General features: G+C 64.0%; 54 protein-coding genes (1 of these 54 running past the window's edge). 31 read left to right on the top strand and 23 right to left on the bottom strand.

Features of this window, described 5'->3' with window-relative positions; genetic code table 11:
• Positions 1-176 precede the first annotated feature (176 nt).
• Entirely contained in the window at positions 177-845 is a 669-nt protein-coding gene (locus CQ12_RS17250) for a DsbA family protein (protein WP_057836504.1), read from the top strand.
• A gap of 72 nt (positions 846-917) precedes the next feature.
• Here the strand turns inward: CQ12_RS17250 and CQ12_RS17255 are convergent, their stop codons facing one another.
• From CQ12_RS17255 to CQ12_RS17270, 4 genes are all read right to left on the bottom strand, one after another.
• Positions 918-1,124, bottom strand: a complete 207-nt coding sequence (locus CQ12_RS17255; RefSeq protein WP_057836560.1) for a hypothetical protein — start codon at positions 1,122-1,124, stop codon at positions 918-920.
• A gap of 51 nt (positions 1,125-1,175) precedes the next feature.
• Complete coding sequence (locus CQ12_RS17260; protein ID WP_057836505.1) at positions 1,176-2,246, bottom strand: carboxylesterase family protein; 1,071 nt, start codon at positions 2,244-2,246, stop codon at positions 1,176-1,178.
• 79 nt (positions 2,247-2,325) lie between these two features.
• Positions 2,326-3,297: a S1C family serine protease gene (locus CQ12_RS17265; RefSeq protein WP_057836506.1), complete on the bottom strand. Its 972-nt coding sequence runs from the start codon at positions 3,295-3,297 to the stop codon at positions 2,326-2,328.
• A gap of 166 nt (positions 3,298-3,463) precedes the next feature.
• The gene (locus CQ12_RS17270) at positions 3,464-4,981 is read right to left on the bottom strand and encodes an AMP-binding protein (protein WP_057836507.1); all 1,518 of its coding nucleotides are present in this window, start codon (positions 4,979-4,981) and stop codon (positions 3,464-3,466) included.
• Between the two features lie 277 nt (positions 4,982-5,258).
• Here CQ12_RS17270 and CQ12_RS17275 point away from each other — a divergent pair, with 277 nt between their 5' ends.
• Together CQ12_RS17275 and CQ12_RS17280 are read left to right on the top strand one after the other, a co-directional pair.
• Entirely contained in the window at positions 5,259-6,014 is a 756-nt protein-coding gene (locus tag CQ12_RS17275; RefSeq protein ID WP_057836508.1) for a DUF4336 domain-containing protein, read from the top strand.
• A gap of 172 nt (positions 6,015-6,186) precedes the next feature.
• On the top strand, positions 6,187-7,611 hold the full coding sequence (locus CQ12_RS17280; protein ID WP_057836509.1) for a DUF1254 domain-containing protein: 1,425 nt from the start codon (positions 6,187-6,189) through the stop codon (positions 7,609-7,611).
• A gap of 66 nt (positions 7,612-7,677) precedes the next feature.
• On the opposite strand, the gene CQ12_RS17285 is transcribed toward CQ12_RS17280, so the two are convergent.
• Positions 7,678-8,235 carry an HNH endonuclease gene (locus CQ12_RS17285; protein ID WP_057836510.1) on the bottom strand — a complete coding sequence of 186 codons (558 nt, stop codon included), beginning with the start codon at positions 8,233-8,235 and terminating at the stop codon, positions 7,678-7,680.
• 193 nt (positions 8,236-8,428) lie between these two features.
• On the opposite strand from CQ12_RS17285, the gene CQ12_RS17290 reads away from it, so the two are divergent.
• On the top strand, positions 8,429-10,189 hold the full coding sequence (locus tag CQ12_RS17290) for a chloride channel protein (protein ID WP_057836511.1): 1,761 nt from the start codon (positions 8,429-8,431) through the stop codon (positions 10,187-10,189).
• Positions 10,190-10,219: 30 nt separating this feature from the next.
• On the opposite strand, the gene CQ12_RS17295 is transcribed toward CQ12_RS17290, so the two are convergent.
• Together CQ12_RS17295 and CQ12_RS17300 are read right to left on the bottom strand one after the other, a co-directional pair.
• Positions 10,220-10,852, bottom strand: a complete 633-nt coding sequence (locus CQ12_RS17295) for a LysE family translocator (RefSeq protein WP_057836512.1) — start codon at positions 10,850-10,852, stop codon at positions 10,220-10,222.
• Between the two features lie 32 nt (positions 10,853-10,884).
• Complete coding sequence (locus CQ12_RS17300; RefSeq protein ID WP_057836513.1) at positions 10,885-11,310, bottom strand: YybH family protein; 426 nt, start codon at positions 11,308-11,310, stop codon at positions 10,885-10,887.
• 198 nt (positions 11,311-11,508) lie between these two features.
• On the opposite strand from CQ12_RS17300, the gene CQ12_RS17305 reads away from it, so the two are divergent.
• Positions 11,509-12,435, top strand: coding sequence for a LysR family transcriptional regulator (locus CQ12_RS17305; RefSeq protein ID WP_057836514.1), 927 nt, complete (start codon positions 11,509-11,511; stop codon positions 12,433-12,435).
• On the opposite strand, the gene CQ12_RS17310 is transcribed toward CQ12_RS17305, so the two are convergent.
• Complete coding sequence (locus CQ12_RS17310; RefSeq protein WP_057836515.1) at positions 12,432-13,400, bottom strand: peptidyl-alpha-hydroxyglycine alpha-amidating lyase family protein; 969 nt, start codon at positions 13,398-13,400, stop codon at positions 12,432-12,434. The genes CQ12_RS17305 and CQ12_RS17310 overlap by 4 nt on opposite strands.
• Before the next feature lie 409 nt (positions 13,401-13,809).
• Here CQ12_RS17310 and CQ12_RS17315 point away from each other — a divergent pair, with 409 nt between their 5' ends.
• Positions 13,810-14,328, top strand: a complete 519-nt coding sequence (locus CQ12_RS17315) for a DUF3280 domain-containing protein (RefSeq protein WP_057836516.1) — start codon at positions 13,810-13,812, stop codon at positions 14,326-14,328.
• A gap of 32 nt (positions 14,329-14,360) precedes the next feature.
• A complete protein-coding gene (locus tag CQ12_RS17320; protein ID WP_057836517.1) occupies positions 14,361-14,879 on the top strand; it encodes a DUF2380 domain-containing protein in 519 nt (172 codons plus the stop codon).
• Positions 14,880-14,894: 15 nt separating this feature from the next.
• On the opposite strand, the gene CQ12_RS17325 is transcribed toward CQ12_RS17320, so the two are convergent.
• The 5 genes from CQ12_RS17325 to CQ12_RS17345 all read right to left on the bottom strand — a co-directional run bounded on the left by CQ12_RS17325 (position 14,895) and on the right by CQ12_RS17345 (position 21,834).
• Positions 14,895-16,655: a flavin-containing monooxygenase gene (locus CQ12_RS17325; RefSeq protein WP_057836518.1), complete on the bottom strand. Its 1,761-nt coding sequence runs from the start codon at positions 16,653-16,655 to the stop codon at positions 14,895-14,897.
• A gap of 96 nt (positions 16,656-16,751) precedes the next feature.
• A complete protein-coding gene (locus CQ12_RS17330) occupies positions 16,752-17,849 on the bottom strand; it encodes a DUF2855 family protein (RefSeq protein WP_057836519.1) in 1,098 nt (365 codons plus the stop codon).
• Between the two features lie 223 nt (positions 17,850-18,072).
• Entirely contained in the window at positions 18,073-19,599 is a 1,527-nt protein-coding gene (locus tag CQ12_RS17335; RefSeq protein ID WP_057836520.1) for an acyl-CoA synthetase, read from the bottom strand.
• Positions 19,600-19,612: 13 nt separating this feature from the next.
• On the bottom strand, positions 19,613-20,815 hold the full coding sequence (locus CQ12_RS17340; RefSeq protein WP_430642229.1) for an ABC transporter substrate-binding protein: 1,203 nt from the start codon (positions 20,813-20,815) through the stop codon (positions 19,613-19,615).
• Between the two features lie 44 nt (positions 20,816-20,859).
• A complete protein-coding gene (locus CQ12_RS17345) occupies positions 20,860-21,834 on the bottom strand; it encodes an NAD(P)H-dependent flavin oxidoreductase (protein WP_057836521.1) in 975 nt (324 codons plus the stop codon).
• 203 nt (positions 21,835-22,037) lie between these two features.
• On the opposite strand from CQ12_RS17345, the gene CQ12_RS17350 reads away from it, so the two are divergent.
• Complete coding sequence (locus tag CQ12_RS17350; RefSeq protein WP_057836562.1) at positions 22,038-22,925, top strand: LysR family transcriptional regulator; 888 nt, start codon at positions 22,038-22,040, stop codon at positions 22,923-22,925.
• A 109-nt stretch (positions 22,926-23,034) separates the two neighbouring features.
• On the opposite strand, the gene CQ12_RS17355 is transcribed toward CQ12_RS17350, so the two are convergent.
• Complete coding sequence (locus tag CQ12_RS17355) at positions 23,035-23,682, bottom strand: DNA-3-methyladenine glycosylase family protein (RefSeq protein ID WP_057836563.1); 648 nt, start codon at positions 23,680-23,682, stop codon at positions 23,035-23,037.
• A 134-nt stretch (positions 23,683-23,816) separates the two neighbouring features.
• Here CQ12_RS17355 and CQ12_RS17360 point away from each other — a divergent pair, with 134 nt between their 5' ends.
• The 3 genes from CQ12_RS17360 to CQ12_RS17370 all read left to right on the top strand — a co-directional run bounded on the left by CQ12_RS17360 (position 23,817) and on the right by CQ12_RS17370 (position 26,899).
• Positions 23,817-24,674 carry a nucleotidyltransferase domain-containing protein gene (locus CQ12_RS17360; RefSeq protein ID WP_157088271.1) on the top strand — a complete coding sequence of 286 codons (858 nt, stop codon included), beginning with the start codon at positions 23,817-23,819 and terminating at the stop codon, positions 24,672-24,674.
• Positions 24,674-25,549, top strand: coding sequence for a tRNA glutamyl-Q(34) synthetase GluQRS (gene gluQRS / locus CQ12_RS17365; protein WP_057836523.1), 876 nt, complete (start codon positions 24,674-24,676; stop codon positions 25,547-25,549). Before CQ12_RS17360 ends, gluQRS begins: the two co-directional genes overlap by 1 nt.
• Before the next feature lie 90 nt (positions 25,550-25,639).
• The gene (locus tag CQ12_RS17370; RefSeq protein WP_057836524.1) at positions 25,640-26,899 is read left to right on the top strand and encodes an ATP-binding protein; all 1,260 of its coding nucleotides are present in this window, start codon (positions 25,640-25,642) and stop codon (positions 26,897-26,899) included.
• Here CQ12_RS17370 and CQ12_RS17375 read toward each other — a convergent pair.
• The gene (locus CQ12_RS17375) at positions 26,823-27,683 is read right to left on the bottom strand and encodes a YihY/virulence factor BrkB family protein (RefSeq protein WP_430642234.1); all 861 of its coding nucleotides are present in this window, start codon (positions 27,681-27,683) and stop codon (positions 26,823-26,825) included. The two genes, CQ12_RS17370 and CQ12_RS17375, sit on opposite strands and share 77 nt — an antisense overlap.
• 179 nt (positions 27,684-27,862) lie before the next feature.
• Between CQ12_RS17375 and CQ12_RS17380 the strand changes: the two genes are divergently transcribed.
• From CQ12_RS17380 to CQ12_RS17405, 6 genes are all read left to right on the top strand, one after another.
• Entirely contained in the window at positions 27,863-28,057 is a 195-nt protein-coding gene (locus CQ12_RS17380; protein ID WP_057836526.1) for a twin transmembrane helix small protein, read from the top strand.
• A 24-nt stretch (positions 28,058-28,081) separates the two neighbouring features.
• A complete protein-coding gene (locus CQ12_RS17385) occupies positions 28,082-28,654 on the top strand; it encodes a cob(I)yrinic acid a,c-diamide adenosyltransferase (protein WP_057836527.1) in 573 nt (190 codons plus the stop codon).
• Between the two features lie 136 nt (positions 28,655-28,790).
• On the top strand, positions 28,791-29,540 hold the full coding sequence (locus CQ12_RS17390) for an electron transfer flavoprotein subunit beta/FixA family protein (RefSeq protein ID WP_057836528.1): 750 nt from the start codon (positions 28,791-28,793) through the stop codon (positions 29,538-29,540).
• Positions 29,540-30,484, top strand: coding sequence for an electron transfer flavoprotein subunit alpha/FixB family protein (locus CQ12_RS17395; RefSeq protein ID WP_057836529.1), 945 nt, complete (start codon positions 29,540-29,542; stop codon positions 30,482-30,484). The genes CQ12_RS17390 and CQ12_RS17395 overlap by 1 nt, the downstream gene beginning before the upstream one ends.
• Positions 30,485-30,680: 196 nt before the next feature.
• Entirely contained in the window at positions 30,681-31,562 is an 882-nt protein-coding gene (locus CQ12_RS17400; RefSeq protein WP_057836564.1) for a 3-hydroxybutyryl-CoA dehydrogenase, read from the top strand.
• 229 nt (positions 31,563-31,791) lie between these two features.
• Positions 31,792-31,980 carry a putative motility protein gene (locus CQ12_RS17405; RefSeq protein WP_057836530.1) on the top strand — a complete coding sequence of 63 codons (189 nt, stop codon included), beginning with the start codon at positions 31,792-31,794 and terminating at the stop codon, positions 31,978-31,980.
• Between the two features lie 186 nt (positions 31,981-32,166).
• Here the strand turns inward: CQ12_RS17405 and tlpA are convergent, their stop codons facing one another.
• Complete coding sequence (gene tlpA / locus CQ12_RS17410) at positions 32,167-32,841, bottom strand: thiol:disulfide interchange protein TlpA (RefSeq protein ID WP_430642231.1); 675 nt, start codon at positions 32,839-32,841, stop codon at positions 32,167-32,169.
• A 124-nt stretch (positions 32,842-32,965) separates the two neighbouring features.
• On the opposite strand from tlpA, the gene argH reads away from it, so the two are divergent.
• The 6 genes from argH (at position 32,966) to CQ12_RS17440 (ending at position 39,702) form a co-directional block, all read left to right on the top strand.
• A complete protein-coding gene (gene argH, locus CQ12_RS17415; RefSeq protein ID WP_057836531.1) occupies positions 32,966-34,357 on the top strand; it encodes an argininosuccinate lyase in 1,392 nt (463 codons plus the stop codon).
• A 108-nt stretch (positions 34,358-34,465) separates the two neighbouring features.
• Positions 34,466-34,732, top strand: coding sequence for an LPS translocon maturation chaperone LptM (gene lptM / locus CQ12_RS17420; protein ID WP_057836566.1), 267 nt, complete (start codon positions 34,466-34,468; stop codon positions 34,730-34,732).
• A 13-nt stretch (positions 34,733-34,745) separates the two neighbouring features.
• Entirely contained in the window at positions 34,746-36,011 is a 1,266-nt protein-coding gene (gene lysA / locus CQ12_RS17425) for a diaminopimelate decarboxylase (protein WP_057836532.1), read from the top strand.
• 178 nt (positions 36,012-36,189) lie between these two features.
• On the top strand, positions 36,190-36,732 hold the full coding sequence (gene msrA / locus CQ12_RS17430) for a peptide-methionine (S)-S-oxide reductase MsrA (RefSeq protein WP_057836533.1): 543 nt from the start codon (positions 36,190-36,192) through the stop codon (positions 36,730-36,732).
• Entirely contained in the window at positions 36,729-38,369 is a 1,641-nt protein-coding gene (locus CQ12_RS17435) for an acetolactate synthase large subunit (protein WP_063799764.1), read from the top strand. The genes msrA and CQ12_RS17435 overlap by 4 nt, the downstream gene beginning before the upstream one ends.
• Before the next feature lie 253 nt (positions 38,370-38,622).
• Positions 38,623-39,702, top strand: a complete 1,080-nt coding sequence (locus CQ12_RS17440) for a hypothetical protein (RefSeq protein ID WP_430642236.1) — start codon at positions 38,623-38,625, stop codon at positions 39,700-39,702.
• Between the two features lie 42 nt (positions 39,703-39,744).
• On the opposite strand, the gene CQ12_RS17445 is transcribed toward CQ12_RS17440, so the two are convergent.
• A complete protein-coding gene (locus tag CQ12_RS17445) occupies positions 39,745-40,764 on the bottom strand; it encodes an N-acetylmuramoyl-L-alanine amidase family protein (protein ID WP_347337433.1) in 1,020 nt (339 codons plus the stop codon).
• Positions 40,765-41,134: 370 nt separating this feature from the next.
• On the opposite strand from CQ12_RS17445, the gene CQ12_RS17450 reads away from it, so the two are divergent.
• The 3 genes from CQ12_RS17450 (at position 41,135) to CQ12_RS17465 (ending at position 44,208) form a co-directional block, all read left to right on the top strand.
• Entirely contained in the window at positions 41,135-42,709 is a 1,575-nt protein-coding gene (locus tag CQ12_RS17450; protein ID WP_057836535.1) for a L,D-transpeptidase, read from the top strand.
• A gap of 356 nt (positions 42,710-43,065) precedes the next feature.
• Positions 43,066-43,824, top strand: a complete 759-nt coding sequence (locus CQ12_RS17460) for a hypothetical protein (RefSeq protein WP_057836537.1) — start codon at positions 43,066-43,068, stop codon at positions 43,822-43,824.
• Between the two features lie 30 nt (positions 43,825-43,854).
• Positions 43,855-44,208, top strand: a complete 354-nt coding sequence (locus CQ12_RS17465) for a hypothetical protein (RefSeq protein ID WP_057836538.1) — start codon at positions 43,855-43,857, stop codon at positions 44,206-44,208.
• A 35-nt stretch (positions 44,209-44,243) separates the two neighbouring features.
• Here CQ12_RS17465 and CQ12_RS17470 read toward each other — a convergent pair whose 3' ends face one another.
• The 3 genes from CQ12_RS17470 to CQ12_RS17480 all read right to left on the bottom strand — a co-directional run bounded on the left by CQ12_RS17470 (position 44,244) and on the right by CQ12_RS17480 (position 47,321).
• The gene (locus CQ12_RS17470; protein WP_083519331.1) at positions 44,244-45,842 is read right to left on the bottom strand and encodes a L,D-transpeptidase family protein; all 1,599 of its coding nucleotides are present in this window, start codon (positions 45,840-45,842) and stop codon (positions 44,244-44,246) included.
• A gap of 51 nt (positions 45,843-45,893) precedes the next feature.
• Positions 45,894-46,802: an NAD(P)-dependent oxidoreductase gene (locus CQ12_RS17475; RefSeq protein WP_057836540.1), complete on the bottom strand. Its 909-nt coding sequence runs from the start codon at positions 46,800-46,802 to the stop codon at positions 45,894-45,896.
• A gap of 138 nt (positions 46,803-46,940) precedes the next feature.
• Complete coding sequence (locus CQ12_RS17480; RefSeq protein WP_057836541.1) at positions 46,941-47,321, bottom strand: carboxymuconolactone decarboxylase family protein; 381 nt, start codon at positions 47,319-47,321, stop codon at positions 46,941-46,943.
• A gap of 165 nt (positions 47,322-47,486) precedes the next feature.
• Between CQ12_RS17480 and CQ12_RS17485 the strand changes: the two genes are divergently transcribed.
• The gene (locus CQ12_RS17485) at positions 47,487-50,153 is read left to right on the top strand and encodes a TIGR02302 family protein (protein WP_057836542.1); all 2,667 of its coding nucleotides are present in this window, start codon (positions 47,487-47,489) and stop codon (positions 50,151-50,153) included.
• Positions 50,154-50,266: 113 nt separating this feature from the next.
• On the opposite strand, the gene CQ12_RS17490 is transcribed toward CQ12_RS17485, so the two are convergent.
• Both CQ12_RS17490 and CQ12_RS17495 read right to left on the bottom strand, forming a co-directional pair.
• Complete coding sequence (locus CQ12_RS17490; RefSeq protein WP_057836543.1) at positions 50,267-50,641, bottom strand: response regulator; 375 nt, start codon at positions 50,639-50,641, stop codon at positions 50,267-50,269.
• 37 nt (positions 50,642-50,678) lie between these two features.
• Positions 50,679-51,560: an MJ0042-type zinc finger domain-containing protein gene (locus tag CQ12_RS17495; RefSeq protein WP_057836569.1), complete on the bottom strand. Its 882-nt coding sequence runs from the start codon at positions 51,558-51,560 to the stop codon at positions 50,679-50,681.
• Between the two features lie 198 nt (positions 51,561-51,758).
• Here CQ12_RS17495 and ftsE point away from each other — a divergent pair, with 198 nt between their 5' ends.
• The 3 genes from ftsE to CQ12_RS17510 all read left to right on the top strand — a co-directional run bounded on the left by ftsE (position 51,759) and on the right by CQ12_RS17510 (position 54,204).
• Positions 51,759-52,418 (top strand): cell division ATP-binding protein FtsE, encoded by a 660-nt coding sequence (ftsE, locus tag CQ12_RS17500; RefSeq protein WP_057836544.1) that lies wholly within the window; start codon positions 51,759-51,761, stop codon positions 52,416-52,418.
• Complete coding sequence (locus tag CQ12_RS17505; protein ID WP_057836545.1) at positions 52,411-53,382, top strand: cell division protein FtsX; 972 nt, start codon at positions 52,411-52,413, stop codon at positions 53,380-53,382. Before ftsE ends, CQ12_RS17505 begins: the two co-directional genes overlap by 8 nt.
• 114 nt (positions 53,383-53,496) lie before the next feature.
• A complete protein-coding gene (locus CQ12_RS17510) occupies positions 53,497-54,204 on the top strand; it encodes a YdcF family protein (protein WP_057836546.1) in 708 nt (235 codons plus the stop codon).
• Positions 54,205-54,220: 16 nt separating this feature from the next.
• Here the strand turns inward: CQ12_RS17510 and CQ12_RS17515 are convergent, their stop codons facing one another.
• The gene (locus CQ12_RS17515; RefSeq protein WP_057836547.1) at positions 54,221-54,814 is read right to left on the bottom strand and encodes a gamma-glutamylcyclotransferase; all 594 of its coding nucleotides are present in this window, start codon (positions 54,812-54,814) and stop codon (positions 54,221-54,223) included.
• A gap of 110 nt (positions 54,815-54,924) precedes the next feature.
• On the opposite strand from CQ12_RS17515, the gene CQ12_RS17520 reads away from it, so the two are divergent.
• A protein-coding gene (locus tag CQ12_RS17520; RefSeq protein ID WP_057836548.1) for a DUF2125 domain-containing protein crosses the window boundary here: on the top strand, positions 54,925-55,757 show its 5' portion. Its footprint extends 355 nt past the window's final position; only the first 833 of its 1,188 coding nucleotides appear in the window; it begins with the start codon at positions 54,925-54,927; the stop codon falls past the right edge of the window.

Here is a 55,757-nt window from a genome sequence, read left to right on the forward strand (position 1 = left end):
CGGCATCGCCGGCGGCCTGGCCGGCACGCGTTCGGCGCGGCACCTCGCCGAGCGCCGCGGGGCGCTCAATATCGTGTTCGCCGTGGTCATTATTGCCGTGGCGCTCTATATGCTGGCGCGTAACATATCCGCATCTCCGCCGTAGACAGGAAATGCAGCCCTTCGCGAGACGAAAGATGAAGCGATCGAACAATCCGGCCGGGATCACCCTGCAGCCTACGCGGCGCGAAGCTCTCAGCTTGCTCGGCGGTGCCGCGCTGCTCGGCGCCACGTCGCGACCGGCCTTTGCGCAGCGGGTGGACGATGTGTTGAACGAAGCGCTGGTGCTGCGCGACCCCGAGGTACCCGCAACCGGCAATCCCGACGGCGACATCAACATCGTCGAATGGTTCGATTACAACTGCCCGTATTGCCGCAAGGTCGCGCCCGAGATCCAGCAGGTGGTGCAGGATGACGGCAAGGTCCGCCTGGTGCTGAAGGACTGGCCGATCCTCGGCGAGGTCTCGAAGTTCGGGGCGCGGATGGCGCTGGCCGCGAAGTATCAGGGCAAGTACATGGCCGCGCATGAGGCGATGATCGGCGTCAGCTCCAAGCTGACCGAACCGCGCATCCGCGAATTGCTGGCGGGCGCCGGCATCGACATGGACCGCCTCGCCCGCGACGCCACGGCCAATGCCAAGGCGATCGACACCGTTCTCTCCCGCAACCACGATCAGGCGATCGCGTTCGGGTTCAAGGGAACGCCGTCCTTCATCGTCGGCAAGTTCCGTGTCCCGGGCATCCTGACCATGGCGGAATTCGAGATGGTGATCGCCGACGCCCGCAAGGCGAAGAAGGCCAACTGACGGTCGTCACAGCAAAACACGCCGTCGTTAGGAACGACGGCGTGCTATCGTTAAGACGATCCTGCCGGCAAATTACTTCGACGAGATCTTCACCCAGCCCTCATGGGCGCGCGTCGTCAGCTTGTCCCAGTCGGCCTTCGCCACATCCCAGTTGACGATGGTGCGATTGGCCTGTGCGACCTGGCCGCTGGCCACGCTCGACGTCTGCAGGGAATCGTAGATGTAAACGCCGCCAACCAGCAGCAGCGCACCCAAAATCATTCCGACAAACGTCTGCATGGTAATTCCTCCGTTGCGACCGATAACGCCGAACATGGAGGATGGTTCCACTCACGCGCCGTTCAGCCATTGCAGCATTTCCGCGTTCATCTCGCGCGGATAGGTGTGGCTGAGGTCGTCGAGCTCGCGGTAGGTGACGTCGGCGCCCGCGGCCGACAGGGCCTGGCTGGTCTGCCGCGCCACCTGCACCGGAAACATCCAGTCGAGCCGGCCATGCACGATATGAACGGGCAGGCCGCGCAGCCGGTCGGCGTCAGCCATTTCCGCCATCAGCGGGTGGAACGTCGCCGACACCGGCGCGAGATGGGTGAAGGGCGAGGCGCTCTCGAAACCCGAGACGTAGCAGAAGGTGCCGCCGTCGCTCATCCCGGTCAGCAACATCCGCTGCGGATCGACATTCCAGCGCGCCCGCACCGATTCCAGGATGTGCATCAGGTTCGGCGTATCGGTATCGTCGCCCATCAGCGCCCAGGTATTGCCGGTCGCGGTCGGCGCCACCAGGATCGCGCCGCGGCTGCGGGCGTCGCGCAGCCAGCTCCACAAAAAGTTGCGGCCATTGCCGCTACCGCCATGCAGCGCCATCACCAGCGGCCAGGCGCGATCGGGCGCGTAGTATTCCGGCACGTAGAGCGAGAAGCCGCCGCGGCTGCCGGGCTCGTTATGATGGTGAAAGACGCCGGTGTTCTCATGGGCCGGTGCCGCCAGCCGCGCCGCAAGCTCTGCGTCCGCCCGCAGCGAGGGATCAATGAAGAACTCGTTTACCGGCGGCAATTTCACCGACAGCGGATAGAGCGCTTCCTGTGCGCGTGGGGCGTATCGAAGCGCACGAAACAGGCTGACGAAATCGCCATTGCCATTCTGGACGACGCGCAGGCCCGCGAACGCGGCCAGTGCGGCAAGGCTCGCTGCCTCGAGCGGGGCCTTGATGTCGGCGAACCCGTCGGGCCATTGCGCCAACCGCGGACGGACCGCGCGCAGATCGTCGTCCGGCTGGCCTGCCGCCGCCATCACCCGGTCGAAATCCGGCGGGTTCAGGTAGCGCGCGACGAAGGCGAGAGCTTCCATCGACTGCAGCAGCGGCGGCAGCACGGCCACGATGTCGTCCACCACGGCCTCACTCATCGGGCACTCTCTGCGTTCAACGGGGAACTCTAATCCAATGCAGCGTTGGTTCAGTGCGGCCGTTTCAGTGAAGCCTTTATCAGTGCAGCCTTGGTGCCTTCAACAGCTTGGCGCGGTCGGTCGAACTCAGCACCACGTCGAACGTGACGCCCTCGTGATAGACTGTAAGCGGCACGTCGACGCCGGCGGTGCCGAGCGACCAGAGCTTGCGATAGAAGCTGGTCTGGCTGGTGATCTTGTCGCCGTTCACCGCGAGGATGACGTCGCCGGTCTTGAGTTCGGCGAGCGCCGCGGGTCCCTTGCTGGCGATGCCGACCACCACGACGCGGTTGTCGATTTCGGTCGTGTACATGCCGAGCCACGGCCGCGCCGGCTTGTTGACGCGGCCGAACTTCCTGATGTCGTCGAGCACCGGCTTGAGAAGATCGATCGGCACGATCATGTTGACGTGCTCGGCCTTGCCCTCGCGCTCGCGTTCGAGCTGGAGCGATCCGATCCCGATCAGTTCGCCGCGGTTCGAGATCAGCCCGGTGCCGCCCCAGTTGGGATGAGCTGGATGGGTGAAGATCGCCTCATCCAGCAGGTATTCCCAGTAGCCGGCAAATTCCTGCTTTGCCGCGATCTGGCTGGCGACCGAGCGTGTGCGGCCGCCGGCGCCACCGACCACCACACGGTCGCCGACCTGGGCGGCAGCGGAAGAACCGAGCGGCAGCGGATCGAGATCGAGATCGCCAAGCGCCTGCACCAGGCCGAAGCCAGATTCGAAATCGAAGCCGAGCGCGTGGCCCTCCACGACGCGGCCGTCGCCGCGATGCAACCAGACCGCCTCGGCCTCGGTGATGAGATAGCCGATCGTCAGCACCAGTCCGCGATCGATCAGCACGCCATTGCCGGCGCGTTCGGTGCCGAGCGTCTCTGCGCTGAAAGCATCGGAGGGAATGATCGAATGCAGCCCGACCACCGACGACAGGGTTCTGTCGAGGTCGAAACCATAGTCGCCCGCACGCGGCTGGTTTGCGGGCGGCACTCTCCATTCGGTCAGGGAAGGCATGGATGGGTCTCCTGGCGAACTGGCGCGCTTTTCCGCGAGGCGCGGAAGCGCGGGAAATTCATCACAATCTATGCTGCAAACGGCCGTCTTGAAAGTGTCCCCCAAAATGGCCCGCTACGCGACTCATAACGGGCCAATTCAGAATTGTTCCAGCGGTAATCGAGGATCAGTCCGCTTTTGCCCGTTCGCGCGCGGGCGTGATCCGGAAACTGCGATTTTCCCTCAGCCATTCCGCACGTTCGTCACGCAACAGCGTGCGGCGAACCTTGCCGGAATCGTCGCGCAGGCCGACCTGGAGGGCCTCGAAACTTTCGGGATGTTTGTAGCGGCTGAGCCGGTCGGCGAGAAAATCGGCCATGCCGTCGGCGACGGCCTGCGCATCCGTGCTGCGGTCGAGCTCGAGGATGGCATGGACGCGCTGTCCGAATTCCGGATCGGGCAGGCCGACGACGACGCAGGAGCGCACGTCGGGATGCGCCGATACCGCAGCCTCGACCTCGGCCGGATAGATGTTGGCGCCGCCGCGCAGGATCATGTCGGCGAGCCGGTCGCCGAGATAGAGATAACCCTCCGCATCGAGGCGGCCGATATCGCCGAGCGACTCCCAGCCATCGGCGCGGCGCTTAGGCTCGGCGCCGAGATAGTGATAGGTCGAGCCGGCACCGTCATCGGGCAGGAAATAGATCTCGCCGGTCTCGCCCGGCGCGACATCGTTGCCGTCTTCGCCGATGATGCGCAGGCGGCAGGTCTCGCCGATCTTGCCGACGGAGCCCTTGTGCGCCAGCCATTCGGTGCCGGAAATGATCGTGGCGCCCTGCCGCTCGGTGCCGCCATAAAGCTCGTAGATGCGCTCCGGCCCGAGCCACTCGATCCATTTCTCCTTCAGCCACGGCGGCATCGGCGCCGCCATGTGAAACACGATCTGCAGACTGGAAAGGTCGTAGGCGTTGCGCACCGCGTCGGGCAGCGACCAGATCCGGTGCATCATGGTCGGCACGAAATTGACCCATTGCACGCGGTTTTTCTCGATCAGCCGCAACGTATCCTCGGCGTCGAACTTGACGAGACCGGTGACGCGGCCGCCGTTGAACAACGCGGTGTGCGAGACGATGAACGGCGCGTTGTGGTAGAGCGGCCCCGGGTTGAGCAGCGAGGCATTCTGGGGAATGCCGAGCGGGGAGGGGAAGGTGGTCTCGACGACCGCCGGCATGTGATCGAGGATCACCTTGGGTCGTCCGGTCGAGCCGCCGCTGGTCATCGCCTTCCAATAGCGCGCCACCGGGTTGGTCACAGGCGCGTCCGAAAAACCTTCGGGCACGAAATCCGCCGGCAGCGAATTCGGCGCGTTCCAGTCCGGCTGGCCGCCGACCACCAGTGACGGCTTCAGTATGTCGAGCACGGCCGCAGCCTCGCCGCGCGGCAGCCGCCAGGTCAGCGACGTCGGCGTCGCCCCGCACTTCCACACCGCAAAAGTGGTTTCGAAAAACACATTGCTATTGGGCAGGCCGATCGCGACGAAATCGCCGGGTTTGACGCCCTTGGCGGCAAAGGAACGGGCGCGGCGGTTGGCGTTGCGCTCGAGTTGTTCCCAGGTGATGGCGTCGGCGCCGTGACTGACTGCGATGGTGTCGCTCGGCTTACGTTCGGCATACCAGCGCGGCACGTCGGCGATGGGGATGAGCATGGGGCGTTTCCGTTGGGGCGTTGATGCCGCTCTTGTGATTCTGATGAGGCGGGTGCCTCAAAAGCATCGTGACAGAATTGGATGGCTGAGTGAAGGGAGACCAGAGTGGCCTTGGAGCGCTTCTCAAGGACGGAACGCATTTGCGCGGACATTGTTGCCGGCTTGAACCAGAGGACCATCAACCGATGGCCGTAGACCTCGCAACTGTCTTGTCTTTCGTGGTCGCCGCGCCGAGTCTGGGGCCACCATTGAATGACCTGAAGCCGATTTCGCCGCGATGACAGAGCCCGACCGGGAAACCTATCCGCCGCTGAATACACTGAAGCCGGTGATCGACGATGTGTGGATCGTTGATGGTCCACTGATTGAATTCGGCCCGGCGCCTTTCAGGATGCCATTTCCGACGCGCATGACCATCCTCCGCATCGGTCGTGAATTGTTGATTCATTCGCCGACGCCGCTGACGGATGGGCTGAAATCGGAGATCACAGCGATCGGCGAGCCGGCCTGGATCATCGGTCCCAACCGCATCCACTACTGGTGGATTCCGGAGTGGTGCGAGGCGTATCCGGATGCCGTGGCTTATCTCGCGCCGCGCATCATGGATCAGGCCGGCGGTCGCCTCGATCGAGTCTCACATCGCTGCCGGCTGCTTGACGATCGATCCGGCTATCCCTGGGGTGGAGCCATCGACACGCTGCCGGTGCATGGCAGCTACATGAGCGAGGTCGTATTCTTCCACCGCCCGAGCCGAACGCTCGTGCTCACGGACATGATCGAGAATTTCGAGCCGCAAAAGCTCGGTCTGCTCGCCCGCGTGTTGACCTGGCTTGGCGGTGCCCAGCACCCCGATGGAAAAATGCCGCGCGACTTGCGTCTGACTTATCGCGCGCGGATGGACGAGCTTCGTGCGGCCGTCGACGTGATGATCGGCTGGGATCCGGCGCGGATCATCCTTGCCCATGGCAGATGGTACGAGCGGGATGGTGCGGATGAACTGCGGCGGGCGTTTCGCTGGCTGGCAAAATCGTGAGCTGTCCCGAGATCTGAAAGACTGTCATCGGAACCGGAAACCAGGCGTGACGTAAAAGACGCGGCACAAACTGTACAGGACATTCGCGCCAAAATTGCTAGTCTGATCTCTCGCTTGGAATTCGGGAGGGAGCAATGAAGCAATTGATAACTCCGACTTTCGCAGGCGCACTGTGCTGCTCGCCGCAACAGCAACGCTGTTCTCCATCAGAAGCTTTCCAGCGTTCGCGCAAGTCGATCAGAAACTAACGCCGGATGAGGCTCGCACCCTCGCGCGCGACGCCTGGGTGTTCGGCATGCCGCTCGTCTACATCGAGAAGCAGATCGATGCGCTGACGCATACAACGAAGCCTGAGGGACATCTCGCGCCCATCAACCAGTTCGCACACTACCGGGAATTTCCGGATTCGTCGAACCGGACCGTCGTGGGCTTCAACGTCGACACGCTGTATTCGCTCGCGCAACTTGACCTTTCGAATGGCCCGATCGTGCTATCCGTCCCAGACATGGGCAATCGCTATTGGCTCATGCAATTGGTCGACGCATGGAACAACGTTCCCCATGCACCGGGGTCGCGGACGGTCGGCGGCAAAGGCGGCAATTTCGCAATCGTCGGGCCGAAATGGCGTGGGACACTGCCCGCGGGCCTCACCGAACTGCGCATGCCAACGGCCCTCATCATGGTTGGTGGCCGTACCTACACGGGCGGCAAGGACGATTACGCGGCTGTGCACGCACTTCAGGACAAATACAACCTGACGCCGCTATCGGGATGGGGCAAGGACTACGCTCCACCGGCCGACGTGCCGCTCAAGCCGGGCGTGGATGCCAAGACGCCGGTCACCACGCAGGTTCTGGCAATGCCGCCTGAGGCGTTCTTCAGCCGCTTGAACGCGCTCATGGTCGATAACCCGCCAGACCCTGCCGACCCGCAGACAATGGTGCGCCTGGGGCGACTCGGTGTCGCGCCCGGCGCAACATTTAGTATGGCGGCCTTTAGCCCCGAGGTTCGCAAGGCGATTGAGGATGGCGTCGTGCAGGGGCAGAAGCTGATGCGCGAGACGGTCCGCGGCAAAAATGTGAACGGCTGGGAAATTACGCTCGATATGGGCCGCTACGGCACCAACTATCCCTATCGTGCGTCGTGGACCTTTTTCGGTGTTGGCGGCAATTTGCCTGAGGATGCCATTTATCCGGTTGCCAAAACCGACGGCGATGGGAAGCTGCTCGATGGCGCGAACAGATACGAGTTACGCTTTCCGAAAGGCGAAATGCCACCCGCAGGCGCGTTTTGGTCACTGACCGCCTACGATGCGGACAGTTATCTCGTTCCCAACTCCATCAACCGCTACGCGCTTGGCGACCGCAGCGGTATGAAGTTCGGCGACGATGGATCGCTGACGATCTACATCCAAGCAGAACCACCTGCCGCGGATCGACAAGCCAACTGGTTGCCTGCGCCCAAGCAAGGCGGAATGCTGCTCGCGCTGCGTATCTATGCGCCGAGGAAAGAAGTCGCGGACGGCACATGGGCGCCGCCCCCGTCAAGCGGGTCTAGTATGACAGTTCAGGACGCCAGTGGACGGCGGAAAACGTGACAGTCTTTTGTGTCTTTTGACAGTCTTTTACGTCCCGCCACATCCGCTTCATGAGCCGATCTGGCCTTACGGATCGAGCTCGGTGTCCCAATAAAGATAATCCAGCCAGCTATCGTGCAGATAGTTCGGCGGAAACAGCCGGCCGTTGCGGTGGAGCTGATGCACCGTCGGCGCGAACGGCGCCTGCCGCGGAAACATCTTGGCCTGCTGCGGCGTCAGATTTCCTTTGCGCAGATTGCACGGCGAGCAGGCTGCGACGACATTTTCCCAAGTGGTCTGGCCGCCTTTGCTGCGCGGGATGATGTGATCGAAGGTCAGGTCGTCATGTGCGTGACAATACTGGCAGATGAAGCGGTCGCGCAGGAAGACGTTGAAACGGGTGAAGGCGGGATGCGTGGTCGGCTTGACGAAGGACTTGAGCGATACCACGCTCGGGAGCTGCATCTCGAAGGTCGGGCTGTGCACCGCGCGGTCGTAATGCTCGACGATATTGACGCGTTCGAGGAACACCGCCTTGATCGCGTCCTGCCACGACCAGAGAGACAGTGGATAGTAGCTCAGCGGCCGGAAGTCCGCGTTCAGCACCAGTACCGGCCAACCGCCCTGCGAGACATGTGCGTTCAAGTAACGCTCCTGACCCCCATGTTAGCTGCGAAGCAGCATGTTGCCCTGCATACTACAGGCAGCGTGACGGGATTGTGAAGAGCGTTCCGGGGCTTATCCGACGCTGTTACTGTTCCGCCCCGATTTGCATCGGGGCCGTGAAGACCGCTAAATCGCGACCTACGGGCATTGTCAGCGCCGGCGGACCCCTGGAATGGTCACCCCTTCACGTTATCTTGAGGCGCCGCGCCGGTTGCGGGCGTTTGTTCGCGCCCACGAAACGAGCCTGGTGGTCCTGGCAGCGATGATCGGAACCATTGGCGGCCTGGTGGTGCTGGCGATGAGCGTGGCGGTGGCTGCCCTGCACGCGCTGCTGTTCAACATCAGCATCACGGAGCGGCTTTCCAGCCAGCCTGATATCGAGACGCTGCGCGCCGTACTGGTTCCAAGTCTCGGCGGCCTGGTGCTGGGCGCAGCCCTCTTGCTGTTGCTGCGCTGGCGGCCTGCGCGCGAGATCGATCCCATCGAAGCCAACGCCCTGCATGGCGGGCGGATGTCGTTTCGCGGCAGCGTCATCGTGGCCCTGCAGACCACCTGGTCCAGCGGGGTCGGGGCATCGGTCGGCCTTGAGGCAGGATATACACAGCTTGCGAGCGGCCTCGCCGCTTCGCTCGGCCGCGGGTTTCACCTGCGCCGTGCCGACCAGCGCATCATGGTCGGTTGCGGGGCGGCGGCTGCGATCTCCGGTGCGTTCGGTGCCCCGCTCGCCGGTGCCTTCTATGCGTTCGAGCTCGTGATCGGAGGCTATACGCCGGCGAGCCTCGCGCCGGTCGGCGTCGCCGCCGTGGCGGGTTACTTCGTCACCCATGGATTTGAGGCGCTGTCGCTCGGCATCAACATAGGCCCGGTCGGGGACGTCGTCGGGCGCGATCTTGCGATTGCCGCGCTGCTCGGGGGACTGGCGGCGTTGTTTGGCATCCTCATCATGCGCGGCGTGGCGTTGTGCGAAACGGGGCTTGCGAAGATCCGCCTCTGGCCGCCGCTCCGCCCGGCGCTCGGCGGCCTCGCGGTCGGTCTGCTTGCGCTAGTGACGCCGCAGGTGATGTCTTCGGGTCACGGCGCGCTGCATTTTTCGGGCCTCGTATCGATGCCATTGCAGATCATCGCCGGCGTCTTCGTCCTGAAAGCGCTGGCCTCGATCGTCTCGCTCGGCGCCGGCTTCCGCGGCGGACTATTCTTCGCCACGCTGTTCATGGGCGCGCTCGGCGGCCGCCTGTTCACCGGCGGCGTCGATCTGGCCTGGCCGGGTCTCGGCCTCGATCCGAATGTCTATGCGGTGATTGGCATGAGCGCGCTATCGGCGTCGGTGATTGGCGGTCCCTTGACGATGTCGTTCATCGCGCTGGAATCGACCGGCAATCTCTGGCTGACCACAGCGGTGCTGGTCGCAGTCATCATCTCGACCACGATCACGCGGGAACTGTTCGGCTACTCCTTCGCCACCTGGCGATTCCACCTGCGCGGCGAAACCATCCGCAGCGCCGCCGATGTCGGCTGGATCCGCGATCTCACGGTCCAACGCCTGATGCGGCCGGATGTCGCCACGGTCGACGCCGATATCGGGATCGGGGACTTCAGGGCGAAATTTCCGCTGGGGTCGAAGACGCAGGTCGTCGCGGTCGATGCTGCGGGGCGCTATGTCGGGCTGGCGGTGGTGGCCGAAGCGCACGCACCTGACATCGATGCCGCCCACGGCCTCCTTGGCATCCTGCATCATCGGGACGTCGTGCTGCACCCGGTCATGAACATTCAGGAAGCCATTGCGGTCTTCGACGCCGCCGAAGCGGAATCGCTGGCGGTCGTCGAGACCGACGGTGAACACCGGCCTGTCGGGCTTCTCACCGAGGCCCATGCGATGCGGCGCTACGCGGAAGAATCCGAGAAACGCAGGCGCGAGGCGATCGGCGAGGTCTGATGGCGCTCAAGCAACGCGCCATGCGGGTGTCTACGGTTTGGCAGCGCTGGTAACGAGCTTCAGGCCCAGGCCGAACATGACCGCGCCGGCCGCGCGATCGACCCAGGACTTGTACGACAGATAGGCCCGTTGCGGCCCTGCCGACGAGAAGAGAATGGCGACGAGCGCATACCAGGCGGACTCCACGACAAACACGGCGGCGAGTAGCGCCGCCGCGAACGCCACGGAAAAGGACGAGGGGAGGAACGCCGCGAACACGCTCGCATAGACGATGGACGTCTTCGGGTTGCTGACTTGCGTGGTGAAGCCCAGCCAGAACGCGCGCAGCGGCCGGGAGCCGTCCTCACCGCCGCCCGCGACCATCGCAAGCGGCTGCCGCGCCGATCTGAAGATCAGAAAGCCGAGATAGCAAAGATACAGACCGCCCAGCACTTTGAGCACGGCATAGAGCGCCGGCACCGCCAGCAGGACGCTCTGCAGCCCGAGCAGCGCCGCCGCGCCGAACAGGGCGCCGCCTGCGCCCATGCCCAGTGCCGTGGCAAGCGCCCGGATTCGGCTTGAGGCGACCGCCACGCGCGCCACCATCACGAAACTGGGCCCGGGGCTGACCACGCCGACGCTGAGCGCGGCGACGATGCTGGCGAGCACGGCAAGCTCCTGCATTGGCAATTCTCCGGATTTGCTATGTGATGCTACTACTCGGTGTGCGGCGGAGCTTCAACCGCCCAGGTCGGATCGGCCCCGAACGGGTGATCCATGAAGAACACCCACGTGCCGTCGGGCATCCGGCGATGGACTTCCATGCCGTGGTGATGCACCTCGGTCGGCTTGCCCTGTTTATCGGTACCCTTGATCAGCCATTGCGACCGCGTCATGGCGAAATCGCCGGAGACTGTTGTGTGATGGGTCACGACATCCATATGCGGCTTCAAGCCGACATAGGCCGCCATGGTCTTGCGGATGCCGTCTGCGCCGCGCGCGACGGTGCTGCCGCCATGGACCTCGTCGACCTGAACGATCGAAGCGTCGGGATGGTACATCGCCGCGGCGGCGTCGGCGTCCTGCGCGTTGAACGCACGCGCCAGCCAGAGATTGCAAAGTTCCGGGGATGGAGCGCCCATGTCTCGGATTCCTGTTGAGGGTTGAATGATCGCTGTGATGAGGCCGTGGCTTCACGCTTCGCTGTGACGCCGGAACGCTGTCATTTCTGGTCCTCATCTCGCTTCTGTTGCTCCAGATAACGTCTGGCAGAACGGAAAGCACATTGGAAATCCGCCAGCGTCACTTGCGAAACTGCAAGCCCTTCATAGCTGTGCAACATGGAGGACTGGAACGAGCCCCAACTCGTGTTGGCGGTGCATCGCGCAAGCAGCCTTACCGGCGCCGCCAAAGCGCTTGATATCGATCACTCGACCGCGTTCCGGCGCCTGAATGCCCTCGAAGCGCGGCTCGGTGTCCGCCTGTTCGAGCGCCAGCCCGGCGGCGCGTACCAGGCGACGCCGGCCGGTGAGCGAATGGCGGCGGCGGCCGAGCGGATGGAAGACGAGGCGCTCGCCATCGGCCGCGACATTGCCGGCCGCGATCACCGGCTCTCCGGCCGCTTGCGCGTCACCTCCTCGGAGACGCTGGCCTATCGAAAACTAACGGGCCATCTCGCAACGTTCCGGCAAACCCATCCCGGCATCGTCGTCGAACTCGTGATCGACAACCGCGTCCTCAATCTCTCGCGCCGCGAGGCTGACATCGCACTTCGCCCGATGCGGCCGAAGGAGGGCGACCTCTGGGGCCGCAAGCTTGCCGATGTCGCATGGACCGTCTACGGCGCGACCAGCTATCTCGATGAAAGGGGCGGGGGCGTGTCATCCCCCGAAGATCTCGCCCGCCACGCCCTGATCGGCTGGGAAGAAACCACTGTTGGCATCATGGCGGCCGATTGGATCAATCGGATGGTGCCGGGTGACGCATTCGTCTATCGGACCAACAGTCTCGTCAATCAGTTCATCGCCGCCAAGGCCGGCATCGGTCTGGCGCTGCTTCCGTGCTATCTCGGCGATGAGGATGGCGATCTCGCCCGCGCGCTGCCGGAGCCGGTGGCGGATCTGGTCGGCGAATTGTGGATCGTTACCCATGCCGATCTGAAGAAGACGGCGCGTGTGCGTGCCTTCTTCGATCTTGTCGGAGAGAGCCTTGCCCGCGAGCACGGCCTGTTTGACGGGCGAGGCCGTTCCCGCCCTTCGCTGGCCTAGATCTTTTCCAGCTTCTGCAGGCAGCGGGTCGCGCCAACTTCCGACGGCATCGGCGTCTCCGGAAAGCTCGTCTTCCAGTCGGTGACGCCGACTTCGCCGATATAGATATCGCCCTTTGAATCCAGCGCGATGCCGTGGGGCGCAAGGAATTTGCCGGCCTCCAGCCCCGGACCGTTTTCGCCGCCGAGCCGGGCGATGCGCTTGCCGCGTGAATCGACGATCGAAAGCCGCGGGCCGAGATTGGGCACCTTGCGGTTCACAGCCATGCCGGGACCGAGTTCGCCGACGATGAAATTCGGCTGCTTGCCGCCGCAACAGCACAGCGCGCACGGCCGGTGCAGAAAATTCCACTGCGTCTCGTACTTGCCGTTGCCGTCGAATACCTGCACGCGGTGATTCTCGCGGTCGGCGACATAGACCCAGCCGTCGGCGTCGGTGACGATATTATGGACGATGTTGAACTGGCCGGGATCGGTGCCGGGCTCGCCCCAGCTCTTCAGGAGCTTGCCGTCAGGCGAATATTTGTGGACGCGGGCATTGCCGTAACCATCCGACACGTAGATCTCGCCCTTCGGCGACAGCGCGGTGTGGGTGCAGCGGTGAAACGGCTCTCCGCTCATGAACGGCGCCGGCTTGTCAGGGATGCCGATGGTCAGCAGCACCTTGCCGTCAACGGTACACTTGCGCACGGTGTGATCGCCGTCATCGGTGCAATAGAGATTGTCGTCGGCATCGATGTGCAGGCCGTGGGCGCGGTTGAACAGGCCTTCGCCCCAGCTTGTGATGAAGTTACCCTCGCGGTCCAGCACCACCATCGGATGGTCGCCGCGGTTGAAGACGTAGATGCGGTCCTTGCTGTCGACGGCTACGGAGGCGACGTCGGTCAGGCGCCAGCCGTCGGGCAGCTTCGCCCAGTTTTCCACCACGCGGTAACGGTGCTCGCCCGAGCCGAGAATTGCCGGCATGCGTTTCTCCCCATCTGATGTTTGTTGGCCGGGAGTGTTGCAGAGACCTGTCCGAAGCACGAGAGGGATTTGCGCATGGCACATCTCCAGGACAAAGCGTTTTCGAGCGAAAAGGCGCCGGCCGCAACCGCGATGAAGCAAACTGCCGCCAGCGCCGCGAGGCGTAACGTCAGCCGCAGTTTCAGGTCGATGGCGGGCGGTGGGCTTGCCACGGAGTTAGAGGCTGCTTGTTGCAAGCTTCCTCCCCCCGCTTCCTTCCGATGGCTTCGAACATTGCGGCAAATTTAGTTGGGAAGAAAGCGAGGCAGGATAAGATCGGGCATTTCATCCGGCTGATCCAGGGCAGCCGCCGTTTCGGCAGGGCTATGGATCGGGCGCGGCGAGTAAGGCAGCAGTTCCGAGGTGATCCATGCGCACCATCGCCCTTGTCCTCGCTCCGGCCATCGTGCTTGCAGCGCTCGCGGCGGCGGGGGCCGCCGAGACGGCCGCGCCGCCTCCGGTCAAGATTGCGGTGTTTCCGTTTGAACTGGAGGATTTCAGCGCCGGGGCCGCCTACGTTCCGCCTGACGAGATCGACCGCGAGCAATTGCGGCTTTCGACGGAGGAAGCGCGTCGGCTGATCGCGGCATCGGGGCGCTACCAACTGGTCGACGTCAGCGCTGTGAACGACGAGGCGGCGAAAGCAGGCAAGTTGCGGGAGTGCGACGGCTGTGACGCCAAGATCGCCGCGGGCCTTGGCGCCGATCAGTCGATGATCGGAATCGTCACCCGCATCACCCGGACGGAATACGCCGTGACCTACAGGATTCGCAATGCCCGGTCTGGGGCGCTCGTGGATGTCAAGCAGACCGATCTGCGCATGGGCGCCAACGTGGCCTGGAGCCGCGGGGCGCGCTGGCTGATCGAGCGCCGCCTGCTGGAGCAGTGAATGAGTAGCGCAGCCGAAAGGAATCATTTGCAATGGAAAAGCTGATGAAATTGCGGATCATTAGCCTCGCTTTGGCTGCCGCTATTGTCTCCGCCTGTCCTGTCCGGCACGGCCACGCACAGTCTGGCCTTCCCGTGCTCGCCGTCGCCGAAATCTACTATGTCGACACCTCGGGTGAGGTGATCGATCAGAGCGCCGACCATCGCCGGCGGCTGCGTGAATTCGAAGCCGCGTTGCGCAGCGATCTGGCAGCGAGCGGAAAGATAGCGAATGCAGCGCTTGAATGTCCGCCAAACGCCTGCTCGGTGGGCGAGATCAATGACGGTCAGCTGTTGCGCAAGGCGAAGGAGGCCGGCGCTACCCATCTATTGATTGGCCGCTTTCACAAGATGAGCACGCTGGTACAGCAGGCGAAATTCGACGTCATCGACGTGAATGCGCGGAGAATCGTGTTCGCTCGCTATATCAGCTTCCGCGGCGATAACGATGCGGCCTGGCAGCGAGCGGAATCCTTCCTTGCTCGGCAAATTCTCGATCACGGCGAATGGTGAGCGCCACCGCTGGCGTCAGCGCGGCAGCAGCCCTTCCTCGATTGCCTTGATCTGCAGCGCCAAGTGCTTTGAGCCGATGCGACACTGTGCGAGGCCGCCGGCGATCAGCCAGAGGCCCGGCTGGCCGGTGCGGGTGTACATGTTGCGCAGTTCCTGTTCCTCGCCAAAGCCCCAGATCGTGCCGACGCGTGCGGCCACCGTCTCGCCGAACAGCTTTCGCACCAGCTCTTCCTGGCGCTTGTAACCGGTGGCGAGCACGACGAGATCGGCGGCGATGGTCTCGCCGTCCTTCATCTTTGCGCCGGCAGCCGTGAACGTGTCGAGATCGGCGAACTGCTTCAGCGCGATGTCGCCCTTCACGATCAGATCGGAGCAGCCGACGTTGAAATAATAGCCGCCGCCGCGGGTGAGGTACTTGAACTGCCAGCCGGTATTGTCTTCGCCGAAGTCGAGCTTGAAGCCGACGCGCTCAAGGCCGTCGAGCAATTCCTGATCGAGCGCCTTCGATTTCTCCGCCGTGATCGCATGGCTCCTGCGCGCCAGCTTCAGCGGCATCGAGGTCGCGATCAGGTCGTTATCCTCCAGTGTGCCCTCATTGTAGGGCGCGTAGACCAGTTGCGCCGAGGGTTCGATGCTGACGACCAGCGTGGAGGAGCGCTGGAACAGCGTGACGCGGGCGCCGCTGGAATGCAGATCCTGCGCGATATCATGGCCGCTGTTGCCGGTCCCGATCACGATGGCGCGCTTGCCCTTCCAGTTCTCGCCGTCGTCATACTGGCTGGAATGCATCACCTTGCCGGCGAAATCCTTGAGGCCGGGAATCTCCGGCACGCTCGGAATGCCGCTGACGCCGGTGGCCAGCACCACGTGGCGCGGATGCATGATGCGCTTGCCGCCGTCAGCCTGGCGCAGCGTCACCGTCCAGCGGCCTTGCTTCTCGTCGTAGCTGCCGCCCTCGAACTCGGTCCCGGTCCAGAAGTTCAGCTCCATCGCTTCGACATAGGCTTCGAACCAGTTGGCGAGCTTGTCCTTCGGGATGTAGGTCGGCCAGTTCGGCGGGAAATGCAGATAGGGCAGGTGATTGACCTGCACCTGGTTGTGCAGCGTCAGCGCGTGATAGCGCTTGCGCCAATTGTCGCCGATGCGCTTCTCGCGATCGACGATCAGCGTATCGACGTTCAACTGCTTCAGCCGTGCGGCGATGGATAGCCCGGATTGCCCGCCGCCGATGACGAGCACGGTGGGATCGCGATCGGCATAGCCGGCGGAGGCCTTGCGCAAGTCGAGCCAGTTCGGCCCACGAAAATCGCGCGAATAGGCATTGCCGCGCGGGCGATTGACGCCGAGCTGTTCTTCAAACCCCTTGAGCTCGCCGAGTTCGGTCAGCAGCGTCCAGGCTTTCAACCGGTTGCCGTCGTCCGCATCCGGGATCAGGCGGATGATGCCGCTGCCGCGCCCGACCTTGGTTTCGAACTTGAAGATTGCCTCGATGGCGTTGGTGCCGGCGCGCATCACCTTGCGCGGCGCAGCGCGATCGGGAGCGATGGCGAAACCGCTGGGAGCCATGCGGCAGGCCAGCGGTGGCAGCGCTTTCAGGATGGCCTCTCGGCCGTTCAGTGTCTGGATATTCCAGCTCAGTGCCAGTACGTCGCGCCAATAGCTGTCGGGATGGAATAGCTGATACAGCAGCGCGTCATCGGCCTTTGCCAGCGCTTCCTCGAACTGCGCAAGCCAGGTGTCGGCGGCTACCGAACTGTCGTCCGTCCTGTCGAGCATGGGCGCTTCCCATCACCGGCCGTCTTCGCGGCGTTTCGTGTCGGCAAAGCCTATACCCATTTGAGGCCGAGCAGGAAGGGCGGGAGGAGATGCCGCCTATTCCGAGAGAGACAGGATCAGCCCCTGATCCGGCGACACCCGGCCGTTGAGGGTGTCGAGATAGGCGCGCTGAACGGCTGCAGGCCCACGATGCTCGATCACATCAATCCATTGATCCAGCTTCGGGGCGAAGGTCGACCATGCGGCGCCAAACCGCGTGTCGACGCCGCCTGGTCCCCATTCCTTGGCGCGCTTGCGGATTTGGTCCGGGGCGAAGAAAAACTGGGGCTTGGCGCCCGGCAGGGCCTGCGCCGCGTCATCGGGCGATGATTTGCGATGCGTGAGGCCAATGATGCCGCTGTATTTCATCTGCTCGCCGAAATGCCGATGCAGCGTGGCGCGTAACGGCGTGTTGCCGGCCATGTCGACATAGGCGACCGCGGAACTCGCCGGCAGCGAGCTGACATTGTCATAGGTCACGACCTCGTCGTAGCAGCCGAGCGATTTGACGAAGGCGGTGTTGCCCGCCGAGGTCAGGCCGATCACCTTGATGCCGTTTCTCCTGGCGTGCAGCAGGTGCGCGAGTCCATAAGCGGTCTTGCTGGAAGCCGAGGACAGCATCACGCTTTTCGCGCCATGGAATTCGTTCTCGGCAAGAAAATCGTCGACCAGGAACGACAGCATGAATAGCGGCCGCAGCAGCGCCTGATAGTCGCCCTGCTTGCCAACAAACGCCGGATCGCCGCTGACGCGCCTGTAGGCATTGTAGACCGGCGCCACCCCTTGCCGATGCGCGGCGGCGTCGCGGAGCCCAATCTTGGAGACGTCGGCAGCTTCGATGACGAGATGCGTCGCCATCGGGAAATAGCCGAACAGGGTTTCGCCGGCGGCAATGCCGGGATGTTTCGAGGCGATCACTTCGCCGAAACCCCATACCGGAACGTTGCCGAAGCCTCCGGGCGCCGGAAACAATTGCCAGTATTTCAGGTGGTCGCCGAGCACGGCATAGGTGATGTTGTTGGCAGTGAAGGCAAAGCGCGTCACCCTCACCAGCAGCGCTTCGTCAGGCAGCGCGGCTGCGTCGGGCAGTTGCGTCTCGATCACCTTGCATTGCTGCAGGTCGTTGCGGGCGACGACGAAGTCGATGGCTTGCATGATTTCGCTCCCTGCACTTCACATGCAGCAATCTTTGCGCCTTCCGATGACCGTTTTGCAACAGCAATTACGTTTAAAACGCTGTTCGGATCAGGTACGGGAATGCTCTCCCCGCGTCATTGCGAGGAGCGCGCAGCGACGAAGCAATCCATGTCTCAGCAAGCGGAGAGGTGGATTGCTTCGCTTCGCTCGCAATGACGCGGAGGGTGCAGAGCGTGACCTCTCACCCAATCGCGCGCAGTCTGCCTTCGGTATACAAATCCCGCAGCTTGCGCTTGAAAATCTTGCCGGTGGCTTCGCGCGGCATCGCGTCCATGAACACGACGTCCTTCGGCACCTTGAAGTTGGCCAGCTTGCCGCGCAGAAATTCCTGCACCGCAGCGGAAGACAGCGCTGCATCCACCTCCGGCTCGACGCAAGCGAACAGCCGCTCGCCGAATTCGTCGTCGGGGACACCGAACACTGCGCAGTCGCGCACGCCGTCCATGCCGATCAGCGCGTTTTCGATCTCGGCCGGATAGATGTTGACGCCGCCCGAGATCACCATGTCGCGCTTGCGATCGCACAGGAACAGATAGCCGTCCGCGTCGAGGTAGCCGACGTCGCCGACGCTGACGAGGCCCTCGCGGCCGGCCTCGGCGCGCGCCTCGGCCTTGCCGTGGTAGTCGAAATCCGGAACGGACATCTGCCGCATGAAGATCTCGCCGGGTTCATCGACGCCGCAGGGCGAGCCGTCGGGACGGAAGATCTTGACGATGCCGCCTTCGATGGCGCGGCCGACGGTGCCGGGTTTTGACAGCGCCTCCTTAGCGGAATGCCATACCGGAATGCCGGTTTCGGTCGAACCGAAATATTCGTTGATGACCGGCCCCCACCACTCGATCATGGCGCGCTTGACCTGTGGCGGGCAGGGCGCCGCGCCGTGCACGATGAAGCGCAGCGACGACAGATCGTAGCGGCGTTTGACTTCATCCGGCAGCCGCAGCAGGCGCACGAACATCGTCGGCACCATGTGCTGGTGCGTGATGCGATGACGTTCGATCAGTTGCAGCATGTCCTCGGGATCGAAGCGCGGTTCGAGCACGATGGTGCAGCCGCTGCGGAACGCCAGCATGCCGTAGGAGTTCGGCGCCGAATGGTACATCGGGCCGTTCATGAGGATGATTTGATCCTCGTTCGGCTTGACGCCATAGGCGATGCCGCCGACGCGGGCGGAAGCCGCGACCTGTTCCGGCGCAATCGGCTTGCGGCGCACGCCCTTGGGCAAGCCGGTGGTGCCCGACGTGTAGAACATCGGCGCGCTGCCGATCGGGGCGTCCTGCAGCGGCGCATGCATGTCGCGCCAGCGGTCCCAATCCGTCATGCCGTCGGGAACGTGCGTCAGCGCAGGCGCGACGTTGAACGCTGCAGCGATTTCAGGCGGCGTCGCCACCACCAGGAGCCGCACGTCGGCGGGCAGCCCGTCCCTGATCTGCGGCAGCAGGTCGGCATGGCAGACCAGGATTTTGGCGCCACTGTCGGCGAGGATGTAGGCGACTTCCTCGGCCTTCAGATGCCAGTTGATCGGCACCACCGGGCTGCCCAGTGCTGCCGCCGCGCCGGAGACTTCGAAGAACGCAAAATCGTTGCGCAGCATCATGCCGACGGGTACGCCGCCACCGACGCCGAGCGCCCTGAAGCCCGTCGCCGCCCGTGCGATGCGGGCGTGAATGTCGGGATAGCTGATCTGGCGATCGCCGCCGATGATCATGGCAGATTTCTCCTTACGGTTCCTGATCTTCGATCAGATCGCCGAAGCCAACCCAGCTCTTGCCGTCGAAGCGCTGCATGCGAAGCTGCTGGAACAGCAAATAGTCGTCGGGGCCGGTGGTCACGGTGATTCCGGGCAGTAGCAGCGGCAGCGAGACCTTGTTCAGCGAGGTTGCCTTCTTCAAGACGTTAGCACGGCTCAGGTCGTCGCCGCACGCGCGCAGTACGTGCGCCAGCAACGTCAGGCTGGTGTAGCCGCTGGCGTAGGTAGTGTCGTGCGGATCGGCCGAAGGCATGTACTGCTTCATGAAGGCGAAATATTCCTTCACGTCGGCATCGTCAGCCCATTGCGGATCGTTGATGTTCTTCAGATAGGCCGCGGAGACCAGTCCGGTCGCGTTTTCCAGCCCGGCAGGCGCCAGGATCGTCGCGATCGAGGTCACTGACGTCGGCACCAGGAACAGGTCCGGCTTGAAACCCATCTCGGCGCTGCGGCGGATCATCTGCGAGCCGAACTTGCCGATCGCGACGCCAAAGAACACGTTGGCGCCGGAAGCCTTCAGCGTGGCGAGCTGCGAGTCGATCGTCGGCTGCGTGGCCTCATAGACCGCTTCGGCCACGATCATGCTGGCCGCCTTGTCGCCGAGGCCGCGCTTGAACGCGGAGACATAGTCGCGGCCGAAATCGTCGTTCTGCGACAGGATCGCGATCTTCGCGTCAGGCTTGGTGCGCAGCACGTGCTTGGCATAGATGACGCCTTCGGAATGGTACGAGGCCATCCCGCCCATCGTCCACGGGAAATGTTTCGGATCGGCCCATTTGCTGGCGCCGGTGGTGATGAAGAGTTGCGGCACCTTCTTGCCGTTCAAATAACGGTGGACCGCGCTGTTGGTCGCGGTGCCGAGCGAGCCGAACACCAGCAGCACCTCGTCCTGCTCGACCAGCCGGCGGGTCTGCTCGACGGTCTTGGGTGGCGAATAGGCGTCGTCGAGGCTGTGCAGCTTGAGTTTGCGGCCGCTGATGCCGCCTTCGGCATTCACCTTGTCGAAATAGGCCTGCGCGACCTTGCCGAGACCGGAATAGCTCGACAGCGGGCCGCTGTAGGGCATGGTCTGCCCGATCAGGATCTCGGTGGCGGTGACCCCGTTTTCGGCGCGGGCCATGCCGCCCGTGACCGCCAGAACTCCGGCACAGCACATCGCGATGGCTCTCATCATCTCACTCCCTGTTCTGTTTGGTTGTTTGTTGAACCCGGCGTGGCTTACGCACGCGCGCGCTTGAGGAAGTCGCCGCTGGCGTCCGCGAATTCGGCCTTCAGCCGCTCGACCAGTTCGGCCACCGGCGGCGCGTCCGCGATCTGCCCGATGCCCTGGCCGGAGCCCCAGATGTCGCGCCAGGCCTTGGCCTTGGTGTTGCCGCCGGAGCCGAAATTCATCTTCGACTTGTCGCTTTGAGGCAGGTTGTCAGGATCGAGCCCTGCGGCCACGATCGAGGGCCCGAGATAATTGCCGTGCACGCCGGTGAACAGGTTCGAATAGACGATGTCGTGCGCGGCGTGCTCGACCAGCGCGGCCTTGTAGGCCGGGTCGGCATTGGCTTCTGCGGTCGCGATGAAGCGCGTGCCCATATAGGCCGCATCAGCCCCGAGCGCGAGCGCCGAGGCAATGCCCCAGCCGTCCGAGATCGCGCCCGACAAGAGCACAGTGCCCTTGAACCACTGCTTCACCTCGCGCAGCAGCGCGAACGGCGACAGCGTGCCGGCATGGCCGCCGGCGCCGGCGCAAACCAGGATCAGGCCGTCGACGCCATGTTCGGCGGCTTTCCGCGCGTGCTTGACGTTGATCACGTCGTGGAACACGACGCCGCCATAGGAATGCGCGGCCTGGACGATTTCGATCGGTGGTCGCAGCGAGGTGATGATGATCGGAACCTTGTGCTTCACACAGGTTTCCATATCCTTCATCAGCCGATCGTTGGAGGCGTGGCAGATCTGGTTGACCGCGTAAGGCGCGACCTTCTTCTCCGGATGCAGCGCCTTGTACTCGCCAAGCTCGTTCTCGATGCGGCTCAGCCATTCGCCGAGTTTTTCGACCGGACGTGCGTTCAGCGCCGGAAACGAGCCGACGATGCCGGCCTTGCACTGGGCGATCACGAGTTCGGGGCCCGACACGATGAACAGAGGCGAGCCGACGACCGGCAGTTCGAGCGAGTTCGCAAGCGAAGCGGGCAACGGCATTCGGTCTCTCCCTTGCAACGCCAAGCCGGCGGGGCCGGCACGCGTCGATTGATGTTGATTTGAGGACGCCGGGCCGGGCGGAGCCGCTGGCCGGGGCGCTATTTATTGGGTCCCATTATAGGGCTGGACGGCACGTCCCGGCCGTTCAATATTGAACAGGCAATCAGTCAGGAATGAACAGGGCGCCGAAGAACGAGGAGCTGATGGACTGGGACCTGTGCAAGACCTTCGTCGCCGTGGCGGAGACCCGCAGCTTCGCCGCCGCGGCGCGCCAGTTGCGCTCCAGCCATCCGACGGTCGGCCGCAAGATCGCCGAGCTGGAAGGCCAGCTTGGCATTCCCCTGTTCGCGCGCTCCAACGAAGGCCTTTCGCTGACGGCGCAGGGTCGCAAGTTTCGCGAGCATGTCGAGGCAATGGCGGCGGCGGCGCTGCGTGCGGAAGCCGCGGTGTCGGCGACGGGGGCGCAGGCGCGCGGCGTCGTCAAGCTGTCGATCGGTTCGACGCTTGCCTCGCATTGGCTGATGCCGAAGCTCGGTCCGTTCCTGCGCGCGCACGACCATATCCAGCTCGAGATCATCACCCATCCGTATCCGGCCAGCGTTCGCCGCCGCGAGGCCGACGTGGTCCTGCGCCCCGTCGACAGCGGCGAGGAGAATTTGATCGGCCGCAGGATCGGCCGCCTCGGCACCGGCTTCTACGCCTCGCGCGATTATGCCGCGCTGCGGCGGCTTCCCGAGCGGCGCGACGAATGGAAGGGACACAGTGTCATCGGCTTCGCCGACCGGCTGTCCAACGAGCGCCTGGCGCGCTGGAGCGACGCGATTACAAAGCAGGGCTCGATGGTGATGCGCTGCTCCTCGCAGGGCGACATGCTCGCTGCTGCCCGCGCGGGCTTGGGAATATCGACGCTGTCCTGCTTTGTCGCCGCCGCCTATTCCGACCTCGTTCGCGTCGCCCCGCAGAAACTCGTCAGCGTGGCCGATCTCTGGCTGCTGGCGCATCCCGATCTCGTCGATCTCCCCGCGGTGCGCGCCGTGATCGATTTCGTCACGGTTTCCGCGCGCGAGGATCGGGTGCGGCTGCGGGGGTAGAGGCGGAACGAAACCGATGCGCCGCGCGTGGCAACGAGCGGCCCAATTCTACTTTGCATGGGGTTGTTTTTGAGATTTTGTGTCCAGGCCCCGTCGCGAGACGTGCGGCCTACTTCGCCAGCACGCCCTCGCGCTTTTTCAGCACCCGATAATAGCTCCACCACAGATGCGCCGCGGCGCCGCGCAGGGGGCGCCAGGGCTCCGCCAGCGGGGCCATCTGCTTGGCGGTCGGGCGGGCCTGCAGGCCGAGCCCGACTTTGACCGCTTCCTGTATGGCGATATCGCCGGCCGGCCAGGCATCGCCATGGCCGAGACAGAACAGCAGATAGACGTCGGCGGTCCACGGTCCGATGCCGTGCAGCGCGATCAGCGTATGGTGGGCGGCGTCCGCATCCTCCTCGGCCAGCACCTCGAGGTTCAGCCGTTCGGTGGCGAGTTCGCGCGCGATGTTCTTCAGGGTCTTGATCTTGGCGGCCGAAAGCCCGAGACGGCCGAGGCGGTCGGCCCGGGCCTTGCCGATGGCGTGATGATCGAACGGATCGAATGCCGCCGTCAGCCGCGCCCAGATCGCGCCCGCACTTGCGGTAGACAATTGCTGCCCGCAGACGATCGCCGCCAGCCCGGCGAAGCCCGGCTCGCGCTGCCGCAGCGCCGGCATGCCGGTCAGCTCGAGAATCGGCTTCAGCCGCCCATCCTGCTTGACCAGCGCGTGGACGGCGTCTTCGAGGTCGGACTGGCTGTTGAGGTGAACGGTCATGATGGAATCTTCTTGGTCATGGCCGGGCATGGTAATCTGCCTTGTGCAGACTGCGAATAGCCGTCTGCGGTATCAGGCTGTCGATATCTTTCTGCCTCGGCGGACAGGTCATGGCCCCGCTCTGAGCTGGAAAGATGAGTTTGAGAAGCATCCCAGGCGAAATGGATGGCGAGAAGGTCGCGCTTATCGATGCGCTGCTCGACCGCATCACCGACGAACATGGCGTATTTCTGCCGCTGGCCATTGAGAGCGGAAGCCGCGCATGGGGCTTTTCCTCGCCTGACAGCGACTATGATTGTCGTTTCGTCTTCGTGCGGCGTATTGCAGAGCATGTCACGCCCTGGCCGGCACGGGACGTGATCGAGTTCCCGCCTGAAGATGACCTCGACGCGAACGGCTGGGATCTTGGCAAGGCGCTCCGGCTGCTGCTGAAGGGCAATGCGGTGATTGTGGAGTGGCTGCGGTCGCCCGTGATCTATCGCGGGCAAGCCTGGTTCCGGGACGGCTTCCTGGAGTTCGCGCGGCATGCCGCGACCCGCGAGGCCATTGGTCGCCACTATCTCCATCTTGGTGAACGCCAGAGGCGGGTCTACTTTGGCGATGGGACAAGCGTGGCGCAGAAGAAGATCTTCTACGCCTTGCGCCCGGCGGCGACCCTGCGCTGGCTGCGGATGCGGCCGCGCGAAGCCATCGCACCGATGCACTTTCCCACGCTCATGGAAGAATGCGATCCGCCGGCCGCGTTGGAGAGGGAGGTTGCCGAACTCATGAGCCGCAAGCTGGTCACGCGCGAGCTTGGGGCAGCTCCGCTGCCTCCCGTCGTCGCGAGCTTTCTCGATTCGGAATTCCAATTGGCAAGGGTGTCATTTGAGGGCGGTCGCGCGCGGGCGTCCGAAGAAGTCGTCGCGCAGGCCGAACGGTTCTACCGGGCGGTTGTCGAACGCCTGGAGCGGGAGTGCGACGGCGGTCCGGTTGTGGTGAGACCCGCCTGATGCCGCCACCCGTTTTCCGATTTGCGCCCAGTCCGAACGGCTACCTCCATCTCGGCCACGCTTATTCGGCGCTGCTGAATTTCGATCTGGCGCGCGCGAGTGGCGGCCGGTTCCTGCTGCGGATCGAGGATATCGACGCGACACGGTGCCGGCCGGAATTCGAGGCGGCGATCTACGAGGACCTGGCCTGGCTCGGGATTTCCTGGGAAACGCCGGTGCGGCGGCAATCGGAACATCTTTCGCGCTATCGGGAGGCGGTCGAAATCTTGGCGGGCTTGGGCCTGATCTATCCGAGTTTCGAGAGCCGCGCCGAAATCGCCCGTCTGGTCGTCCAGCGCGAAGCCAGCGCCCCCTGGCCGCGCGATCCCGACGGGGCGCCGCTCTATCCGGGCGAGGCGAAATCGCTGCCGCCGGACGAGCGCAACCGGTTGATCGGGGAGGGCATGCCCTACGCGCTGCGGCTCGACATGCCAAAGGCGCTGGCGCGCACGGAGGAACTGGCCTGGCAGGAAGACGGTGCGGGCCCGGGCGGCGAGAGCGGCGTCGTCGCCGCCCATCCCGAGGCGTGGGGCGACGTTATCCTGGCGCGCAAGGAGACGCCGACGAGCTATCATTTGTCCGTCGTGATCGACGACGCCCTGCAGGGCGTGACGGACGTGGTGCGCGGCCAGGACCTGTTCTGGTCGACCAGCGTGCATCTTCTATTGCAGCAGCTGCTCGGTATTCCGCAACCGGCCTATCGGCATCATCGGCTGGTTGCCGATTCGTCGGGGCAAAAGCTGTCGAAATCGACCGCGGCCACCGGCTTGCGCGAATTGCGGGGGCAGGGCGCCTCGCCGGCCGAGATCAGGCGCATTGTCGGATTGTCGGAATAGTCCGTACTTCTACTGGGGGTTGCTGCAAAGGTCTCCGTGACTTTGCCCTCGTTCGCGTGCCATGCTGGCCGCGGCAGAGGAAGGGGGATCATGGCGGCAAAGCGGCGCTCACCAGGCACCACGAGAACGGTCAAGAAGCGGCGCGCGAAGAAAAAACGCGTATCCAGCGCCGCGGCAAACATGCGCGGTGCGCGCAAGTCTGCCGTCGCGGCCTCCAGCATGGTCGAGACTGCGCTTGCCGCCTTCGCGCATGAGGTCCGCACGCCGCTCACGGGCATTCTGGCGATCAGCAATCTCCTGGCGACCTCTGAACTCGACGAGCGCGAACGGCGCTGGGTCGACACCATCAAGGCGGGCGCCGAACATCTGGCGAGCCTGGCGACCCTGTTCGTCGACGCCGCGCGCAGCGGTGGTCCCGGGCTCAAGGTCCGGCAGGACTTCTTCGACCTGCGCACGCTCGCCCGCAACGCCGGCGATTCGCTGACCGGGCGCGCGGCGGCGAAGGGCCTGCAGTCGTCGGTGGTCCTCTCCGAAAAACTTCCGGCATTTGCCGTCGGCGATGCCGTCCGCCTGCGCGCTGCGGTGGAAAACCTGATCGACAATGCGGTGAAATTCACCGAACAGGGCAGCGTCGCGCTCCAGGTCACGCCCGTGCGCGCCCCAAAAGGCCGGGTCGCGGTCTCGTTCGCTGTCTCTGACAGCGGGATCGGCCTCACGCTCGGCGAAATCAAGCGCCTGTTCCGGCCGTTTTCGCAGGCCAATGTTTCCATCGCGTCGCGTTTCGGCGGCGCCGGCCTCGGCCTGTCGTCGGTCAAGCAACTGGCGCGCGCCATGGGTGGGGACGTCACGGTGACGCCACGGCGCGGCGGCGGCACCACTTTCACCCTCAATGTGGTGATGTCATCCGCAGGCGACGCCATGACGGCGGCGTCCGGCGCCAACGGCGAGGCATCGATCGATTCGCCGCGGCCGCTGCGCCTGCTCAGCGTCGAAGACAATCCGTTCGGCCGCGTCGTGCTCAATTCGATCCTGACCGAACTCGGTCACCAGGCCGAGTTCATCGGCCAGGGCGAGGCGGCGCCCGACCGGCTCGCGCAAGGCGCATTCGATGCGGTGCTGATGGACATGGTTCTGCCGGGGATCGACGGCGTCGAGGCCATCCGGCGCATTCGTGCGCTCTCCGCGCCGCTCGGGCGCATTCCGATCATCGGCATATCCGGCCGCGGCGAGGACGAGGCGGCGTCGCGCGCCGCCGGCGCCGACATCTTCCTGGTCAAGCCTGTGTCTCCGCGCGCTTTGGCGACTGCGCTGCATGAAGCGACAGCCCCTTCGGCAATTGCGACTTCATGATCGCCGCGTTCAGTTCGCCGCCAAAGACGAAAATCGCCGAAATGAAATACAGAAACACCAGCGCGATGATGACCGAGGCGAGCCCCGCATACATCGTCACGTAGTTGCTGGCGAACCGCGCCAGATACTGGCCGAACACGATCCCCGAGATCAGCGAGGCCACCATCGTGAACACGATGCCGGGAAGGATCTGCAGAAACCTTCGCCGGCCGCAGGGCAGCCAGGCATGCAGCACGAACAGCGCCACTATCATCGCCGTGATGGTGATGCCGTAGCGGGCGAAAAACAGGATTCTTTCGTTGCTCTCGATGAAGAACGGAATGTGGCGGCGCGCCGTCTCCAGGATCAGCGGACCGAGCACGATCAGGAACGCCATCAACAGCGACGTGATGGCGGCGAGCAGCGTATAGCCGATCGATTCCAGCCGCAGCCAGTACCAGGCCCGCGGCTCGACCACCGAATAGGCGCGGTTCAATGCAACCCGCAGGGCCTCGACGCCGTTGGAGGCGAAATAGACCGCCAGCACCGCGCCGACGGTCAGGATGTCGCCGCGCGCGGTGGTCAGCACGTCGTGGATTTCGCCCGACAGCGCGTCCGCGACCTGCTGCGGCCAGGTCTGCAGCAACAGGCCGATCGCGCCGTCCGCAAGTTCCTTGGAGCCGAAAAAGCCGGCCAGCGACGTCAGCACGATCAGGAACGGAAACAGCGCCATCAATATCGACAGCGCGATATGGCTCGCGATCGCCCAGCCGTCATCGGCGAGGAACGTGTAAAACGCCTCCATCACGACGAGGTAGACGTAGCGAATGAACCTCACATCTCACCTCGATCAGGATGCGACGACGCGGTCCCAAAACTTGGGCTAACATCTGATATTACTGGACTAAAGGCCAGACCGTCGAGCGGCTGTAGGAGGGTTGTCAACGTGTGGAAGTCGGCGGTTCGCGGTGTTATGTAGCGCCAATGACATCCTTTCTGAGTTCGATCGTTCTTCCCATCGCGGTTGCGGCCGTGGCTATCGTGCTGGTGCTCGGCCTCATCAACATGATGCGGGGCGGCCCGCCGAGCCGTTCGCAGCATCTGATGCGGCTTCGTGTGTTGCTGCAGTTCGTTGCCATCGTCATCACCATGGTCGTGGTCTGGGCGATAGGCAGATAAAGGCGAGATAAGGGAGACAGGCCGATGGTCGTGCTCAACCGCATCTATACCAAGACCGGCGACGACGGCACCACTGCGCTCGGCAGCGGCGAACGCCGCCAGAAATACGATCTGCGCATCAGTGCCTACGGCACCGTGGACGAAACCAACGCGGCCATCGGCGTGGTACGGCTGCATCTCGGCGATTTCAGCGAGCTTGATGCGATGCTGGGCCGGATCCAGAACGACCTGTTCGATCTCGGGGCCGACCTCGCGGTGCCCCAGCGCGAGGGCAAGGCCGAGCGCTTGAGGATGCTGGCGAGCCAGGTCGAACGGCTCGAGCGCGATATCGATGGGCTCAACGAGCATCTCGCGCCGCTGACCTCGTTCGTGCTGCCCGGCGGCACCCCCGCTGCCGCATACCTGCATCTCGCCCGCACCATATGCCGCAGAGCGGAACGGATCATGGTGGAACTCGCCGCCAACCCCGAGGAGCCGGTCAGCGCGGCCGCCATTCAGTATATGAACCGACTGTCGGATTTTCTGTTCGTCGCCAGCCGTGCCATGAACGATAATGGGGCCGGAGACGTGTTGTGGGTGCCGGGTCAGAACCGTTAAGGTAGGCCTGATCCGGGGCCGATTTTTGCCTTTCGCGCGTTGACCGCCGATAGCGGGACCTTTAGGTTCCGCGCCGAAGCCGATAGCTAGCTAATAGCAAGCCAGTAAACCCCAGAATTGAAGCGAAAGAGGATCGATGAAGGTTCTTGTGCCGGTAAAGCGGGTAGTCGATTACAACGTCAAGGTCCGCGTCAAGAGCGACGGAACGGGCGTGGAACTGGCCAACGTCAAGATGTCGATGAATCCGTTCGACGAAATTGCCGTCGAGGAAGCGTTGCGGCTGAAGGAAGCCGGCAAGGCGACCGAAGTGGTCGTGGTGTCGATCGGCCCGGTGCAGGCTTCGGAGACCATCCGGACCGGCCTTGCGATGGGCGCCGACCGCGGCATTCTGGTCAAGGCCGAAGGCAACGTCGAGCCGCTCGCGGTCGCGAAGATTCTCAAGGCGGTCGCCGACGCGGAGAAGCCCGGCCTCATCATTCTCGGCAAGCAGGCGATCGACGACGACAGCAACCAGACCGGCCAGATGTTGGCCGCGCTGCTTGGCTGGTCGCAGGCGACCTTTGCCTCCAAGCTCGAAGTCGAAGGCAGCGACTTCAAGGTCACGCGCGAAGTCGATGGCGGCCTGCAGACCGTGCAGTTGAAGGGGCCGGCGATCGTCACCACCGACCTTCGCCTGAACGAGCCGCGCTATGCGTCGCTGCCCAACATCATGAAGGCGAAGAAGAAGCCGATCGACGACAAGAACGCGTCCGATTACGGCGTCGATCTCACGCCGCATCTCGAAGTGCTCAAGACGGCGGAACCGCCCGGCCGCAAGGGAGGCGTCAAGGTCAAGGACGTCGCTGAGCTCGTATCCAAACTCAAGACCGAAGCCGGGGTTCTCTGATGACGACGCTGCTGATTGCCGAACACGACAATGCATCGATCAAGGACGCCACCAACAAGACGCTGACGGCAGCCGCCGCGCTCGGTGCCGACGTGCATGTGCTGGTTGCCGGCGAGAACGCCAAGGGCGCGGCCGATGCCGCCTCCAAGCTTGCCGGCGTCAAGAAGGTGCTGCTGGCGGACAACGCCGCCTACGCCCATGACCTGGCCGAGCCGCTGGCCGCGCTGATCGTATCGCTGGCGCCGTCCTACGACGCCTTCGTCGCGCCCGCGACCTCGCGCTTCAAGAACGTGATGCCGCGCGTGGCCGCACTGCTCGACGTGATGCAGGTGTCTGAAATCATCAAGGTGGTTTCGCCTGACACCTTCGAGCGGCCGATCTATGCCGGCAACGCGATCCAGACGGTGAAGTCCAAGGACGCCAAGAAGGTCATCACGGTGCGTACCTCGACCTTCGCCGCGGCCGGTGACGGTGGCAGCGCGCCGGTCGAGAGCGCCGCAGCCGCGGCCGATCCGGGCCTTTCCAGTTTCGTCGGCGAGGAGGTCGCCAAGAGCGATCGTCCGGAGCTGACCTCGGCCAAGATCATCGTGTCGGGCGGCCGGGCCATGCAGAGCCGCGAGAACTTTGCCAAATATATCGAGCCGCTCGCCGACAAGCTCGGCGCCGGCGTCGGCGCCTCGCGCGCCGCGGTCGATGCCGGCTACGCGCCGAACGACTGGCAGGTCGGCCAGACCGGCAAGGTGGTCGCCCCGGAACTCTATGTCGCGATCGGCATTTCCGGCGCGATCCAGCATCTCGCCGGCATGAAGGATTCCAAGGTGATCGTTGCGATCAACAAGGATGAAGACGCGCCGATCTTCCAGGTTGCCGATTACGGCCTGGTCGCGGACCTCTATCAGGCGGTTCCTGAGCTGACCGAGGCGCTCGGCAAGCTCGGGAAGTAAAAATAAGGCCAAACATCGGCCGGACGCGCAACGTCCGGCCGATCATTTACCTTAAGCGGTTGCGGGCGAAGTGGATTAAGCTTCGCGTGACGAATACGTGCCAATGGTGGGACTGAAACCTCGCGCCTGATGATATCGTAACTGAGGTTTGGAGATGAACAGGCGCGATGTGCGCGCCGTTCCGGTGGATGACAAGATGGCGGTGACAATCAAGAAGGTCGGCGTGATCGGTTCGGGCCAGATGGGCAACGGTATCGCACATGTGGCGGCGCTCGCCGGCTACGACGTGGTGCTCAACGACGTCTCCGACGAACGGCTTAAATCGGCGATGGCGACGATCAACGGCCATTTGTCGCGCCAGGTCGCCAAGCTGACCATCACCGAGGATGCGCGCAAAAAGGCGCTGGACCGGATCACCTCCGCCGGCACGCTCGACGGGCTTTCGGATTGCGACCTCGTGATCGAGACTGCGGTCGAAAAGGAAGAGGTCAAGCGCAAGATATTCCATGAGCTCTGCGCGGTGCTGAAGCCGGAGGCGATCGTCGCCACCAACTCGTCGTCGATCTCGATCACCCGGCTCGCCGCGTCGACCGACCGTCCCGAGCGCTTCATCGGCATTCACTTCATGAATCCGGTGCCGCAGATGGAGCTGGTCGAACTGATCCGCGGCATTGCCACCGATGACAACACCTTCGACACCGCCAAGGAATTTGTCGGCAAGCTCGGCAAGCAGGTCGCGGTTTCAGAGGATTTCCCGGCCTTCATCGTCAACCGCATCCTGCTGCCGATGATCAACGAGGCGATCTACACGCTCTATGAGGGCGTCGGAAACGTCGAGGCGATCGATGCTGCCATGAAGCTCGGTGCGCACCACCCGATGGGCCCGCTGGAATTGGCCGATTTCATCGGCCTCGATACCTGTTTGTCGATCATGCAGGTGCTACACGAAGGGCTGGCGGATTCGAAGTACCGGCCGTGCCCGCTGCTGGTGAAATATGTCGAGGCCGGTTGGTTGGGGCGCAAAACCCAGCGCGGCTTCTACGACTACCGCGGCGACAAGCCGGTTCCGACGCGCTAGAGCAACGCAGCCTCGATGCCGTAGGTGGGCAAAGCGCAGCGTGCCCACCATGCCTCGACATATATCGCTCGAAATGGTGGGCACGCTTCGCTTTGCCCACCCTACGTTTGGAACACGCGCAGCGTGTCGTCAGACGTGCATTCGCGCGCATGCTAACTTTTCTCCCATCTCCAGACTTCGTTAACCGGTGCCGGGGTAGGGTGCCCCACGTTTTTGGGAGTGCTGCGTTATGGATATGATGGCTATGGTTTCGAGCATGCTCAGCATGCAGGCGGCGGGTACGCAGCAGCAGATCCAGACCTCGATCATCAAGCAGAACGCAGACGCCGAGAAAATGGCGGTCCAGACGCTGCTGGGCACGCCCTCGACGGCCAATCTCGCCCCCGGCGTCGGCGGCAATCTCAATATTTCGGCCTGAGCGAAATCTGGCGCACTATTAGACCCTCATGGTGAGGAGGCGCATTAGCGCCGTCTCCGGACGATGCTTTGCATCGCCGGGAGAACCATGTGGCCCGGCTGGTGCCTTTCATCCTTCGAGACGCCGCTGACGCGGCTCCTCAGGATGAGGTCTGGCAGGTGAAGGGCGCTCCCAACCGATCCATCGCTAAGACCCCGCCTTCATCGGCTGCATGGCGGCCTTGATCAGCTTGATGGCGTCCTCGCTGGCCCATTCGGCGGGGCCGGCAAGAGTGGCGATTTCGCAGCCCTGGGTGTCGATCAGCACCGAAGTCGGCATGCCCAGCGCCTTGCCTACGTTCTTAAGATCCTGAAAAACCTTGGCTTTCTGGTCGGCGAAATAGCCGAGCCGGGTCAGATTGGCCTCTTTCAGGAAGTTTTTCGGTTTCTCGGCGTCGCGGGTGTCGATGTTGATGGCGACCACCTCGAAATCCTTGCCGCCCAGCTTGGTCTGCAGGCTCTCCAGCGCCGGCATTTCCTTCCGGCAGGGCACGCACCAGGTGGCCCACAGGTTCACCAGCACGGTCTTGCCGCGCCATTCCGACAGTTTCCTCGGTTTGCCCTCGGCGTCGTCGAAGGCGAGGTCGGGGAGCCGCAGCGGGGTCGTCGCCATGGTCAACGCCGCCACCTCGCCATGCGCCAGCGGCCCGATCTTGCGGGCCAGTTCGACCGCTGCCGTGCAGGTGGGATCGCGGCTGGCGCGCTTGAAACCGCCGAGCCCGTAAAACAGGCCTATTCCGACCACGCCTGCAGCCACCACCGCGCCGATGGCGATCGGAATCCGGCGCGTCTTTGCCGGGCGGGGCGGGGGCATTTCGGGCATATCGTTTGTCATCCTGTATCAGTTACGGCTATGCAGGGCGCAAGATTACGGTCGAGTTACGGCTGAAACCGGCCCGGCGTTTCGCCGAACTCTCGACGATATAGATGGCAAGGCACGGGAAGTCATGAGCAACAAGATGTGGGGCGGCCGGTTCACCGAGCGTCCCGATGCGATCATGGAGGAAATCAACGTCTCGATTGACGTCGACCGTCACCTCTATGCCCAGGACATCGCCGCATCCAAGGCCCACGCCGCGATGCTGGCGGCGCAAGGCATTATCACCGCGGGTGATGCGAAAAATATCGGCAAGGGTCTAGACACGATTTTGTCAGAAATCGCCAAGGGCGGCTTCGACTTCAAGCGTGCGCTCGAAGACATCCATATGAATGTCGAGAGCCGGCTGTCCGAACTGATCGGGCCCGCCGCGGGGCGGCTGCACACCGCGCGCTCGCGCAATGACCAGGTCGCGACCGATTTCCGTCTCTATGTCCGCGACACGATCGACGAGACGGATGCGGCGCTGGCCGCCTTCCAGCACGCGCTGGCCGAGCGGGCCGTGGAACATGCCGCGACCGTGATGCCGGGCTTCACCCATCTGCAGACCGCCCAGCCCGTGACCTTCGGGCATCATCTGCTGGCCTATGTCGAGATGGCCGCGCGCGACCGCGGCCGCTTTGCCGATGCGCGCAAGCGGCTGAACGAATCGCCGCTCGGCGCTGCCGCGCTCGCCGGAACCTCGTTCCCGATCGACCGGGCCGCGACCGCCAAAGCGCTCGGCTTCGACCGCCCGATGGCCAATTCGCTCGACGCGGTCTCGGATCGCGATTTCGTGCTCGAAACGCTCTCTGCAGCGTCGATCGCTGCCGTGCACATGTCACGCTTTGCCGAGGAAATCGTGATCTGGACCTCGCCGCTGGTCGGCCTGGTGCGGCTCTCCGACAAGTTCACCACAGGCTCCTCGATCATGCCGCAGAAGCGCAATCCGGATGCGGCCGAGCTGGTGCGCGCCAAGACCGGCCGGGTGATCGGCGCGCTCAACGCTCTCCTGATCGTGATGAAGGGCCTGCCGCTCGCCTATCAAAAGGACATGCAGGAGGACAAGCAGGGCGCGATGGAGGCGTTTGCCGCGCTCTCGCTGGCTATACGCGCCATGACCGGCATGGTGATCGATCTCGTGCCCGACGAGAACAGGATGAAGGCCGCGGCCGGCGAGGGCTATGCCACCGCCACCGACCTCGCCGACTGGCTGGTGCGGACGCTGAAAATGCCGTTCCGCGACGCCCACCACGTCACCGGGCGAATCGTCGGCCTGGCGTCCGAGCAGGGCGTGGCGCTGCACGAACTGCCGCTGGAGGCGATGCAGGAGGCCGAGCCCAAGATTACCGCCGACGCCCTGCGCGTGCTGTCTGTTGAGGCATCCGTGAAGAGCCGGACCAGCTATGGCGGCACCGCGCCGAAGAACGTGGCCTCGCAGGCCAAAGCCTGGCTGAAACGGCTGGAAAAAGAGCGAAAATAGGCCTGAAGAGAAAAATTTCGCTGCAATTTCATGGTTGTCAGTGGCCGATCGGCACTCGCCAGACCACGGCAATCTTTGTATGGTTCGGCGCGCATTGGGGATTTCGTCGTGATCAGTAACTACCGCCCGTCATCGTCGGGATGGGCCATCATCCTGTTGAGCGTGACCGCGCTCGCGCTCGGCGGCTGCGGACGCAAGGGCGGGCTCGATCTGCCGCCGAACGCGGCGTCGGCGCAGGCTCCGGTTACGTCGGATACCGAGGCCGAGCGCGCGGCGCAGCCCGGCGTGTTCAATTCTACCTACGGAACCGACGCCGGCCCCAGCGCCCCCAAAGGCGGCAAGAAGAAATTCGTTCTCGATCCGCTCTTGGACTGAGACTGAGCGCGCCATGAATCACTTCGACTATCGCAACGGCGTGCTGCACGCCGAGGCCGTCAACCTGTCCGAACTGGCTGATGCCGTCGGCACGCCGTTCTATTGCTATTCGACCGCGACGCTGGAGCGCCATTACCGGGTCTTCACCGAGGCCTTTGCCGGCGAGAAGACGCTGGTCTGCTACGCCATGAAGGCGAATTCCAACCAGTCGGTGCTGCGCACGCTGGCGAAACTCGGCGCCGGCGCCGACGTCGTCTCGGGCGGCGAGTTGAAGCGGGCGCTGGCGGCGGGGATTCCGCCGAACAAGATCCTGTTCTCAGGCGTCGGCAAGACCGAGGCCGAACTGCGCGCGGCGCTCGCCGCCGACATCCTCTGCATCAATGTCGAGTCCGAGCCTGAACTGGAATTGCTGTCGAGGCTCGCGGTTGAAGCCGGAAAGACCGCGCGGATTTCCTTGCGGGTCAACCCTGACGTCGATGCCGGCACCCACGCCAAGATCGCCACCGGCAAGTCCGAGAACAAGTTCGGCATTCCGATCGAGCGCGCCCGCGCGGTCTATGCCCGCGCGGCGAAGCTGCCGCGGATCGTGGTGACCGGCACCGACATGCATATCGGCAGCCAGATCACCGATCTCTCCAAGATGGAAACCGCGTTCCGGATCCTGTCCGATTTCGTGCACACGCTGCGCGCCGACGGCCACAAGATCGAGCACATCGATTTCGGCGGCGGGCTCGGCATTCCCTATCACGCCGACCGCGAGGCGCCGCCGCTGCCGTCCGCCTATGCGGCGATGGTCAAGCGGGTGACGCACAATCTCGGCTGCACGCTGATGTTCGAGCCGGGGCGGATGATCGTCGGCAATGCCGGCATCCTGGTCTCGCGCGTGATCTATGTGAAGCCGGGCGAGGCCAAGAACTTCGTCATCATCGACGCCGCGATGAACGATCTGATCCGCCCGACGCTGTATGAAGCCCACCATGACATCCTGCCGGTTCGCGAGCCGGCCAAGGGCGTGCGAATGATCACGGCCGACGTGGTCGGGCCGGTCTGCGAGACCGGCGACTATCTCGCGCTCGACCGCAATTTGCCCGAGCCCAAGGCCGGCGACCTCTTGGCGATCATGACCGCCGGCGCCTACGGCGCGGTTCAGTCCGGCTTCTACAATACGCGCGCGCTGGTGCCGGAAGTCCTGGTCAAGGACGACCAGTACGCCGTGGTCCGCCCGCGCATCGAGGTCGAGGATCTGATCGCGATGGACAAGCCCGCGCCCTGGCTGTGATCGATAAGCGGTCTGTCGTGCGCTGACATTGCGCCGATTTCGAAGGAGGTTCCGAAGCGCATTCTGGCTTTGGCGATTTTGACGATGGCGACGGTGTCAGCTTTGCATCGTTCGGCCTCATTATGCGTCCTTGATAGAACTCGGGATCGACGATCGCAGCGAACCAGGGAGAACAGCCATGACAGTTTCGACGGAACGCGCAGTCCTTGCCGGCGGCTGCTTCTGGGGCGTGCAGGATCTGCTGCGCCGCTATCCCGGCGTGATTTCGACCCGGGTCGGCTACACTGGCGGCGAGGTGCCGAACGCGACCTATCGCAACCACGGCAACCATGCCGAAGGCATTGAGATCATTTTCGATCCGAAGGTCATCAGCTATCGCAAGCTGCTGGAGTTCTTTTTCCAGATCCACGATCCCTCGACGCTGAACCGCCAGGGCAATGACCGCGGCGCGAGCTACCGGTCGGCGATCTACTACACCAGCGACGCACAGAAGCGGGTCGCGGAAGACACCATCGCCGATGTCGATGCGTCCGGCCTGTGGCCGGGCAAGGTCGTCACTGAAGTGGCGCCTGTCGGTCCGTTCTGGGAGGCCGAGCCCGAGCATCAGGACTATCTGGAAAAATACCCCGATGGTTACACCTGCCACTTCATCCGGCCGGATTGGGTGCTGCCGCATCGCGCCGAGAAGGTTGCCGCGGGCGGCGGAGTTTCTGCCGCGTGACCAAGGCCAGCGATCTCATGGTGGCCGCCCTCGAGAATGAGGGCGTCGAATACATCTTCGCCATTCCCGGCGAAGAGAATCTCGACGTGCTGGACTCGCTGCGGCGCTCGAAGATCAAGCTGGTGCTGACGCGGCATGAACAGGCGGCCGGCTTCATGGCGGCCACCTACGGGCGTCTCACCGGGCGTGCCGGCGTCTGCCTGACGACGCTCGGTCCCGGTGCGCTCAATCTGACGACGGCCGCGGCCTACGCGCATCTGGGTGCGATGCCGATGGTCATGATCACCGGACAGAAGGCGATCCGCAGCAGCCGTCAGGCGCGCTTCCAGATCGTCGACATCGTCGCGACGATGCGGCCGCTGACCAAGATGGCGACGCAGATCGTCGCCGCGCAGAGCATTCCGACGCTGGTCCGCGACGCTTTTCGCGTGGCGCAGCAGGAGCGGCCGGGTCCGGTACATCTCGAACTGCCCGAGGATATCGCGGCCGACGACGCGACGGCCGACATGGTTCCCCCGCATGTCGTCGAACTTCCGGTCGCGCCATCCGCGGCCATCGATCGCGCCGCTGACATGATCATGGCCGCGCGCAGGCCGCTCGTCATGCTGGGCGCCGCGGCGAGCCGTCCGCGCCTCGCCGAGCCGCTGTCGGCGTTCGTCCGGCGATGCGGCATTCCGTTCTTCAACACCCAGATGGGAAAGGGCGCGGTCAATGCCGGCTCCAATCTCTATATGGGCACGGCCGCGCTCTCGGAGCGGGATTGGGTGCACGAGGCCATCGATCAGGCCGATCTGATCATTTCGATCGGCCACGACACCGTTGAAAAGCCGCCGTTCCTGATGGGCCATGACGGACCGCAGGTGATTCATGTCGGCGCCACGCCGGCGACGGTGGAGCAGGTCTACTTCCCGCAAGCCGAGATCGTCGGCGACGTCGGCGCGGGCCTCGCCGCCCTCGCCGATCGCCTGGAAGGCAAGCTCCCCAATGGCCAAGCATTGCTGGGTTTGCGGGAGGGAATCCTTGCCCACCTCGCCGAACGGTCGACCGAGGACCGGTTTCCTCTGACGCCGCAGCGCATCGTGCACGACGTCCGCCAGGTCATCCCGCCGGACGGCATCGTTGCCCTCGACAACGGCATGTACAAGATCTGGTTCGCCCGCAACTATCGCACCAGCGTCGCCAACACGCTGCTGCTCGACAATGCGCTGGCGACCATGGGTGCGGGCCTTCCTTCGGCGATCGCAGCCGCGCTGATTCATCCGGACAGGCGCGTGCTCGCCGTCTGTGGCGACGGCGGCTTCATGATGAATTCGCAGGAGCTGGAAACGGCCGTGCGGCTCAAACTGAATCTTGTCGTGCTCGTGCTCGAGGATCGCGCCTACGGCATGATCCGCTGGAAACAGGACGTCGATGCGTTTCCGGACTTCGGCCTCGAGTTCGGCAATCCTGATTTCGTCGCCTATGCGAAGTCATACGGAGCCGACGGCTCCCGCGTCGGCAAGGCCTCGGAACTATCGACCATGCTGGAGGCTGCTTTCGAGGAAGGCGGCTTGCATCTCGTCGTAGTGCCCGTCGACTACAGTGAGAACATGCGCGTGCTCGTCAAGGAGTTGCCCCCGGTAGTTCAGGCCAAGTGAAAGCCTTGCATCGGTCTTGTGCGCGAAAATCTATTTTCGATTACGTCGTACGGCCACCGCAAAGGTGCTGCTGAATCCCAAAACCAGAGCTTGATGCTTTTGCACGTTCGTTGTTTACGATCCAGTGAATCGAACCCAATGAAACTTGGGCATGGGAAATCGCATGGGGATAAAAAACCATACTGCTGCGCCCGCGGTAGCACTTGCTCTCGGACTATCCTTCACGCCGCCGGCGGCCATCGTCACCGATGCGATGATCGGCGCCGTCGCGTCGCTCGTCGCGGCCGCCATCGGCAATCTCGGTTTCATCACGCCCGCCATGGGTGATCCGGCCGCACTCACGAAGAAGCAAGCGGACGCGCTCGCCACATACAATAATTCACGCAGCCAGTTTGAGCAGATCCTGGCCCAGCGGCGCGCGCAGATCAGTTCGAAGCAACTACCGAACTTGCCGGGACAAGCGCTCTACCTTGCGCGCAACAGCATGATGAGCGCGTACAAGGACCTCACCGACGCGCTTCCGTCCAGAATAGGGAAGCCCAACAAATACGGAATCCCTCCGGCGTATTTCAGCGCCGACAATGAACCGCTGCTCGATGAGTATAGAAAACTCTTCGACAGCATGCAGGCACCGCCCGCTAACGCGCAAAACTCGGATACGCCGTTCAAGGACGTCGTCGATCTCGGCACGGCCATTGCGCGCGCCAGGGGACTCGATGCGGCCAATGCCGAAGCCGCAGGCCGCATCAGCCTGGGGCTGTTCTATGCCGAGACCAACGGCAATCAGAACATCGGCAATGCGCGCTCGAACAAATACAAGGGCAGCCTGCAATCAGGCGTGTCAGAAGATCAGAACGGGCAAAGGAAATGGGCGGCTATAAAGAAGTCGATAGCCGCCTTTGATCCCGCATTGAACGCGCGCGACGACAAGGAAGAGGCGCGGGCCGGCAATCTGGATCGTCGGTACAACCACTGGACCGCGGTGCGCGATGCCCTCATGAACGCGCACGCGGATATTTTTCCGCAGGTGCCGGCGATCGTGAAGACGCTGCCGGACCCGATCGATCAGATGAAGCTCTTTGAACTGATCCAGATCATTCCGAGCCCGACCAAATCCGCACTCGGCTCACGCAACCTGCTCGACTACAGGGTCTCCGACCCCAGAATCATGGGATATCTGCGGAACAACAGCATGTTCACCTTTGGACAGGCCGACAGGGCGAAAACATCTGCAACCTTCCGCGAGATTATGGATGCGATGTGGCTCTTCAATGAAAAATTTGAACGGGCGCTTTCCAAGTTCGACGAGATCAAGAAGCAGTCAAAGAGTTGAAGGCGGCGGACGGGAAGGAGATGCGAGGCTGCCACCGCACCATCAGAGCGGACCGAGCATTCCCCATCGCGGCTCACAGAATTCCTTGACCGCCGCCGCGACGCCGCTGCTGATGATGTCGCGGCGTTCAGGCGAACTCATCATGAGTTCTTCGTCGCGGTTGATGATCGAGCCCGCCTCCAGCAGCGCGGCAGCCATACGGGTCTTTCTCAGTACGATGAGTTCATCGTAGCGATACACGCCGGTTTCCCGGTTCAGCAGCGGACGCTGGTGCCGGCCCATGATCGGCTGGGAATATTGCCTGGCGTACTCAAGGCCCTGGGCTTTCATTTCTTTGCCGATCAGTTCGGCGAACATGAGGCTTGTCTTGAAGTCCGGATTCTCGCGCGAGACAAAGACGGAGTATCCGCTGAAGCGGTCGCTGAAACGGCTTTTCTTTCCCTCGAATTCCCAATCCTCGAGGAATTTGTTGGGCACGGAGTCATGGTGGATCGACAGGAGAAGGTCCGCGCGCAGATCGTTGGCGGTGGCGACGCGTTTGAAGAGGCTGCGCCTGGCCTTGCCCTCGGTCAGAAGCAATCTGGTCTCGGCAAAGCCTTCCGCCTTCAGTTTCTGCTCGATCTGCTTCGCAAGGCGCAGATTGAAGACGAACTCGGAGACGTTGCGGGCGCTGATCGCGCCTTCCGATTCGGCGGTATGTCCCACATCAAGCACGATCCGGAACTTCGAGGGTTCGCAACGCGTCGCCACCGGTTTCAAAGCGGCAGTGGGCAATTGGACCGGACCCAGCGCGGCAAGCTTTACGGTCTGACGCTTTGACGAGGCCGCACGTTTCGCCAAAGCGGCTGACTTGGACGAAGTCACCTGCTTTGCCGGCTTGGCTTGTTTTGACGGTTTGCCTTGCTTTGGAGAGCCTTTGAGGAGATCCGAGAGCCAGCCGGCGTTGCCGGCGTCGATCGGCAGCAGCACCACTGCAGCCATCGCCGCGATGACCGTGCGGCGGCCGGGCCAGAATCCCCAAGCGATACTGCCGAGAACATAAATGAACTCGCGGCGCTTCATGCTCGCTCCCCTGAAGGCATCATAGCATCAGAAACCGCAATGCCGGAAGAGGGGCGGTGATGTCCATTCCGGGTCAGTACGGAACACGACGCGACGCCTGCCGGATGTCTGGTTTTATCTTTGGCGCGCGTCCGTTTCATTCCCAACAACCGACGCAAATGCTCCCTATCCTCATGTCAGGTTTGTGGCAATTTCAGCCGTGAGCCGCCTTTCTTCCTGCTCGGCAAAGATTTCCCACCGGCGCGCACCGCTAGTTCCCTGCGACGATTGGCGGTGTGAGTGGTGCCGGCCGCGCTTGGTAGATTCAGGAATCACGATCTGAGATTTTATGCGACAGAAGCGCGAACTGGCATTTCAACCGAGGCATGGCATGGCAAGTCGATTGACGACGGCGCAATCCACCGTGGCGATGTGGTGTTGGGGGAGGCCCACCATCGTGACGCTCGCGGCGATGGCGCTACTTGCGACGCTGCCCGCCCCCGCCGTGGCGCAACGGGCGCGCCCCGCGCCACCTGTCGAGGCGACGGCACCGCGCGAGGCAGGCGAGCCGATCATGGCAATCGTGTCGATCAAGACCCAGCACGTCACCTTCTACGACGCCGACGGCTGGATCGCGCGCGCACCGGTGTCGACCGGCACGACCGGACGTGAGACGCCAGCCGGCATCTTCGCCATCCTCGAGAAGAACAGGGATCACCGCTCGTCTCTTTACGACGATGCCGAGATGCCGCACATGCAGCGCATCACCTGGAACGGTATCGCGATGCACGGCGGGCCGTTGCCCGGATATGCGGCCTCGCACGGCTGCATCCGGATGCCTTTTGGCTTTGCCGAGAAGCAGTTCGACAGGACGCGGATCGGGATGCGCGTGATCATCTCGCCGAACGACGCGGCTCCGGTCGAGATTTCCCACCCGGCGCTGTTGATGCCGAAAGCGGAGGCCGTCGCGACTGCTCCGTCGCGCGTCGAGACGCTGGCCCGCGAGGCCGCAGAGGCCGTCAAGACGGCCGACGAGGCGAAAAAGGCCGCCGCGACGGCGGCGCGCGAGTCAGCTTCCCTCGCTGCGTCGCTGCGCAAGCTGGAAGGGCTCAAAAGGAGCGCCGACGCCGAACTTGCGTCCGCCGACAAGGCGTCCGCCGCCGCAAAAACGGACCAGGCTCGGACGCAGGCCGAAGACCGGAAGCAGAAGGCCGCCCCAAGGGCCGTCCAGGCTGCTACCGAACTCGACACCGCCAAGGCTGACACGAAGTCGAAGCTCGATGCCGCGGCGGCCGCAAAGGACGCCGCCAAGGCGTCCGAAAAGAGGAAAGCAGAGCTGACCAAGGCTGCGGGCGAGGCGAAGCTCGCGCTCGAGCCCGTCTCGATCTACATCAGCCGCGCGACGCAGAAGCTGTACGTGCGGCGCAACACGCACAAGCCGGCGCCGGACGGCGGCGGCGAGGTGTTCGATACGTCCATCGAGGTTCCGATCGCGATTCGCGACCCCGGCAGGAGGATCGGCACGCATGTGTTCACGGCGATGGCGCGCAACGATTCGGGCCTGCGCTGGAGTGCGGTCACGATCGACAACGGGGACGACGCCAGGGGCGCGCTCGACCGCATCACCATCCCGCAGGATGTGCTCGATCGCATCGCGCCGACCGCATTGCCGCGGTCCTCGATCGTCATCTCGGACGAGCCGCTGAGCCGCGAGACCAACTATCGCACCGAGTTCGTCGTGGTGCTGAGCGACCAGCCCCAGGGCGGCTTCATTACGCGCCGGCCTTCGCCCGCCGTCGACATGGCGGACAGCAGCACCTGGGGCGGCGAAAGCTCCGGCTTCTTTTTTCAGCCCTGGAGTCCCCAACCCCAAACCGGCACTACGCGTCAGCGCGGGGGGCAACCTTATTATCCGGCGCAGCAGGGCAATCCGATGCAACAGGGCTACCCGATGCAACGGTGGTGAGAGGCGGCACGCGAGCCATCAGGCACAAGTCCGCTTCGGTTTTGGCGGAAGTCGAACATCCCAGTACCTTGGCCCGCTTCTGCTCACGGAAACGTTTTGAGCGGATGTAAACCAATTCACATACCGCAGAGTGCCACCGCAATATCGTTTGATCCGGTATCGCGTCGGCTTCGCAGCCGCTCTGAAGGCAGCGCGCTGCTCTCAACCTGGTCGTTCGACGAACGCGGGTTGCGGTGAAACCGGACGCGCATTTTGAATGGCAGGCTCGCCCGGCTGTGAACCAGCGGGCGGATCATACTGAAAGCAATTGTCGGATTGCGTTGGCGCGCGCAATAACATGCGCAAAGCGGGTCGCTATGAACCGGATTGCCGGCAAGGAAAGCGGTTACCACGCCATGCCGCATCGTTCGATGCGGAGACGAACGGGCGGCGCTCTCATTGCGATGCTCTCGATCGGATGTATCGTCCTCCTCACGAGCGAAGCCAGTGCTCGATGTTCGGCGCGAGCCGCCCTGCAGAATCGCCTGACGCCCAAGACAGCTCCCTCCAATGCGCCGCCGGCTCCAGTCACATCCGCCTTCGCGGTTCCGGTGTGGCGGACAATTACAGTCGGAACGTTTGCAAATTCTTTTGCCCTGCTTAGCGCGCTGGACGCAGCAGGCTGTGGCATCGGAAGCCTCGCTGAGGAAATTCTCGCGCGACCGGCCTTTAACGTCGGCACGACGAAAGCAAACGTGGAGCTGTTTGCGGTGTCGGCCGCCGAACTCGGCTTTCAGACCGGTACTGTGCGGCTGGCGGAGGTCTATGCGCGCGCTCGACAACTGGGCTTCGGACTTGCGGCAGCAGAGGTTGGTCCGCAACTGAGGCTGCAATATTTCGACCAGCCGATGGGTGAATTTCTCATTGCAATGGAGCCGATCAGAACGTGGAAGGGAGACCCCGTCATTTTGGCCGTGGCCAATGGCGGAGCGGGATTGGTTCTTATCGGCCAGGATGGCAGCGCCGACGCGGAAATACCCTTGGCGTCCCACTTCCTGTTCGTGCGGTCAAACGAAGCCGCCTTGGCGAGGGCTGTCCGCGGGGGCGATGAGGCCGCAACGCTCGGCCGACGCTGAATTTCTGAAACTGAACGAGGAGCAGCGACAATGGAAGCAATTCCGCGCAAGCCACTCCGAACGGCCAGTCATTGCAGTTTGGTGATCCTTCTGGCGTGTTTGGTCGGCACGGCAGACGCTCGTCCGATGCTGTCGCCGGCGGAGCAATTTCCCGGTCCCTGGCTGGAAGTTACGCAAGAGGTCAGGGACATCCTCACGCTGAACAAAGTTTCTGCGTGCAGTCAGGCCGCGGGGCGCGAATCGTCGCGCAATCCGGGCGAATATCTCCTGTACTGCACATCGGACGAGAAGCGCTGGACAAGCTGGCGCGTACAACCAGCGGCGCGCAGCGTTCGAGGCCCAAGCGGGCTCTTCCGGGACATCGGACTGCCAGAGGGGTATTAAGACAGTCGAGCGGAGTTGCCGCGCGAAGAACCGGTTCACCAGCTAGAAAAGGGACCTCCGAAAGGCGTGCGCCAGAACTGAAAGCTCCGTGGGTGCGCATAGCGGAAGTTGTTCCCCGGACTGCGTCGCCGCTTCTTGATGCCTCCTTGCGGTTCGCCGCTCAGCACGACCACGAATTCCGTTCCCTTGCCGGTTTCCGGGCTTAACGCCTCGTCCGTCACGATCAGCGAAGACCGCGGCGTGATATTGCCGATGCGATCCAATACGTCCTGCGGAATGGCGATGCGATCGAGCGCAGACTTTGCGTTGTCCGGATTCGCAGGCTCCGGTTCAACGTCGCGACCAATACTCCCGGGCGCCCGGTTGTGCAGCTCAGCCGTGGCGCCGTGCGAACGTCCGCCGCCCAGCGAGACGACGTTCCATCGCAAGCTGGTATCGCTGGTCGTGCGCTCGGTGGCGGTGAAGACATGCGTGCCGATCGCGCGATCCGGGTCCGCGATCGTGACCGGACTTTCGAGGATGGGTTTGAACGCCTGACGGACATAAAGCCGCTGGGTCTTGCGGCTGATCAGCACCGATACCGGCTGGAGTTCGCGTGCGACTTCACGCGCCACTTCGGCGGCCGCGACGCGCACGGCCTCCGCAGCAGCGACGGCTTCACGCGCGGACGTGACGGCATCGAGCCGCAGCTGCAGATTCACGTTGGCGACGTCCCATTGCAGTTGCAGCTCCGCGATTTTGGCAACCGCCTGCGCCTTGGCTTCCTCAGCCAGCTCCTTTGCCTCCGCCGAGATGCCGGAGCCAAGTTTGGTTTCAGCGGCTGTCAGTTGCGCCTCGGCGATGCGTTTCAGATTTTCCGCGGTGCGAACCGGTGCCCTGGCCTGCGTGGCCTCCCGCAAGGCCGTCGCGGCGGTTGTTCGCGCCTCGGCCGCCTTCCGCGTGGCCTCCTGCGCCTCTGCGGTGCGGGCGGCGGCCAAGGCGGCGGCATCCGGCTTGGGTTGGAACAGAAGCGGGTGGGCGAGTTCAATTGGCGCCACATCGGTTGGCGCCACGATCACCCGCATGCCCATCATCGTTTCGCCGAACAGGCGTTCGGCGAAGTCGAAGGGCAGCCGGATACAGCCATGGGACGCCGGACGCCCTGGCAGCACGCCGCCATGGAGTGCGATGCCTGACCAGGTGATCCTTTGCATATGCGGCATGAAGGCGTCGTCATACAGGTTCGAGTAATGCTCCTCGACTTTCTGAATGACGCTGAAGATGCCTGCAGGAGTTTCGCGTCCCTTGGTGCCGCTCGATACCGGCGCCCGCAGAATCCAGCCCTTGGAGTCGTAGACGGAAATCCGCTGGGTGCGGAGCGAAACGATCGCCATGATCGGCTCGCCGGCGTTGCGCGACTGAACGGACTCGATCGGCCGCTCGCGCTGTCCGCTTCTGGCGGACGCATCGTCTGCTGCGGCGATCAGCACGGCCAGAGCCGCAACGGCAAGATATGCAGGCCGCAGCCGCCTCCGCTTGCACTCCGGGCTTACGCAACGAGACGTCATGCCGCCCCAACTGATCAATCGGGTCAACGCCAGTCTGTATTGAAGTACAGACGGAACGTAACGCCAATCGGCAGGACTTGCCAACATGGAACCGCACCGCTGTCCGGCACGCGCCGGCACATGGACCGGCCGTCCTCGTTACTTGGCCCCGTGGCCGCTCTTTCCGCCGCCGACCACGACGCCCGCCGCCTTTTCGATCGGCTTGATCGCGGCGGTAAAGTCCGACTCCGCGCCCTCGTCGCGGATGATGACCTCCCAGAGCCGGCCGACCGCTTCGGCGACTTCCATCGACAGCCCCAGCGCTTTCATCTCTTCCAGCGCAAGCCGCACGTCCTTGACCATCAACCCGGTGGCGAAGCCGAAATCGAAGCTGCGTGGCAAGACCGAGCGCGGAAACTTGTCGCGGCTCGCGGTGTTGAGCCCGGAACCGGCGTTGATGACGTCGATCATCACGGCCGGGTCGAGCCCTGCCTTGACGCCCATCACCACCGCTTCCGACGTCGCCACCATCGCGGTCGCCGACAGGAAATTGTTGGCGAGCTTCATGGTCTGTGCCGAGCCGGGCTTTTCGCCGATGAAGAACACTTTTCCGATCACGTCGAGCGCCGGCTTTACCGTCTCGCAATCGACGCGCGGGCCGGAGACCATCACGGCGAGCGTACCCTTCTCGGCGCCGCCGACGCCGCCGCTGACGGGGCTGTCGATCTGCACGATATTTCGCTTGGCCAACAATCCCTGAATTTTCGCCGCCATCTGCGAGCCGACGGTGGAGAGATCGACGAATCGCTTGACGCGCTTGCCCTCGATCACGCCGCCGGCGCCGGTCGCCACATCGAGCGAAGCCTGCAGCGAGGGCAGGCTCGCCAGCACGGTCTCGCAGCGGTCGGCGAGATCCTTGGGTGACGAAGCCGCCTGCGCGCCGAGCGCGACCAGCTTGTCCGTGGCCTCCTTCCGCGTATCGAACACGGTGAGCTGGTGCTTGGCCTCGATCAGGCGCCGCGCCATCGGGAACCCCATCTTCCCGAGGCCGATGAATCCGATTTCCATGGCGTCTCCCCGAATTCGTCATTGCGAGGAGCGAAGCGACGAAGCAATCCATCTATCCGCTTGTGGCGCTATGGATTGCTTCGCTTCGCTCGCAATGACGGTGTTATGCTGCTGTACTGTCGAAATTGGAGAAAGCGCTCAGCCCTTGTCCAATTCCGCGAACACTTCGCGCGCGATGCGAAAGCTGTCGACGCCGGCCGGAATGCCGGCATAGATCGAAACCTGCATGAAGATCTCGCGGATCTCCTCGCGGCTGACGCCGTTGGTCAGCGCGCCCTTGATATGCGCCTTCAATTCGTGCGGTCGGTTCAGGATCGAGATCATCGCGAGGTTGAGCATGCTGCGGGTCTTGCGCGGCAGTTCGTCGCGTCCCCACACCGCGCCCCAGCAATATTCGGTGACGAGTTCCTGAAACGGCTTGTTGAAGCTGTCGGCGTTCTTCAGGGCGTTGTTGACATAGGCCTCGCCGAGCACGGCTTTACGAATTTCCAGCCCCTTGTCGTGTGTCTTCTGGTCCATGTCGTTTCCTCGTATTTTTACGGTTCGGCGCGCACGTTAGGGGGTGGGGCGTCCGCAGTCACGCCTTCGTGTTATGCGTATTTCCGGGTGTGGGTTACCCCCCGGAACGGGTGCCTCATTGCCGCCGTTGTGCTAGGCTGACGTCTCGGTAACCCGGAGAGATTATTGAGCGGCGCTTCCCCCGACCCCACCAATTCCGCGCGCGAGCCGGACGCGCTTGCGCGGCTGCAACTGACGCAGGCCCTGCAACGGGCTCAGTATGCGATTGCGTGGGAGCGTGCCTGGCCGGGTCTCGCCCGATTCTTGAGCGTCGTCGGACTGTTTCTGGTGGCGTCCTGGGCCGGGCTGTGGCTGGCGCTGCCGTTCCTGGCGCGCGCGATCGGCATCGGCCTGTTCGCTCTTGCAGCGCTGGCCGCGCTGTTCCCGCTGGTGCGGTTTCGCTGGCCGAGCCGCGAAGAGGGTTTGAGCCGGCTCGACCGCGGTACTGGTATCCGCCACCGTCCGGCGACCGCGCTGACCGATACGCTTCAGTCCAGGGATCCGATCGCGCAGGCGCTGTGGCGCGAGCAGCGCGAGCGCACGCTGGCCTCGATCAAGCGGATCCGCGCCGGGCTGCCTTCGCCGCGATTGCCGATCCACGACCCCTGGGCGCTGCGTGCGCTGGTCGTGGTAATGCTGGTGGCCGCCTATGTCGCGGCCGGCGACGAGCGCAGGATGCGCATTGCCGCCGCGTTCGACTGGAATGGCGTGCTGGCGCCGGCCAACGTCCGGGTCGATGCCTGGGTGACCCCGCCGCTCTATACCGGCAAGCCGCCGGTCATTCTGTCCGCCGCCAACCGGGATGCGGCCTCGCCCGATAGCGGAGCCCCGTTGCCGGTGCCTGCCGGCAGTACGCTGCTGGTGCGCTCCAGCGGCGGCACGATCGACGTCGTGGTCGGCGGCGGCGTGACCGAGGTTGCCCCGAGCGAGCAGGCGCCGAAGGGCACCAACGAACGGCATTTCAAGATCACGGGCGATGGCAGCGCGCATGTCCGCGCGCCGTCCGGCCAGCCGCTGTGGCGGTTTGCGGCGACGCCCGACCGGGCGCCGAGCATTTCCCTGGCCAAGGATCCCGAACGCCAGGCCCGCGGCTCGCTGCAGATGTCCTACAAGCTCGAGGACGATTACGGCGTCACCGAAGCCCGCGCGCAATTTACCGCCCGCAAGCCCGATGCGGCCAAGCCCGATTCAGCCAAGTCCGATTCAGCCAAGTCCGATTCTGCCAAGGATGATGCGGCCAGGGACAAGGACGCGAAGGATGGCAAGTCCGGGGATGGCAAGGCCGCGCCGCGGCCGCTGTTCGATGCGCCGCAGTTTGCGCTGGTGCTGCCGAATGCCCGCACCCGCAACGGTGTCGGCCAGACGGTGAAGGATCTCAGCGAAGACCCTTACGCCGGCGCCGATGTGACGTTGACGCTCACGGCCAAGGACGAGGCCGGCAATGAGGGCAAGAGCGAGCCGCACAACATGCGGCTGCCGGAGCGGCTGTTCACCAAGCCGTTGGCGCGTGCCCTGATCGAACAGCGCCGCATCCTCGCGCTCGACGCCAACCAGAACGCACTGGTCTATACCGCGCTCGACGCGCTGATGATCGCGCCGGAACTGTTCACGCCCGAATCCGGCCATTATCTCGGTCTCTTCAGCGTCAAGCACCAGCTCGAGGCGGCGCGCACCGACGACGCGCTGCGCGAGGTCGTCGCCAGCCTGTGGGCGCTGGCGGTGACCATCGAAGACGGCAACATCACCGATGTCGACAAGGCGCTGCGCGCGGCCCAGGAAGCGCTCAAGCAGGCGCTGGAGCGCGGCGCCACCGACGAGGAGATCAAGAAGCTCACGGACAATCTGCGCGCTGCGCTGGACAATTTCCTGCGCCAGCTCGCCGAGCAGTTCCGCAACAATCCGCAGCAACTGGCGCGCCCGCTCGACCCCAATACCAAGACGCTGAGCCAGCAGGATCTCAAGAGCATGCTCGACCGGCTGGAGCGGATGTCGCGTTCCGGCGACAAGGAGGCCGCCAAGCAGTTGCTCGAACAGCTGCAGCAGATGCTGGAAAACCTGCAGATGGCGCAGCCCGGCCAGGGCGGCGACAACGAGATGGAGCAGGCGCTGAACGAACTCGGCGACATGATCCGCAAGCAGCAGCAATTGCGCGACAAGACCTACAAGCAGGGCCAGGATTCCAGGCGCGACCGCATGCGCGGCAAGCAGGGCGACCAGAGCATGGGCGACTTGCAGCAGGACCAGCAGGGCCTGCGCGACCGGCTGAAGAAATTGCAGGAAGAACTCGCCAAGCGCGGCATGGGACCGGGCCAGCGCGGCCAGCAGGGCCAACGTGGCGACCAGCAGGGGCAAGGTCAGCAGGGGCAAGGCGGCGAGCAGGGCGACGGCGAGGACGGGCTCGATCAGGCCGATAACGCGATGGGCGATGCCACAGGCCGGCTCGGCGAAGGCAATGCGGATGGCGCAGTGGACTCGCAGGGACGCGCGCTGGATGCGCTGCGCAAGGGCGCCCAGAGCCTTGCCGAGGCCATGCAGCAGGGCGACGGCGACCAGCCGGGCGACGGCCCCGGCAATCCCCGAGGCCGCCAGCAGGGCGCGAACAACTCGACCGATCCGCTCGGCCGGCCGATGCGCAATAACGAATTCACTGACGACTATACGGTGAAGATCCCCGGCGAGATCGACGTACAGCGGGTGCGCCGGATTCTGGAAGAGCTGCGCCGCCGTCTCGGTGATCCGTCCCGTCCGCAGATCGAACTCGACTACATCGAGCGGCTGTTGAAGGATTATTGATTTCCGCTGATGCGTAGGGTGGGCAAAGCGAAGCGTGCCCACCATTCAAGACAATATTTGCGGATAGATGGTGGGCACGCTTTGCTTTGCCCACCCTACGGATTCTGGCTTGGCTAGGCCTTCTTCGCCGCCAGCGCATCGGCCACAGCCGTGCGGATGTGGTGCACCGAAAATGGCTTCGTCACCACGTCGTGCACAATGGCGTTGAGGCCGGAGGCGCGCTCGCGCTGGTCGGCAAAGCCGGTCATCAACAGGATCTTCAGGTCCGGGAAATCACGCGCCGCGGTCAACGCCAGCGCGATGCCGTCCATGACCGGCATCTGGATGTCGGTCAGCAGCAGATCGAACAGGCCCCCTTCGCGGGTCAGGATATCGAGCGCTTCGGCGCCGTCTTCGGCCGTGACGGTGTCGTGGCCGTCCATGGCGATGGCGCGCGCCACCAGCGAGCGCATGGAATCTTCGTCGTCGGCAATCAGCACGCGGGACATGTCGTATCTCTCGACTCAGCGGAACAGGCGGCCGCGCTCAGGCGTGGCCGGCCAGATCCCGCTTGTTGAAAAAGCGTACGTCGATGTTGCGGCCTTCGGGCGGCGGCGAGGCCAGCCGCGACTTGAAATAGGCGCGCTCGCCGGGCTTGAGCACCGGCTGCTCCAGCACTGCGTTCCAGGCGTAGATCTCGGTGCCCTGCGCGTCGCGGACGGAGAAGCGCAGCCGCGGCAATTCGACCGGCTTTTTGGTCTCGCCGACGATCACGCCCTCGATGACCAGCACCGGCTTGCCGTCGACGGTCTCGTTGCTGACCTTGATGTCCTTGAAGGCCAGCCCGCGCAGGTTCACCTCCAGCCCGACCATCTTGTAGAACGTCGCGGTCTGCGGCAGCAGCCGCACGACATCGCTGCGCCAGATCATCAGCGCCAGTACCAGCGCGCCCATCGCGGCGCAGGCGGTCGGCAGGCCGACGACCGGCAGGAACGGAATACGGGGCAGGGAAGGTAGCCGGAACAGGCGGGCCAGCCGGGCGCGGTGCGTGGTGACCGGAATGTCCTCATGGTCCTCGGCATCGCGCCGGGCGGCCGATGTCCAGTCGCTGCCCCCCGCCGGCGCGCCTTCGCCCTCGGCCGGCCAGCCAGCCGAAATCGAGGGGCTGTCGACCACCGGGGTGTCCTGCGCCTCGTCCTCGCGCGCCATCGCCTCCCATTCGTCCGCGGCCGAATGGCTCGATTGCGCCGGGCTTGGCGAAGCATTTGGCATGGCCGCCGGCGCGGCTTCCGCCAGTTCGATCGCGTCCTCGGGCCGCGCCAGCCAGGTTTCCTTGCAGCGGGAGCAGCGGACGGTGCGTCCCCCGGCCCCCAGGGTAGCCGGATTGATCGCGTAAGATGTTGTACAATGGGGGCAAACGATATGCATGGAGCCCATCTCACCAGTGTCTTTGCCCGGATGCTACATAGCGACTGTTAACGAATCGGAAACCATAACGGTCGCACAACCGTTTTGTCCGGTTAGTACCCAGACCGGCGGGCTACGAGCCCGAAATTCAGGTTCGGGCCCAGGTTCAGGTTCAAGTCCGGGGTTTCCGGGCACGGTCCATATCGAGCGGAGCTGAGCTTGGTTCGGTTCGAAAATGTCGGTTTGCGCTACGGGCTCGGCCCGGAGATTTTGCGCGACCTCTCCTTCATGGTTCCGGCCCATTCCTTCCAGTTTCTCACCGGGCCCTCGGGTGCCGGCAAGACGTCGCTGCTGCGGCTGTTGTTCCTGTCGCTGCGGCCGACGCGCGGCCTTGTCAACCTGTTCGGCGAGGACGTCTCGCTGCTCGGCAAGGATCAGGTTGCGAACATGCGCCAGAAGATCGGCATCGTGCTGCAGGATTTTCGCCTGCTCGACCACATGACGACCTATGAAAACGTGGCACTGCCGTTCCGCGTGATGGGCCGCGACGAATCCAGCTATCGCCGCGAGGTGATCGACCTGTTGCGCTGGGTTGGCCTCGGCGAGCGGATGGATGCGCTGCCGCCGATCCTGTCGGGCGGCGAGAAGCAACGCGCCGCGATCGCGCGCGCGGTGATCTCGCGGCCGCAATTGCTGCTGGCGGACGAGCCGACCGGCAGCGTCGACCCGACGCTCGGCCGGCGCCTGTTGCGGCTGTTCATCGAATTGAACCGGCTGGGTACCGCAGTGATCATCGCGACCCACGACATCACGCTGATGGATCAGTACGAGGCGCGGCGACTGGTGCTGCATCAGGGACGGCTGCACATCTATGAGTAGGGTCGGCGACGAGCATGGACCGCTGGTGGACCTCGGCAACGAGCGCCCGCAGGTGCCGGCGCAGGCGCGCAACATGTCGCCGATCGTGCCGCGGGCCTCGATCTCCGGCCGCGCACTGGTCGCTGTCGTTGCCATCATGACCTTCCTCGCCTCCATCACTACTGGCACCGTGTTTCTGATCAGCGCATCGGCGGCGGAATGGCAGTCGGAAGTCGCCAGCGAAATCACCGTTCAGGTGCGCCCCTCGGCCGGCCGTGATCTCGATCGCGACGTGACCGCGGCGGCGGAGGCGATGCGGGCGCAACCCGGCATCGTCCAGGTCAAGCCGTTCAGCAAGGACGAATCGGCAAAGTTGCTCGAGCCCTGGCTCGGCAGCGGGCTGTCGATCGAGCAGTTGCCGGTGCCGCGCGTCGTCGTCGCGCGCGTGCAGCCCGGCACCACGCTCGACCTCGCGGGCCTGCGCAAGGCGGTGATGCAGGTGGCGCCGTCGGCGAGCGTCGACGATCACCGCGCCTGGATCGAGCGCATGCGCTCGATGACCGGAGCGACCGTGTTTGCCGGCATCGGAATTCTCGCGCTGGTGATCGTGGCGACGATCATCTCGGTGTCGTTCGCGACTCGCGGCGCGATGGCGGCTAACCGCCCGATCGTCGAAGTGCTGCACTTCGTCGGCGCCGGCGACCGCTACATCGCCAACCACTTCCTGCGGCATTTCCTCAGGCTCGGGCTGGAGGGCGGGGTAATCGGCGGCGGCGCCGCGATGCTGGGTTTCGGCTTCTCCGAATCGATCGCGAGCTGGTTTTCGGGTACCCCCGTCGGCGATCAGTTCGCAGCGCTGCTGGGGACGTTTTCGCTGCCGCCCTCGGGCTATCTGGCGCTCGCGGTGCAGGCCGTGGCGATTGCCGCCATCACCGCCTGGGCCTCGCGGCGAACGCTGTTTGCCACGCTGGACGATATCGATTGACGCGACCAATGACGGTTTGGAGTGAAACAGGTCACGGACTTGTCCCGGGAGCGGGACTCCACTTCGCGTGAAAACGTTCTAGAATTGTAAACGGGAAGAGGACCGTCGGACTACATGGATTTGCAGCACGCCGATAGCACGCCGAGGGACGCGCGACCGCGCGGGTTGCTGCGCGCGATTATCGTCGGCTCGATGGCGATCCTGTTTGTCGGCGCGGCCGTGGGCTTCATAGCCTTTCTCTCGCAATTGCGCGGCGTCGAAATCAAACCGGCGCGCTCCGCCGACGGGATCGTGGTGTTCACCGGCGGCTCGTCGCGGGTGTCGGATGCGATGGAATTGCTGGCTGGCGGCTACGGCAAGCGGCTGTTGATTTCGGGCGTGCATCCGACCAACGCCGTCAGCGACATTTCGCGCTCGCTGCCTGACAACCAGTCGCTGCTCGGCTGCTGCGTCGATCTCGACCGTTCCGCCATCAACACGCGCAGCAATGCCGCGGAGACGCGGCGCTGGGCCCGCGAGCGCGGCTTCAAGTCGCTGATCGTCGTGACCTCGAACTACCATATGCCGCGCGCGATCCTGGAACTGTCGCATGCGATGCCGGACGTGACGCTGATTCCATTTGCAGTGATCGGCGACAGATGGCGCGACGAGCCGTGGTGGACCAGCGGCGCGACGCTGCGGCTGTTGCTGTCGGAATATGCGAAATACGTCGCCGCCGAGGTGCGCGTGCGGTTCGCCGGCGTCGGCCTCGAACTGATGTCCGACCCCTCCGATCAGCCTGCGCCGGCGCCGCGCCGGCCGGCGACGGCGCAAGCCAACTGAGCGGATTTCACGCTTGCTAGAGGTTCTGCACCGGAGCGGGCAACGGATGCTGGTTGTGCAGCATCGCCGCGAGCCGGTGCAGTTGGGAATCGCGAAAGCCTTCCGCCTCGATCGCCTTCACGGTGGCCAGAACATAGTCGCGGTTGACGCCGGACTGGCCGTGTCCCTGCAGCACGTGGCGTAACTGTTCCGTCAGCGACAGCCTCCCGGCATATTGCACATGGCCGCGATCGACCACGTAGACCAGCGCGCTGACGCGCTCGCGTGCCGCGTTCTCCAGCCATACCGACCGTTTCACCTCGCGATAGACCGAGGTAACCTGCTCGCGTTCGCGCAAATAGGCGATGGTCGCGGCGCTGTGCTTTTCCGCGACCCGGAACGCGATGCCGCGGCAGGCGCCGCCGCGGTCGAGCCCGAGCACGAGACCCGGCTTTTCCGGCGTGCCGCGATGGACGAAGGAATAGACGCAGAGCGCGCGGTGTTCCCCGATCAGCCGCGCCGGCACCCGTTCGATGAAGTCGAAGCCCGGGCGCCACATCAGGGAGCCGTAACCGAACACCCAGAGGTCGCCTGTCGAGAATTCCGTATCGTTGAGTGTGATCGCGGACATGCCCTCGCACCGCTACCAGAACGGACCGGCAAAGCGAAGTGATTTCAATGCCTTTTGTTGTGGGAAGCGGATGCTTACATTCGCCCCAATTGCTAGCCAAAGGACGCCGCATGCCTGACATGACCCCCGCGCCGCGCCGGCGCCCGCTGTGGCGCCTCTTCGCCGCGCCTGCATTGCTCCTTGTCGTCGCCGCGGCGTGGAGTGCGTTCTGGTTCTATGCCGCTTCCGAAGTCGGTGTTCGCGCGGATGCGTGGGCCGCGCAGGAGGCAAAGGCGGGACGGGTCTATGCCTGCGGCAAGCGCTCGGTGGCCGGCTTCCCGTTCCGTTTCGAAGTCCGCTGTGACGACGCCAGCGTTTCGCTGGTCTCGCAGACCGCCGGTGCGCAGGTGCCGTTCACCGCACGGCTCGGCGAAATCCTGGTGATCGCGCAGATCTATCAGCCGAAACTCCTGATTGCCGAGTTCAAGTCACCGGCGACGCTGTCCGATCGAGGCCAGCCGCCGTCGATGCAGGTGAACTGGACCACCGGTCGCAGCAGCGTGTCGGGACTGCCTGATATCCCGCAGCGCGCGTCCATCGCGTTCGACAAGCCGTCGATCGAACGCGTCAACGGACCGGTGCGAACGCCGCTTGCGCGCGCCGGTCATGTCGAGCTGCACGGCCGCCTTGCCGATGGCTCGACCAGGGATAAGCCCGTGATCGAAGCGGTATTGCAGATATCCGGCGGCAACGTGCAGGAAGTGCACCCGATACTCGCGGCGCCGTTCGACGCCGACATCCAGACCAAGCTCACCGGCTTGAATGATTTTACGCCAAAGCCGTGGCCCGAACGGTTCAGGGAGTTGCAGGCGGCGGGCGGCCATATCGAAATCGTGCGCTCGCGGATTCAGCAGGGCGATCTGATCTCGGTCGCCGCCGGGACGTTGAGCCTCAATGCCCAGGG

It is taken from the genome of Bradyrhizobium jicamae (genome assembly GCF_001440395.1).
GTDB lineage: Bacteria > Pseudomonadota > Alphaproteobacteria > Rhizobiales > Xanthobacteraceae > Bradyrhizobium > Bradyrhizobium jicamae.

Excerpts from the sequence above, each read along its gene's own strand:
- CQ12_RS17250 (WP_057836504.1), top strand. The coding sequence starts at position 177 with ATGAAGCGATCGAACAATCCGGCCGGGATCACCCTGCAGCCTACGCGG.
- CQ12_RS17255 (WP_057836560.1), bottom strand. The coding sequence starts at position 1,124 with ATGCAGACGTTTGTCGGAATGATTTTGGGTGCGCTGCTGCTGGTTGGC.
- CQ12_RS17260 (WP_057836505.1), bottom strand. The coding sequence starts at position 2,246 with ATGAGTGAGGCCGTGGTGGACGACATCGTGGCCGTGCTGCCGCCGCTG.
- CQ12_RS17265 (WP_057836506.1), bottom strand. The coding sequence starts at position 3,297 with ATGCCTTCCCTGACCGAATGGAGAGTGCCGCCCGCAAACCAGCCGCGT.
- CQ12_RS17270 (WP_057836507.1), bottom strand. The coding sequence starts at position 4,981 with ATGCTCATCCCCATCGCCGACGTGCCGCGCTGGTATGCCGAACGTAAG.
- CQ12_RS17275 (WP_057836508.1), top strand. The coding sequence starts at position 5,259 with ATGACAGAGCCCGACCGGGAAACCTATCCGCCGCTGAATACACTGAAG.
- CQ12_RS17290 (WP_057836511.1), top strand. The coding sequence starts at position 8,429 with ATGGTCACCCCTTCACGTTATCTTGAGGCGCCGCGCCGGTTGCGGGCG.
- CQ12_RS17295 (WP_057836512.1), bottom strand. The coding sequence starts at position 10,852 with ATGCAGGAGCTTGCCGTGCTCGCCAGCATCGTCGCCGCGCTCAGCGTC.
- CQ12_RS17300 (WP_057836513.1), bottom strand. The coding sequence starts at position 11,310 with ATGGGCGCTCCATCCCCGGAACTTTGCAATCTCTGGCTGGCGCGTGCG.
- CQ12_RS17305 (WP_057836514.1), top strand. The coding sequence starts at position 11,509 with ATGGAGGACTGGAACGAGCCCCAACTCGTGTTGGCGGTGCATCGCGCA.
- CQ12_RS17310 (WP_057836515.1), bottom strand. The coding sequence starts at position 13,400 with ATGCCGGCAATTCTCGGCTCGGGCGAGCACCGTTACCGCGTGGTGGAA.
- CQ12_RS17315 (WP_057836516.1), top strand. The coding sequence starts at position 13,810 with ATGCGCACCATCGCCCTTGTCCTCGCTCCGGCCATCGTGCTTGCAGCG.
- CQ12_RS17320 (WP_057836517.1), top strand. The coding sequence starts at position 14,361 with ATGGAAAAGCTGATGAAATTGCGGATCATTAGCCTCGCTTTGGCTGCC.
- CQ12_RS17325 (WP_057836518.1), bottom strand. The coding sequence starts at position 16,655 with ATGCTCGACAGGACGGACGACAGTTCGGTAGCCGCCGACACCTGGCTT.
- CQ12_RS17330 (WP_057836519.1), bottom strand. The coding sequence starts at position 17,849 with ATGCAAGCCATCGACTTCGTCGTCGCCCGCAACGACCTGCAGCAATGC.
- CQ12_RS17335 (WP_057836520.1), bottom strand. The coding sequence starts at position 19,599 with ATGATCATCGGCGGCGATCGCCAGATCAGCTATCCCGACATTCACGCC.
- CQ12_RS17340 (WP_430642229.1), bottom strand. The coding sequence starts at position 20,815 with ATGATGAGAGCCATCGCGATGTGCTGTGCCGGAGTTCTGGCGGTCACG.
- CQ12_RS17345 (WP_057836521.1), bottom strand. The coding sequence starts at position 21,834 with ATGCCGTTGCCCGCTTCGCTTGCGAACTCGCTCGAACTGCCGGTCGTC.
- CQ12_RS17350 (WP_057836562.1), top strand. The coding sequence starts at position 22,038 with ATGGACTGGGACCTGTGCAAGACCTTCGTCGCCGTGGCGGAGACCCGC.
- CQ12_RS17355 (WP_057836563.1), bottom strand. The coding sequence starts at position 23,682 with ATGACCGTTCACCTCAACAGCCAGTCCGACCTCGAAGACGCCGTCCAC.
- CQ12_RS17360 (WP_157088271.1), top strand. The coding sequence starts at position 23,817 with ATGAGTTTGAGAAGCATCCCAGGCGAAATGGATGGCGAGAAGGTCGCG.
- gluQRS (WP_057836523.1), top strand. The coding sequence starts at position 24,674 with ATGCCGCCACCCGTTTTCCGATTTGCGCCCAGTCCGAACGGCTACCTC.
- CQ12_RS17370 (WP_057836524.1), top strand. The coding sequence starts at position 25,640 with ATGGCGGCAAAGCGGCGCTCACCAGGCACCACGAGAACGGTCAAGAAG.
- CQ12_RS17375 (WP_430642234.1), bottom strand. The coding sequence starts at position 27,683 with ATGGAGGCGTTTTACACGTTCCTCGCCGATGACGGCTGGGCGATCGCG.
- CQ12_RS17380 (WP_057836526.1), top strand. The coding sequence starts at position 27,863 with ATGACATCCTTTCTGAGTTCGATCGTTCTTCCCATCGCGGTTGCGGCC.
- CQ12_RS17385 (WP_057836527.1), top strand. The coding sequence starts at position 28,082 with ATGGTCGTGCTCAACCGCATCTATACCAAGACCGGCGACGACGGCACC.
- CQ12_RS17390 (WP_057836528.1), top strand. The coding sequence starts at position 28,791 with ATGAAGGTTCTTGTGCCGGTAAAGCGGGTAGTCGATTACAACGTCAAG.
- CQ12_RS17395 (WP_057836529.1), top strand. The coding sequence starts at position 29,540 with ATGACGACGCTGCTGATTGCCGAACACGACAATGCATCGATCAAGGAC.
- CQ12_RS17400 (WP_057836564.1), top strand. The coding sequence starts at position 30,681 with ATGGCGGTGACAATCAAGAAGGTCGGCGTGATCGGTTCGGGCCAGATG.
- CQ12_RS17405 (WP_057836530.1), top strand. The coding sequence starts at position 31,792 with ATGGATATGATGGCTATGGTTTCGAGCATGCTCAGCATGCAGGCGGCG.
- tlpA (WP_430642231.1), bottom strand. The coding sequence starts at position 32,841 with ATGCCCGAAATGCCCCCGCCCCGCCCGGCAAAGACGCGCCGGATTCCG.
- argH (WP_057836531.1), top strand. The coding sequence starts at position 32,966 with ATGAGCAACAAGATGTGGGGCGGCCGGTTCACCGAGCGTCCCGATGCG.
- lysA (WP_057836532.1), top strand. The coding sequence starts at position 34,746 with ATGAATCACTTCGACTATCGCAACGGCGTGCTGCACGCCGAGGCCGTC.
- msrA (WP_057836533.1), top strand. The coding sequence starts at position 36,190 with ATGACAGTTTCGACGGAACGCGCAGTCCTTGCCGGCGGCTGCTTCTGG.
- CQ12_RS17440 (WP_430642236.1), top strand. The coding sequence starts at position 38,623 with ATGATCGGCGCCGTCGCGTCGCTCGTCGCGGCCGCCATCGGCAATCTC.
- CQ12_RS17445 (WP_347337433.1), bottom strand. The coding sequence starts at position 40,764 with ATGAAGCGCCGCGAGTTCATTTATGTTCTCGGCAGTATCGCTTGGGGA.
- CQ12_RS17450 (WP_057836535.1), top strand. The coding sequence starts at position 41,135 with ATGGCAAGTCGATTGACGACGGCGCAATCCACCGTGGCGATGTGGTGT.
- CQ12_RS17460 (WP_057836537.1), top strand. The coding sequence starts at position 43,066 with ATGAACCGGATTGCCGGCAAGGAAAGCGGTTACCACGCCATGCCGCAT.
- CQ12_RS17465 (WP_057836538.1), top strand. The coding sequence starts at position 43,855 with ATGGAAGCAATTCCGCGCAAGCCACTCCGAACGGCCAGTCATTGCAGT.
- CQ12_RS17470 (WP_083519331.1), bottom strand. The coding sequence starts at position 45,842 with ATGTTGGCAAGTCCTGCCGATTGGCGTTACGTTCCGTCTGTACTTCAA.
- CQ12_RS17475 (WP_057836540.1), bottom strand. The coding sequence starts at position 46,802 with ATGGAAATCGGATTCATCGGCCTCGGGAAGATGGGGTTCCCGATGGCG.
- CQ12_RS17480 (WP_057836541.1), bottom strand. The coding sequence starts at position 47,321 with ATGGACCAGAAGACACACGACAAGGGGCTGGAAATTCGTAAAGCCGTG.
- CQ12_RS17490 (WP_057836543.1), bottom strand. The coding sequence starts at position 50,641 with ATGTCCCGCGTGCTGATTGCCGACGACGAAGATTCCATGCGCTCGCTG.
- CQ12_RS17495 (WP_057836569.1), bottom strand. The coding sequence starts at position 51,560 with ATGCATATCGTTTGCCCCCATTGTACAACATCTTACGCGATCAATCCG.
- CQ12_RS17505 (WP_057836545.1), top strand. The coding sequence starts at position 52,411 with ATGAGTAGGGTCGGCGACGAGCATGGACCGCTGGTGGACCTCGGCAAC.
- CQ12_RS17510 (WP_057836546.1), top strand. The coding sequence starts at position 53,497 with ATGGATTTGCAGCACGCCGATAGCACGCCGAGGGACGCGCGACCGCGC.
- CQ12_RS17515 (WP_057836547.1), bottom strand. The coding sequence starts at position 54,814 with ATGTCCGCGATCACACTCAACGATACGGAATTCTCGACAGGCGACCTC.